This is a genomic window from Phascolarctobacterium sp. (assembly GCF_030531065.1).
In the GTDB taxonomy this organism is placed as follows: Bacteria; Bacillota; Negativicutes; order Acidaminococcales; family Acidaminococcaceae; genus Phascolarctobacterium_A.
Window position 1 is genome coordinate 112,390 of sequence record NZ_JAUNOQ010000004.1, and the last position, 56,123, is coordinate 168,512.

General features: G+C 50.6%; 59 protein-coding genes, 2 tRNA genes and 1 riboswitch (1 of these 62 running past the window's edge). Of the genes, 17 read left to right on the forward strand and 44 right to left on the reverse strand.

Annotated features, from left to right (window positions below; genetic code table 11):
- The 4 genes from Q4E64_RS03990 to Q4E64_RS04005 form a co-directional block, all read right to left on the reverse strand.
- Positions 1–1,113, reverse strand: partial view of an MFS transporter gene (locus Q4E64_RS03990; RefSeq protein WP_368501505.1) — the 5' portion only. Its footprint begins 12 nt before the window's first position; 1,113 of the gene's 1,125 nt are visible here — the first part of the coding sequence; its start codon is at positions 1,111–1,113; its stop codon lies off the left edge, out of view.
- Between the two features lie 474 nt (positions 1,114–1,587).
- Positions 1,588–3,456: an ATP-dependent zinc metalloprotease FtsH gene (gene ftsH / locus Q4E64_RS03995; protein WP_303166396.1), complete on the reverse strand. Its 1,869-nt coding sequence runs from the start codon at positions 3,454–3,456 to the stop codon at positions 1,588–1,590.
- 146 nt (positions 3,457–3,602) lie between these two features.
- A tRNA-Arg gene (locus Q4E64_RS04000) sits at positions 3,603–3,679 on the reverse strand.
- A gap of 96 nt (positions 3,680–3,775) precedes the next feature.
- Positions 3,776–4,456, reverse strand: a complete 681-nt coding sequence (locus Q4E64_RS04005; protein ID WP_303166397.1) for a TetR/AcrR family transcriptional regulator — start codon at positions 4,454–4,456, stop codon at positions 3,776–3,778.
- Positions 4,457–4,701: 245 nt separating this feature from the next.
- Here Q4E64_RS04005 and Q4E64_RS04010 point away from each other — a divergent pair, with 245 nt between their 5' ends.
- Genes Q4E64_RS04010 through Q4E64_RS04025 form a run of 4 tightly spaced genes read left to right on the forward strand, consistent with a single transcriptional unit; the run spans position 4,702 to position 7,443 of the window.
- Positions 4,702–4,881 (forward strand): 4Fe-4S binding protein, encoded by a 180-nt coding sequence (locus Q4E64_RS04010; protein ID WP_293728024.1) that lies wholly within the window; start codon positions 4,702–4,704, stop codon positions 4,879–4,881.
- 17 nt (positions 4,882–4,898) lie between these two features.
- Positions 4,899–6,038 carry a 2-oxoacid:acceptor oxidoreductase subunit alpha gene (locus Q4E64_RS04015; RefSeq protein WP_303166398.1) on the forward strand — a complete coding sequence of 380 codons (1,140 nt, stop codon included), beginning with the start codon at positions 4,899–4,901 and terminating at the stop codon, positions 6,036–6,038.
- A gap of 32 nt (positions 6,039–6,070) precedes the next feature.
- On the forward strand, positions 6,071–6,907 hold the full coding sequence (locus Q4E64_RS04020) for a 2-oxoacid:ferredoxin oxidoreductase subunit beta (RefSeq protein ID WP_368501506.1): 837 nt from the start codon (positions 6,071–6,073) through the stop codon (positions 6,905–6,907).
- Positions 6,908–6,909: 2 nt separating this feature from the next.
- Entirely contained in the window at positions 6,910–7,443 is a 534-nt protein-coding gene (locus tag Q4E64_RS04025; protein WP_303166401.1) for a 2-oxoacid:acceptor oxidoreductase family protein, read from the forward strand.
- A gap of 78 nt (positions 7,444–7,521) precedes the next feature.
- Here the strand turns inward: Q4E64_RS04025 and Q4E64_RS04030 are convergent, their stop codons facing one another.
- On the reverse strand, positions 7,522–8,475 hold the full coding sequence (locus Q4E64_RS04030) for a 2-hydroxyacid dehydrogenase (protein WP_303166402.1): 954 nt from the start codon (positions 8,473–8,475) through the stop codon (positions 7,522–7,524).
- 180 nt (positions 8,476–8,655) lie between these two features.
- On the opposite strand from Q4E64_RS04030, the gene Q4E64_RS04035 reads away from it, so the two are divergent.
- On the forward strand, positions 8,656–9,093 hold the full coding sequence (locus Q4E64_RS04035; RefSeq protein WP_303166403.1) for an Rrf2 family transcriptional regulator: 438 nt from the start codon (positions 8,656–8,658) through the stop codon (positions 9,091–9,093).
- 59 nt (positions 9,094–9,152) lie between these two features.
- Here Q4E64_RS04035 and cysK read toward each other — a convergent pair whose 3' ends face one another.
- Complete coding sequence (cysK, locus tag Q4E64_RS04040; RefSeq protein WP_303166404.1) at positions 9,153–10,082, reverse strand: cysteine synthase A; 930 nt, start codon at positions 10,080–10,082, stop codon at positions 9,153–9,155.
- 173 nt (positions 10,083–10,255) lie between these two features.
- Between cysK and hydE the strand changes: the two genes are divergently transcribed.
- The 3 genes from hydE (at position 10,256) to Q4E64_RS04055 (ending at position 13,491) form a co-directional block, all read left to right on the forward strand.
- Positions 10,256–11,308 carry a [FeFe] hydrogenase H-cluster radical SAM maturase HydE gene (gene hydE, locus Q4E64_RS04045; RefSeq protein ID WP_303166405.1) on the forward strand — a complete coding sequence of 351 codons (1,053 nt, stop codon included), beginning with the start codon at positions 10,256–10,258 and terminating at the stop codon, positions 11,306–11,308.
- A 78-nt stretch (positions 11,309–11,386) separates the two neighbouring features.
- Positions 11,387–12,466, forward strand: coding sequence for a tRNA 2-thiouridine(34) synthase MnmA (mnmA, locus tag Q4E64_RS04050; RefSeq protein ID WP_303166406.1), 1,080 nt, complete (start codon positions 11,387–11,389; stop codon positions 12,464–12,466).
- 41 nt (positions 12,467–12,507) lie between these two features.
- Complete coding sequence (locus Q4E64_RS04055; protein ID WP_303166407.1) at positions 12,508–13,491, forward strand: alpha/beta hydrolase; 984 nt, start codon at positions 12,508–12,510, stop codon at positions 13,489–13,491.
- 406 nt (positions 13,492–13,897) lie between these two features.
- On the opposite strand, the gene Q4E64_RS04060 is transcribed toward Q4E64_RS04055, so the two are convergent.
- The 6 genes from Q4E64_RS04060 to Q4E64_RS04085 form a co-directional block, all read right to left on the reverse strand.
- Positions 13,898–14,773 (reverse strand): phosphoribosylaminoimidazolesuccinocarboxamide synthase, encoded by an 876-nt coding sequence (locus Q4E64_RS04060; protein WP_303166408.1) that lies wholly within the window; start codon positions 14,771–14,773, stop codon positions 13,898–13,900.
- 142 nt (positions 14,774–14,915) lie between these two features.
- Positions 14,916–15,731 carry a PHP domain-containing protein gene (locus Q4E64_RS04065; protein WP_303166409.1) on the reverse strand — a complete coding sequence of 272 codons (816 nt, stop codon included), beginning with the start codon at positions 15,729–15,731 and terminating at the stop codon, positions 14,916–14,918.
- Positions 15,721–16,593 carry a metal ABC transporter permease gene (locus tag Q4E64_RS04070; RefSeq protein WP_303166410.1) on the reverse strand — a complete coding sequence of 291 codons (873 nt, stop codon included), beginning with the start codon at positions 16,591–16,593 and terminating at the stop codon, positions 15,721–15,723. The genes Q4E64_RS04065 and Q4E64_RS04070 overlap by 11 nt, the downstream gene beginning before the upstream one ends.
- Before the next feature lie 10 nt (positions 16,594–16,603).
- Entirely contained in the window at positions 16,604–17,329 is a 726-nt protein-coding gene (locus Q4E64_RS04075; protein WP_303166411.1) for a metal ABC transporter ATP-binding protein, read from the reverse strand.
- A gap of 13 nt (positions 17,330–17,342) precedes the next feature.
- Positions 17,343–18,218, reverse strand: coding sequence for a metal ABC transporter solute-binding protein, Zn/Mn family (locus Q4E64_RS04080; RefSeq protein WP_303166413.1), 876 nt, complete (start codon positions 18,216–18,218; stop codon positions 17,343–17,345).
- 182 nt (positions 18,219–18,400) lie between these two features.
- The gene (locus tag Q4E64_RS04085) at positions 18,401–18,850 is read right to left on the reverse strand and encodes an Hsp20/alpha crystallin family protein (RefSeq protein ID WP_303166414.1); all 450 of its coding nucleotides are present in this window, start codon (positions 18,848–18,850) and stop codon (positions 18,401–18,403) included.
- A gap of 419 nt (positions 18,851–19,269) precedes the next feature.
- On the opposite strand from Q4E64_RS04085, the gene Q4E64_RS04090 reads away from it, so the two are divergent.
- Complete coding sequence (locus Q4E64_RS04090) at positions 19,270–19,908, forward strand: isochorismatase family protein (RefSeq protein ID WP_303166415.1); 639 nt, start codon at positions 19,270–19,272, stop codon at positions 19,906–19,908.
- Positions 19,909–20,051: 143 nt separating this feature from the next.
- Here the strand turns inward: Q4E64_RS04090 and Q4E64_RS04095 are convergent, their stop codons facing one another.
- Together Q4E64_RS04095 and Q4E64_RS04100 are read right to left on the reverse strand one after the other, a co-directional pair.
- Positions 20,052–21,281 carry a Xaa-Pro peptidase family protein gene (locus Q4E64_RS04095; protein ID WP_303166416.1) on the reverse strand — a complete coding sequence of 410 codons (1,230 nt, stop codon included), beginning with the start codon at positions 21,279–21,281 and terminating at the stop codon, positions 20,052–20,054.
- Positions 21,282–21,324: 43 nt separating this feature from the next.
- Entirely contained in the window at positions 21,325–22,155 is an 831-nt protein-coding gene (locus Q4E64_RS04100; protein ID WP_303166417.1) for an HAD-IIA family hydrolase, read from the reverse strand.
- Between the two features lie 226 nt (positions 22,156–22,381).
- Between Q4E64_RS04100 and Q4E64_RS04105 the strand changes: the two genes are divergently transcribed.
- The gene (locus tag Q4E64_RS04105; protein WP_303166418.1) at positions 22,382–23,029 is read left to right on the forward strand and encodes an HAD family hydrolase; all 648 of its coding nucleotides are present in this window, start codon (positions 22,382–22,384) and stop codon (positions 23,027–23,029) included.
- Between the two features lie 80 nt (positions 23,030–23,109).
- On the opposite strand, the gene Q4E64_RS04110 is transcribed toward Q4E64_RS04105, so the two are convergent.
- Entirely contained in the window at positions 23,110–24,201 is a 1,092-nt protein-coding gene (locus tag Q4E64_RS04110; protein ID WP_303166420.1) for a M48 family metallopeptidase, read from the reverse strand.
- A gap of 80 nt (positions 24,202–24,281) precedes the next feature.
- Positions 24,282–25,424: a CaiB/BaiF CoA-transferase family protein gene (locus Q4E64_RS04115; protein WP_303166422.1), complete on the reverse strand. Its 1,143-nt coding sequence runs from the start codon at positions 25,422–25,424 to the stop codon at positions 24,282–24,284.
- Positions 25,425–25,826: 402 nt separating this feature from the next.
- On the opposite strand from Q4E64_RS04115, the gene thiW reads away from it, so the two are divergent.
- From thiW to Q4E64_RS04130, 3 genes are read left to right on the forward strand one after another with little or no spacing between them, the layout of a single operon-like run.
- A complete protein-coding gene (thiW, locus tag Q4E64_RS04120) occupies positions 25,827–26,321 on the forward strand; it encodes an energy coupling factor transporter S component ThiW (protein ID WP_303166423.1) in 495 nt (164 codons plus the stop codon).
- Between the two features lies 1 nt (position 26,322).
- The gene (locus Q4E64_RS04125) at positions 26,323–26,610 is read left to right on the forward strand and encodes a hypothetical protein (protein WP_303166424.1); all 288 of its coding nucleotides are present in this window, start codon (positions 26,323–26,325) and stop codon (positions 26,608–26,610) included.
- Between the two features lie 13 nt (positions 26,611–26,623).
- Positions 26,624–26,959 (forward strand): helix-turn-helix transcriptional regulator, encoded by a 336-nt coding sequence (locus tag Q4E64_RS04130; RefSeq protein ID WP_303166425.1) that lies wholly within the window; start codon positions 26,624–26,626, stop codon positions 26,957–26,959.
- A gap of 51 nt (positions 26,960–27,010) precedes the next feature.
- On the opposite strand, the gene Q4E64_RS04135 is transcribed toward Q4E64_RS04130, so the two are convergent.
- From Q4E64_RS04135 to Q4E64_RS04160, 6 genes are all read right to left on the reverse strand, one after another.
- A tRNA-Lys gene (locus tag Q4E64_RS04135) sits at positions 27,011–27,086 on the reverse strand.
- A gap of 82 nt (positions 27,087–27,168) precedes the next feature.
- The gene (locus tag Q4E64_RS04140) at positions 27,169–28,458 is read right to left on the reverse strand and encodes an adenylosuccinate synthase (RefSeq protein WP_303166426.1); all 1,290 of its coding nucleotides are present in this window, start codon (positions 28,456–28,458) and stop codon (positions 27,169–27,171) included.
- Between the two features lie 34 nt (positions 28,459–28,492).
- Positions 28,493–29,785 carry an adenylosuccinate lyase gene (purB, locus tag Q4E64_RS04145; protein WP_303166427.1) on the reverse strand — a complete coding sequence of 431 codons (1,293 nt, stop codon included), beginning with the start codon at positions 29,783–29,785 and terminating at the stop codon, positions 28,493–28,495.
- A 219-nt stretch (positions 29,786–30,004) separates the two neighbouring features.
- Positions 30,005–31,357: a replicative DNA helicase gene (gene dnaB / locus Q4E64_RS04150; RefSeq protein ID WP_303166429.1), complete on the reverse strand. Its 1,353-nt coding sequence runs from the start codon at positions 31,355–31,357 to the stop codon at positions 30,005–30,007.
- Positions 31,358–31,683: 326 nt separating this feature from the next.
- A complete protein-coding gene (locus Q4E64_RS04155; protein WP_303166430.1) occupies positions 31,684–33,066 on the reverse strand; it encodes a DUF6056 family protein in 1,383 nt (460 codons plus the stop codon).
- Positions 33,067–34,002: a glycosyltransferase family 2 protein gene (locus Q4E64_RS04160; RefSeq protein ID WP_303166432.1), complete on the reverse strand. Its 936-nt coding sequence runs from the start codon at positions 34,000–34,002 to the stop codon at positions 33,067–33,069.
- 180 nt (positions 34,003–34,182) lie between these two features.
- On the opposite strand from Q4E64_RS04160, the gene Q4E64_RS04165 reads away from it, so the two are divergent.
- Positions 34,183–34,488 carry a helix-turn-helix domain-containing protein gene (locus Q4E64_RS04165; RefSeq protein WP_303166433.1) on the forward strand — a complete coding sequence of 102 codons (306 nt, stop codon included), beginning with the start codon at positions 34,183–34,185 and terminating at the stop codon, positions 34,486–34,488.
- A gap of 64 nt (positions 34,489–34,552) precedes the next feature.
- Here the strand turns inward: Q4E64_RS04165 and rplI are convergent, their stop codons facing one another.
- From rplI to Q4E64_RS04185, 4 genes are all read right to left on the reverse strand, one after another.
- Positions 34,553–34,999, reverse strand: a complete 447-nt coding sequence (gene rplI / locus Q4E64_RS04170; protein ID WP_293728457.1) for a 50S ribosomal protein L9 — start codon at positions 34,997–34,999, stop codon at positions 34,553–34,555.
- Positions 34,971–37,049 carry a DHH family phosphoesterase gene (locus tag Q4E64_RS04175; RefSeq protein WP_303166435.1) on the reverse strand — a complete coding sequence of 693 codons (2,079 nt, stop codon included), beginning with the start codon at positions 37,047–37,049 and terminating at the stop codon, positions 34,971–34,973. Before Q4E64_RS04175 ends, rplI begins: the two co-directional genes overlap by 29 nt.
- A gap of 18 nt (positions 37,050–37,067) precedes the next feature.
- Entirely contained in the window at positions 37,068–38,021 is a 954-nt protein-coding gene (locus Q4E64_RS04180; RefSeq protein ID WP_303166437.1) for a YybS family protein, read from the reverse strand.
- 174 nt (positions 38,022–38,195) lie between these two features.
- Positions 38,196–38,777 (reverse strand): hypothetical protein, encoded by a 582-nt coding sequence (locus Q4E64_RS04185; protein WP_303166438.1) that lies wholly within the window; start codon positions 38,775–38,777, stop codon positions 38,196–38,198.
- Between the two features lie 181 nt (positions 38,778–38,958).
- On the opposite strand from Q4E64_RS04185, the gene gluQRS reads away from it, so the two are divergent.
- Together gluQRS and Q4E64_RS04195 are read left to right on the forward strand one after the other, a co-directional pair.
- A complete protein-coding gene (gene gluQRS / locus Q4E64_RS04190) occupies positions 38,959–39,957 on the forward strand; it encodes a tRNA glutamyl-Q(34) synthetase GluQRS (protein ID WP_303166440.1) in 999 nt (332 codons plus the stop codon).
- Between the two features lie 77 nt (positions 39,958–40,034).
- Positions 40,035–40,253, forward strand: coding sequence for a hypothetical protein (locus Q4E64_RS04195; protein WP_303166442.1), 219 nt, complete (start codon positions 40,035–40,037; stop codon positions 40,251–40,253).
- Between the two features lie 41 nt (positions 40,254–40,294).
- Here Q4E64_RS04195 and Q4E64_RS04200 read toward each other — a convergent pair whose 3' ends face one another.
- The 17 genes from Q4E64_RS04200 to Q4E64_RS04280 all read right to left on the reverse strand — a co-directional run bounded on the left by Q4E64_RS04200 (position 40,295) and on the right by Q4E64_RS04280 (position 53,176).
- Positions 40,295–40,720, reverse strand: coding sequence for a PaaI family thioesterase (locus tag Q4E64_RS04200; protein WP_303166443.1), 426 nt, complete (start codon positions 40,718–40,720; stop codon positions 40,295–40,297).
- A 34-nt stretch (positions 40,721–40,754) separates the two neighbouring features.
- Positions 40,755–41,708, reverse strand: coding sequence for an AEC family transporter (locus Q4E64_RS04205; RefSeq protein WP_303166444.1), 954 nt, complete (start codon positions 41,706–41,708; stop codon positions 40,755–40,757).
- A 144-nt stretch (positions 41,709–41,852) separates the two neighbouring features.
- Positions 41,853–42,803: a triphosphoribosyl-dephospho-CoA synthase CitG gene (gene citG / locus Q4E64_RS04210; RefSeq protein WP_303166445.1), complete on the reverse strand. Its 951-nt coding sequence runs from the start codon at positions 42,801–42,803 to the stop codon at positions 41,853–41,855.
- Between the two features lie 54 nt (positions 42,804–42,857).
- Complete coding sequence (gene madM / locus Q4E64_RS04215; protein ID WP_303166446.1) at positions 42,858–43,613, reverse strand: malonate transporter subunit MadM; 756 nt, start codon at positions 43,611–43,613, stop codon at positions 42,858–42,860.
- Positions 43,614–43,628: 15 nt separating this feature from the next.
- Positions 43,629–43,991, reverse strand: coding sequence for a malonate transporter subunit MadL (madL, locus tag Q4E64_RS04220; RefSeq protein WP_303166447.1), 363 nt, complete (start codon positions 43,989–43,991; stop codon positions 43,629–43,631).
- Positions 43,992–44,089: 98 nt separating this feature from the next.
- Positions 44,090–44,299, reverse strand: coding sequence for an acetyl-CoA carboxylase biotin carboxyl carrier protein subunit (locus Q4E64_RS04225; protein ID WP_293728474.1), 210 nt, complete (start codon positions 44,297–44,299; stop codon positions 44,090–44,092).
- A gap of 250 nt (positions 44,300–44,549) precedes the next feature.
- A complete protein-coding gene (locus tag Q4E64_RS04230; RefSeq protein ID WP_293728474.1) occupies positions 44,550–44,759 on the reverse strand; it encodes an acetyl-CoA carboxylase biotin carboxyl carrier protein subunit in 210 nt (69 codons plus the stop codon).
- A gap of 21 nt (positions 44,760–44,780) precedes the next feature.
- Entirely contained in the window at positions 44,781–45,458 is a 678-nt protein-coding gene (mdcG, locus tag Q4E64_RS04235; RefSeq protein ID WP_303166448.1) for a malonate decarboxylase holo-[acyl-carrier-protein] synthase, read from the reverse strand.
- Complete coding sequence (locus tag Q4E64_RS04240; RefSeq protein WP_303166449.1) at positions 45,440–46,543, reverse strand: acyl carrier protein; 1,104 nt, start codon at positions 46,541–46,543, stop codon at positions 45,440–45,442. The genes mdcG and Q4E64_RS04240 overlap by 19 nt, the downstream gene beginning before the upstream one ends.
- A gap of 25 nt (positions 46,544–46,568) precedes the next feature.
- The gene (gene mdcE, locus Q4E64_RS04245; protein ID WP_368501507.1) at positions 46,569–47,450 is read right to left on the reverse strand and encodes a biotin-independent malonate decarboxylase subunit gamma; all 882 of its coding nucleotides are present in this window, start codon (positions 47,448–47,450) and stop codon (positions 46,569–46,571) included.
- 27 nt (positions 47,451–47,477) lie between these two features.
- The gene (locus Q4E64_RS04250) at positions 47,478–48,437 is read right to left on the reverse strand and encodes a biotin-independent malonate decarboxylase subunit beta (protein ID WP_303166452.1); all 960 of its coding nucleotides are present in this window, start codon (positions 48,435–48,437) and stop codon (positions 47,478–47,480) included.
- 1 nt (position 48,438) lies between these two features.
- The gene (gene mdcC / locus Q4E64_RS04255) at positions 48,439–48,765 is read right to left on the reverse strand and encodes a malonate decarboxylase acyl carrier protein (RefSeq protein WP_303166453.1); all 327 of its coding nucleotides are present in this window, start codon (positions 48,763–48,765) and stop codon (positions 48,439–48,441) included.
- 15 nt (positions 48,766–48,780) lie between these two features.
- Positions 48,781–50,454: a malonate decarboxylase subunit alpha gene (mdcA, locus tag Q4E64_RS04260; protein ID WP_303166454.1), complete on the reverse strand. Its 1,674-nt coding sequence runs from the start codon at positions 50,452–50,454 to the stop codon at positions 48,781–48,783.
- A 129-nt stretch (positions 50,455–50,583) separates the two neighbouring features.
- Entirely contained in the window at positions 50,584–51,033 is a 450-nt protein-coding gene (locus Q4E64_RS04265) for a HutP family protein (protein ID WP_303166455.1), read from the reverse strand.
- A 21-nt stretch (positions 51,034–51,054) separates the two neighbouring features.
- Positions 51,055–51,798 carry a biotin--[acetyl-CoA-carboxylase] ligase gene (locus Q4E64_RS04270; protein WP_303166456.1) on the reverse strand — a complete coding sequence of 248 codons (744 nt, stop codon included), beginning with the start codon at positions 51,796–51,798 and terminating at the stop codon, positions 51,055–51,057.
- A gap of 35 nt (positions 51,799–51,833) precedes the next feature.
- A complete protein-coding gene (gene madB / locus Q4E64_RS04275) occupies positions 51,834–53,045 on the reverse strand; it encodes a Na+-transporting malonate decarboxylase, carboxybiotin decarboxylase subunit (protein WP_303166457.1) in 1,212 nt (403 codons plus the stop codon).
- 2 nt (positions 53,046–53,047) lie between these two features.
- Positions 53,048–53,176: a hypothetical protein gene (locus tag Q4E64_RS04280; RefSeq protein ID WP_256437809.1), complete on the reverse strand. Its 129-nt coding sequence runs from the start codon at positions 53,174–53,176 to the stop codon at positions 53,048–53,050.
- Positions 53,177–53,345: 169 nt separating this feature from the next.
- Positions 53,346–53,486: riboswitch (cobalamin riboswitch) on the reverse strand.
- Between the two features lie 325 nt (positions 53,487–53,811).
- On the opposite strand from Q4E64_RS04280, the gene Q4E64_RS04285 reads away from it, so the two are divergent.
- Positions 53,812–54,666: a patatin family protein gene (locus Q4E64_RS04285; RefSeq protein WP_303166461.1), complete on the forward strand. Its 855-nt coding sequence runs from the start codon at positions 53,812–53,814 to the stop codon at positions 54,664–54,666.
- An 18-nt stretch (positions 54,667–54,684) separates the two neighbouring features.
- On the opposite strand, the gene Q4E64_RS04290 is transcribed toward Q4E64_RS04285, so the two are convergent.
- Positions 54,685–55,563, reverse strand: a complete 879-nt coding sequence (locus Q4E64_RS04290) for an Rpn family recombination-promoting nuclease/putative transposase (RefSeq protein WP_303166462.1) — start codon at positions 55,561–55,563, stop codon at positions 54,685–54,687.
- Positions 55,564–56,123 lie beyond the last annotated feature (560 nt).

The window sequence follows — 56,123 nt, forward strand, 5'->3', positions numbered from 1 at the left end:
ATGCCGCAAGTAAACCGCGCCGCTGACGCCCAAAAGCAAAAAGCCCGCTACCAAAAATAAACTCTTCAAAGGGAAGAAAGTCGCAATCAGCCCGCCTAAGAGCGGCCCCACCATGGAGCCGAACTGCTGCGCGCTGAACATAAAGCCGAAAACACGGCCGCGTTGGTCGGATTCCGTATTATTAGCCAGCACCGCGCTCAGCGAAGGCTGAATGCCCGCGCAGCATAAGCCGTAAGTGAAATTAGCCACGCAAAACAGCGTCAGCGTATCGGGAAGCGCTACGATAAAATTCATCACGCCCGCCGTCAACGAAGCAAAGCACAAGCTGCGGTAGAAGCCATGGCGTTGGCCGAAGCGCCCCCAGCTCGGCGCGGTCAAAGCGCTGGCGATGCCCACAAGGCTAAACACAAAACCAGACAAAAAGACTAAATTACCTTCGCCGTGGTTCAGCTCCGCCACATACAAGCTCAAAATAGGTTGTATCAGCAAAATGACCATTTGCGCTACCGCCACATAAAGCAGCGTTTCCCGAATCACCGGTCGCTGCAGCAGCTGCGCCCCGGGCGCAGCCTCCTTGCGTACCGCTTCCTGCCGGGGCGGCTCCGGAATGTACAAATAAAAAACCGCCGTGATAATAGTTAGCAGCGTGCCCGCCAGCATAAACGAACTGCGCATGCCAAAAGCCGTAGCCAGTGTGCCGCCCACCAGCGGCCCGATAACATTGCCGAAGGTCAGCCCCGCCTGCAAAATTCCCAAGCTCATGCCCAGTTTATCCAGAGGTACCAAACTGGTAGCAATCGCCAGGCACACGCTCCACAAACCGGCGGCAAAGCCCTGAATGACGCGCACGCCGAACATCTGCTCCGGGCTGGTGACAATACCGCCTAAAAAATAGGATATGGCCAGGCCTGCGCCCGCGCGCATCGCCATCATTTTTTTACCCTTGGTATCCGCCATCCTGCCCCAAATGGGAGCCATAATGCCGCCAATCAAAAAGGTTATAGAAAAAATAGCACCGTTCCACATTTTTACATGTTCCGCACTGACGCCCAGCTCGTTCATCAAATACATGGGCAAAAACGGTATCAGCATCGTATAACCCGCAGCCATCATCACTACGTTAGCCGTTAAAATCGCCAGAACAATCTTCCAGTTTTTCAAAATAAAACCTCCAAAAATAAAAAAGACTATGCAGTTCAAAAACCTGCACAGAATTCATCTTCAAAAATACTCGCAACTTCTGCACTAATTATAAGACGTCCCGCGGCGTTTTGCAAGCCGCCAACCAGCTTGCCGCACAAAAATAATAAAGGAGCCTGCGCTGTGGTGACGCAAGCCCCTCTATCATTTTGGAGGAGAAAATATGGATACGCCTCTTACCCAGAGGTAATAAGATAAGAAACGTACAGCAGCTTGTTCATAGTTATCCGCTAACCGACACCCAAAGGAAGTGGTTATATGGTCAAGGTCAAGGCTGCAAAATCAGGAAGGATAGAAGCGTCGGTTAGCAGTTGTTAACTATGCTGTAATTATAGCACAGCTTTTTCAAGTTAGCAAGTGCTAATTTAAAATTTTCTTGTATTTTTTTTACGCCTGCTCCTCAACCTGTCCTGCAACGGCAGCGCCGCCTTCAGCTGCCGCCTCCTCCTGCCGCAACAGCGCCATAAACTGTTCGCCGGTAATAGTTTCCTTTTCCAGCAGGAAGCTTGCCAATACGTCAAGCTTATCCCTGTTGGCCTGCAAAATACTGCGCGCCTGTTCGTGCGCACTCTTGATAATCTCCAAAACCTTGGCGTCGATTCTGCCCGCAGTCTCCTGACTGCAAGCTAAGGAGGTATCGCCGCCTAAATATTGGTTAGTAACCACCTCGGTCGCCATCATGTCGAACTCCTCAGTCATGCCCAAGCGCGTCACCATACTGCGGGCAATCTTAGTCGCCTGCTCGATATCGTTAGCCGCGCCGCTAGTTATACTGCCGAAGACCAGCTCTTCGGCACTGCGCCCGCCGGTAATGGTAACAATCTTGTTGAACAGCTCTTCTTTCTTCATCAAAACGCTGTCGTTATCATTGATCTGCATGGTATAACCCAACGCGCCGTTCGTGCGGGGGATAATGGTAATCTTATGCACCGGCGCGCTGTTCTTCTGCATAGCCGCCACCAGCGCGTGCCCGATTTCGTGATAAGCGATGACCCGCTTTTCTTCCGGCGAAATGACTGCGCCCTTACGCTGATAACCGGCGATAACAACCTCAATGGATTCCTCCAAATCAGCCTGCTCCACTACGCCGCGATGCAGCTTTACCGCGCGCAGCGCGCCCTCATTGATAATATTAGCCAGCTCCGCGCCGCTCGCGCCCGCCGTAGCCCTGGCCAAGGATAAGAAATCGATATTGTCCGCCATTTTTACGTCGCGGGCGTGCACCTTCAAAATCGCTTCGCGACCGTGCAAGTCGGGCAGCTCCACCGGTATGCGCCGGTCAAAGCGCCCCGGACGCAGCAAAGCCTTATCCAGGGATTCAGGACGGTTGGTCGCCGCCAAAATCACCACGCCCTTGCTGCCGTCAAAGCCGTCCATCTCGCTGAGCAGCTGGTTCAAGGTCTGCTCACGCTCGTCGTTGCCGCCGAACTGACCGTTATCGCGGCGCTTGCCGATAGCGTCGATCTCATCGATAAACACGATGCAGGGAGCCTTTTCCTGCGCCTGCTTAAACAAATCGCGCACACGAGCCGCGCCCATGCCCACAAACATTTCCACAAATTCGCTGCCGCTGATGGAAAAGAACGGCACCTTGGCCTCGCCGGCCACCGCCTTCGCCAGCAAAGTTTTGCCCGTACCCGGAGGGCCTACCAGCAGCGCGCCCTTAGGCATATTAGCGCCGATATCCTTATACTTGCCCGGATTGTGCAGAAAGTCCACCAGCTCCATCAAGGCTTCCTTAGCCTCGTCCTGACCCGCCACGTCGGCAAAGCTTTTACCGGTTTGGGCTTCCACATAAACCTTGGCATTGCTCTTGCCAAAGGTCATAGCGTTGCCGCCCATACGCTTGCCCATGAAATACATGAACAGCTGGCCTAAGCCGAAGAATATCAAGATCGGCAAAATCCAGTTAGTGAAAAAGCTAACAATGGGACTTTGCTCCTTAGGTACAACCTGAGAAAATTCAACCTTGCTTTTAATCAAACGATCCACCAGCTGCGGGTCCTCCACGCGACCGGTGACGTAAATCTCCTTTTCATTATCGCCCTTGCCCAACGCGGCAATACGTTTATCAGTAATTTCTACTTTGGAAAATTTACCGTCGTCCACCATCTGCAAAAAGTTGCCGTAGGACACGTCGTTTACCTTGGGACTGAAAAACATAGGAACGATTACCGTATTAATCACTAAGATAATCAGCATCGCCATGGCATAGTAGTAAATTAAAGGCCGTTTTTTATTATTATCGCTATTCATCTTGCTCTCTCCCTTACAAAAATTTGCTGCCTTTGCTACTATTGTAACCTTCTGACGCAAAACACGCAAATGAAATGTTTGCGAAATTTTCTGTGCAAAATTGAAAAAAGCTACAACCATTACAGATTGCAGCTTTTATTTGATTATGGTGTCCCTGGCGAGAATCGAACTCACGGCCTTTCGCTTAGGAGGCGAACGCTCTATCCTACTGAGCTACAGAGACATAAGGACAGCCCTGACGCAAGCTCAAGCCAGCCCGCATCAAAACTGCGACTATTATTATATACCAAAAGCAGGCCGCTGGCAACGCCAAATTAAATCAGTCCAAGCCGCCGATAGCCTCGCCGTACAAATACCTGTCCACTACTATTTCCGCAGCTGCGGCAGCCGGCATTTTTTGCATGGGCTGCGTGGGATTAAAGATGCTCATGGCTACGCCAAAGAACAAAAACCTGCTGGAAATTTCTTCGTCGCAGCCCGGTTTGAGCAGTTTAGCGTCAATAGCTTCGATCACAATTTTTTCTAAAATAAGATATTCTTCCTCAACCAACTTGAGATATCGCAGAACGCGTTCCCTGGTTTCTTCCGAAATTTTTAACTGACTATATCGCGGGATCAGCTGATGCTCGCCGTCCACTTTTTGTATGCGGCAATTATTTCTGCCGTCGATCATCTCAAAATAAATGATTTGCCATAAATCGTTATTTTCATAATAAAAATCAATCATTTCCTGAAAATACGCTATCAATTTTTCTTTTATCCCTTGCTTACCCGCCACGGCGGCCTGCAAGCGTTTGACAAAAGGCGCGTTCTTTTTTTCTACCAATTTATAGAAGAGCCTTTCTTTATTGCCGAAATATTTATAAACCGTGCCCTTGCCCACGTCGGCCAAGGCAATAATCGCGTCCAATGTCGCTTTTTCATAGCCGTACATAGAAAAAATTTTTTCTGCAGCTTCCAAAATACGCTGCTCTTTAGACTCCGCCCCGCTTACTTTCACAGTGCAACCTCCTTTGCTTATTTATAAATAACGCGCTAATAATATATTTTATTATACCGTTTTCTGCGCCTAAATGCCAGCCGCCGCGGTAAGAAATTTTACTTGTCGGCGGCGCGGCTAGTCCAGACAAAATTGTTCACAAGAAATATCTGAAAAAAGCCTGCCCAAGACGCTTTTTTTTGATATAATGTATACAAGGTGATATACGCTGTTTTTTCATCAAGGAGATACAAGGAGGTTATCCCATGTTAAAAATCATCACTAAGCGTTGCAAGGGCTGCGGCATCTGCGCGGCCTTCTGCCCCAAAAAAGTTCTGGCAGTCAGCGAAGTAGGCAAGGTCGAAGCCGTTGCTGAGGAAAACTGCATCAAATGCGGACAATGCGAAATGCGCTGCCCGGATTACGCTATTTTTGTAGATAAATAAAAAGGAGTGAATTACCCATGTCAAGAATCCTGCTGTTACAAGGTAACCAGGCGGTTGTCGAGGGTGCGATTGCTGCCGGTGTAAAATTTTACGGCGGCTATCCTATCACCCCTTCCACCGAAATTGCAGAACAATTAGCGCTGCGTTTGCCCCAGGTCGGCGGCAAATTTATGCAGACTGAAGATGAAATCGCCGGCTTAGGTACCGTTATCGGCGCTTCCATGGCCGGTCAAAAGGCGATGACCGCCACCAGCGGCCCCGGCTTCTCTTTAAAACAAGAAATGCTTGGTCTGGCCTGCGTCGCCGAAATTCCCTGCGTAATCGTCAACGTACAGCGCGTCGGCCCCGCTACCGGCCAACCCACCTCCCCCGCTCAGGGCGAGGTTATGCAGGCTCGCTGGGGCACTCACGGCGACCACTGGCTGATTACTATTTCTCCCTCCAGCGTTCCCGAATGCTTCGAGCTGACGCTGCGCGCCGTAGCGTTAGCCGAAAAATACCGCTGCCCGGTTATCCTGCTGATGGACGAGGTTATCGGCCATATGCGCGAAAAAATCGAGCTGCCCGATAATTACGATGAAATTCCGCAGGCTGAACGCAAGCAGCCCGCCTGCGCTCCCGAAGATTACCTGGCCTACGGCTGTGAGGAAGGCTCCAAGGTTCCCGCTATGGCAGCCTTCGGCAGCGGCTACCGCTGGCATGTAACCGGCCTTATCCACGACGAAACAGGCTTCCCCAAGGGTACCGGCGCGGCTACTAAATCCGCACAGAACCGTCTGCGCAGCAAGATTGAAGATAATGTAGAAGATATCGTACAAGTAGAAAACTATAAAATGGAAGACGCCGAATTCGCCGTTGTAGCCTTTGGCGGCGCAGCCCGTACCGCCTACGAGGCTGTGGATATGGCACGCGCCGAAGGTTTGAAGGTCGGCTTTGTGCGTCCCATCACCATCTGGCCCTTTGCTGAAAAGCAAATGCAGGAGCTGGCAGGCAAGGTCAAGGGCATTCTGGTACACGAGCTGAACTGCGGACAATACGTGCTGGAGGTAGAGCGCGCCGTAGCAGGCAAGATACCCGTAAGCCTGTACGCTAAGTACGACAACGAATCTGCTACTCCGGCTCAGCTGCTGGCTGAAATTAAAAAGGCTATGGCCTAATCGGATGAGAGGAGAATTATAGAATGAGTGTAATGGAAGACTTAATCGCTAAATATTTCCGTCCGGGCCGCCTGCCTCATATCTGGTGCCCCGGCTGCGGCAACGGCGTTATCACCGGCGCTATCGTTAAAGCCATCGACAAGCAGGGTCTGGCTAAAGACGACGTAGCAGTTATCAGCGGTATCGGCTGCTCCAGCCGCGCGTCCGGCTATTTGGATTTTAACACCGCCAATACCCTGCACGGCCGCGCCCTGCCCATCGCTACCGGCGTAAAAATGGGCAATCCCAAGCTGAATGTTATCGTGTGCAGCGGCGACGGCGACTGCACCGCTATCGGCGGCAACCATCTTATCCATGCAGCCCGCCGCAATATCGACCTGACCTTAGTCGTTTACAACAACAGCATTTACGGCATGACCGGCGGCCAGTATTCCCCCATGACCCCCAAAGGCTCCAAGGCAACCACCGCTCCCTACAGCACCATCGAGCCCAGCTTCAATCTGCTGGCTCTGGCTCAGGCAGCAGGCGCAACCTATGTAGCCCGCGCCACCACCTACCATGTTCCGCAAATGGTTGACGTAATCGCCAAAGGCATTGCTCATAAGGGTTTTTCCATCATTGAAGTTGTCAGCGCCTGCCCCATCTCCTTCGGGCGTCAAAACAAAATGGGCGGCCCTGCTCAAATGATGGCCTGGCAGCGCGACCACGGCGTGCTCAAGGCTGTTTGGGACCGCATGGACGAAGCTAAAAAGGCAGAAGCAATCGCTGCCGGTAAATTCCCCATCGGCGTACTCTACGAAAACAACGACGTACAGGAATACACCGCAGCTTACGACGAATTGATAAAACGCGCACAGGAGGGTAAATAATCATGAGACAAAGCTTTCGTTTTTCCGGCACCGGCGGCCAGGGTCTGATTACTGCCGGTATCATTTTAGCCGAAGCTGCCCTCTTAGATGACAAGCTGGCTGTTCAATCCCAATCCTACGGCCCCGAAGCCCGCGGCGGCTCCTCCAAAGCCGAGGCTATTATTTCCGACGAGCCTATTTATTTCAGCCGCGTAATCTGCCCCAACACTCTGCTGGTTATGAGCCAGGAGGCAGCCAATAAATATACCGCAGACTGCGACGAAAATACCACTGTTATCACCGATACGCTCTTTGTTTCCGAGGTTCCCGGAACCTACGGCAAGCGCGTCGACCTGCCTATCACGCATACGGCCAACACCGTATGCGGCAAGACGCTGTTCGCCAACATCGTCGCTTTGGGCGCAGTAGTAGCGCTGACTAAATGCGTTTCCAAGGAAGCTATTACCAAGGCTGTTTTAAACCGCGTACCGAAAGGCACCGAGGAAGCCAACACTAAAGCTTTGGAAGCCGGTATGGCGCTGGTAGAAGGCAAATAAAATTTGCGTCTTAACTTTATAAAATAAAGAGTCCTGCGACCGCAAGGCCGCAGGGCTTTTTTATGTCCGAAGCAATATTTATTTTACTAAATTCTGCGGCTCGCCCGCCAGGTATTTTTCAATGTTGGCAAAAACAATCTCCGCCCGCGTTTCCAAGGCCTCGCGGCTGGCAAAAGCTACATGAGGCGTCAGCACGGTATTTTTAGCGCCGCACAGCGGATGCTCTTTAGCGATGGGCGGTTCTGTTTCAAAAACGTCGACGCCCGCTCCCGCCAAACGTCCTGCATTCAAAGCGTCGGCCAGCGCCGCGCTGTCCACCACAGGACCGCGCGCCGTATTTAAAAGCACGGCGGTGGGCTTCATCTGCGCCAAAGCGTCGGCGTTAATCAAACCCTTAGTCGCTGCCGTCAAGGGCACATGCAGGGAAACAAAATCTGCCTCGGCCAACAGCTCCGGCAAACTTACATAATGTACGCCTGCGTCCAACAGCTCCTGCTTAACCGTGCGGCTGTAGGCCAGCACACGACATCCAAAGGCTAAAGCCAGCTTCGCCACCTTGCAGCCGATAGCGCCGGTGCCCACTACGCCAAAGGTTTTGCCAAACAGCTCGAAGCCTACCAGCCCATCCTTAGTCCCGGCCTTACGGCAGCGGGCGTCGCAGGGCACAATATTGCGGATCACGCTGATAGCCAGACCGAAGGTCAGCTCCGCTACCGCGTTAGTGGAATAGCCCGCAGCGTTGCACACCGTAATGCCGCGCTCACGGCAAGCGTCCAGCGCCACATGGTCCACGCCGGTAAAAGCCACCGACAGCATTTGCAGCTTAGGACAGCCGTTAATAATTTCTGCGCTCAGCGGCTGATTGGCCAGCATAATAATATCGGCGTCGCGCACTCTATCCAGCAGCTTAGCCTGGTCCGGCTCCTTAGCTGCGTAATAAACAAATTCATGACCCGCGGCTATCAGCGGGGCAGCCAACGCGTTAACCTTTTCTTCGGGTACGCCCAAGGGCTCCATAACAACTATTTTCATACTTAACACCTCGCATCCTGTAAATTTTATTATTTATAGCATACTACAGAAAGCGCTCCTTGGCAAACCAATTTACATATCGCTCAGCCGGGACGATTGACTGTTGCTTCATAATAGCATATAATTTAACTAGACTTAATCTGTTTAGCAAGAATAAGGATAGATAAAGGTGATTTAACCATGAAAATTTCAACTAAAGGACGTTATGCGCTGCGCATGCTGCTGGATTTGGCCATGCATCAGCAGGAGGGCTATATCGCCCTTAAGGATATTGCAGCCCGGCAAAATATTTCCAAAAAATATTTGGAACAAATCGTGCCCATTCTGAATAAATCAAATCTGCTCCAGGCTAACCGCGGCTTTCAGGGCGGCTATCGTTTAGTCAACGCCCCGCGCGAATATACCGTGGGCGCCATCCTGCGCCTGACGGAGGGCAGCCTGACCCCCGTAGCCTGCCTTGACTGGAACCCTGTCGGCTGCGGCCGTCGCGACGAATGCATGACGCTGCCGCTCTGGCAAGGGCTTAACGAGGTTATCGCCGATTATCTCGACAATATTACCCTGCAGGATATCATCGACAATTACCAGTCGCGCAGCGCCGATAACTATTCTATTTAAATTGCCTGCCAACTACAAAAGCCAAGGGAACGCGCCCCTTGGCTTTTTGCTTTGTAATTTTAATCGTTGAAAAGCGGCGTGGACAAATAACGCTCGCCGGTATCGGGCAATAACGCTACAATAAGCTTGCCTTTGTTTTCCGGCCGCTGAGCCAGCAACGTAGCCGCGTAAACCGCCGCGCCGGAGGAAATCCCCACTAATACGCCCTCGCTGTGAGCTATAGCGCGTCCTGTTTTAAAAGCGTCGTCGTTTTCTACGGCGATAACTTCATCATAAATTTTAGTATTGAGCGTATCCGGCACAAACCCGGCGCCTATGCCCTGAATCTTATGCGCGCCGCCAAAGCCTTTAGACAAAACCGGCGAACTGGCCGGTTCTACGGCTACTACCTTAACATTGGGATTTTGCTCTTTAAGATATTCGCCTACGCCGCTAATTGTGCCGCCCGTACCTACGCCGGCGACAAAAATATCCACCTTGCCGTCGGTGTCGCGCCAAATTTCCGGACCCGTCGTCGCCTTATGCGCGGCAGGGTTAGCCGGGTTAGTAAACTGGCTGGGAATAAAGCTGCCGGGAGTTTGCGCCGCCAGCTCCTCCGCCTTGGCGATAGCGCCCTTCATACCTTTCGCCCCATCCGTCAGCACAATCTCCGCCCCGTAAGCCTTGAGCAGATTGCGGCGCTCCACGCTCATAGTATCCGGCATGGTCAGGATAACGCGATAGCCCCGCGCCACCGCCATCGCCGCCAGGCCGATGCCCGTGTTGCCGCTAGTCGGTTCGATGATAACCGCGCCCGGCTTCAGTAAACCTTTCGCCTCGGCGTCGTCCAGCATTGACTTAGCAATACGGTCCTTAGCGCTACCGGCCGGGTTAAAATATTCCAGCTTAGCGACGATTTTCGCCTGCAGCTTATTAGCCGCTTCATAATTTTTCAGCTCCAACAGCGGCGTACCGCCGACTAAATCGCTAATGCCTGTATAAATCTTCATAACAATTCACTCCTTCTTAATTCTACTATTCATAGTTAAATTATAGGTTTATTATATCGCTTTTTACTGAACTGTCAACTATCTCGCGCTAAAATTTATTTTCTTGACAAGCGCCGCAGCTTAATGTATCATATGAAACACAGTAAAGCAGTAGGATTTAAGGAGGCACAGACATGAGCAGCATAAAATTGCTTATCGATAAATTGGCGCGGCAGCACGATTTAAGCGACGCGGAGCTGCTCGCGCTGATCACAGCGGAAGAAAAAAACACCAATGCCTGGCTGTCGGCTGCCGCCGACAAAATCCGCCGCCAATATTACGGCGATACCGTTTACATCCGCGGCTTAATCGAATTTACCAATTACTGCCGCAATAATTGCTATTACTGCGGTATCCGCGCCGGCAATCGACACGCGCAGCGCTACCGCCTGACGCAGGAAGATATTTTAGCCTGCTGCCGCGAGGGTTATGCCCTGGGCTTCCGCACCTTCGTCCTGCAGGGCGGCGAAGATCCTTATTTTACGGACGAGCGCATCTGCGCCCTAGTCGCCGCCATTCGCGCGCAGCACCCGGACTGCGCCATTACCCTTTCCATCGGCGAAAAGCCCCGCGCCAGCTATCAGGCCTATTTCGATGCCGGAGCTAACCGCTATCTGCTGCGCCACGAAACGGCGGACGCCGCGCATTACGCCCTGCTGCATCCCGACAACATGAGCTTGGCAAACCGCAAACGCTGTTTATTTGATTTAAAAGAAATCGGCTATCAGGTAGGCAGCGGCTTTATGGTGGGCTCGCCTTACCAGCAGCCGCAAAACCTGCTCCACGACTTGCGCTTTTTGCAAAGCCTGCAACCCGACATGATAGGCATCGGCCCCTATATTACCCACGCGCAGACGCCCTTTAAAAACGAACCCAGCGGTACGCTGGCGCAAAGCCTGCGCATGCTGTCCCTGCTGCGCCTGCTGTTCCCTTACGCGCTGCTGCCCGCCACTACCGCATTGGGTACTATCGATCCCAACGGACGCGAACTGGGGCTACAGGCAGGCGCCAACGTAGTCATGCCCAACCTGTCGCCAGTCGGCGTGCGTAAGCTTTACGAGCTGTACGCCAACAAAATCTGCACCGGCGAAGAAGCCGCCCAGTGCCGCGGCTGTCTGGAGGCCCGCGTGCGCGCCGCAGGCTACCGCATCGTGACAGACCGGGGCGACGTTAAAAGACAAATATGATATAATAGATATAAGTTAGTCAGCCCTTTAAAAACGCCGGCGCTGCTGGCCAGGGTTCAAGGAAACGAGGAAGGAAAAATGAAAAAGACAGCGTTAATAGCCATGAGCGGCGGCGTGGATTCCAGCGTATCCGCGCTGCTGATGCTGGAAAAGGGCTTTACCTGCACCGGCGTCACCATGAAGCTTTTTAATAATGAAGATATCGGCCTGCCTATTATGGACAGCAAATGTTGCAGCCTAGACGATATTGCCGACGCCCGCAGCGTCTGCGCTAAAATGGGCATCGAGCATTATACCTTCAATTACGGCGACAGCTTCCGCACAGCCGTTATCGACCGCTTTATCAACGCCTACATCAACGGGCAGACGCCTAACCCCTGTATCGACTGCAACCGCTATTTAAAATTCGGCGAGCTTTTCGCCAAAGCGCAGGAATTAGGCTGCGACTATGTAGTAACGGGTCATTACGCCCGCGTAAAATACGATGAAGAAAGAGGCCGCTATCTGCTGCTCAAAGCCCTGGACCCGCAAAAGGAGCAAAGCTACGTGCTCTACTCCCTGACGCAGGAGCAGCTGGCTCACGTGCAGTTTCCTTTAGGCGAGCTGACTAAGCCACAGGTGCGCGAAATTGCGGAAAAACACGGCTTTGTCAACGCGCATAAGCACGACAGCCAGGACATCTGCTTTATCCGCGAGGGTACTACCTACGCCGACTTTATCGAGCAACGCACCGGACGCAAATTCCCGCCGGGGAACTTTATCACCACCGACGGCAAAGTACTGGGCCGGCATAAGGGCATCATCCATTACACCGTGGGCCAGCGCAAGGGTCTGGGGCTGGCGCTGCCGGAGCCCATGTATGTGCAAAGCATCGACCCTGTCGCCAACACCGTCACGCTTTCTACTAACGCCGGGCTTTTCACCACTACAGTAACGGCGACGGACATCAATCTCATCGACTGCGACCGCATCGACAAGCCTCGCCGCGTACAGGCGCGCATCCGCTACCACCAAAAGGAGCAGTGGGCCACCGTTACGCAGACGGACGACAACACGCTGCAGCTGGAATTTGACGAGCCCCAGCGAGCCATTACCAAAGGCCAGGCGCTGGTTATGTACGACGGCGAGGTAGTAGTCGGCGGCGGACGCATAATTTAAAGCGCTCATACTAATGATAAAATATTATGGAGGAATGGTTTATGAAAAAAAATTACAGCCTGTTGCGGCTGGCTTTAACCGGCCTGCTGCTTGTGGGAACGCTGGGCTTCTCCTGTACGGAAGCGGCAGAAAAATACGCCAGCCAAACGCTAAACGTAACGCCAAGTAAAACGGAAGTAAAACAAATTTCCGGCGTAGTCTACGCCCAAGTCCCTTCACGCGGCTATCCTAACGTGGCTTTGCAGATGGATTTGCTCCAACCGCAGACAAAGAAGAAGCTGCCTGCCATCGTCTACGTCACCGGCGGCGGCTTTATCAACGCCAATCGGGATAACGGTGTCCAGCTACGCAATTATCTTGCGGAAAAGGGCTACGTAGTAGCAAGCATTACCTACCGCGTAGCACCCACGGCTCGTTTTCCTGAGCCCTTGGAGGACGTAAAGGCTTCCATCCGCTATCTCCGCGCTAATGCGGATAAATACAATATCGACAAAGATAAGATTGGCGTCATCGGCGGCAGCGCAGGCGGCTATCTATCGTCCTTTGTCGGAACGAGCAGCGGTCTCACAACTTTTGATAAAGGCGACAATCTGCAGGAATCCAGCAAGGTAAACTGCGCCGTTAATCTATACGGCCTGTCAGACCTAACGCAGGTTGGCATGGATTACAGCGAAGAAATCCAAGAGCTCCACAAGTCTCCCGGCGCAACGGAAGCCCTCTGGGTCAACGGCAGCCCGGTATTCGGTGGTAAGGACGGCGGTATTCTTGCCGACGCTAAAGCCGCAGCGAACGCTAATCCCATTAACTATATCTACAAAAACAGCGCTCCCACGCTGCTCATGCACGGCTCCGCCGACACAGTAGTTTCTCCTAGCCAAACCGACCTGCTCTACCAGGCTTTAAAAGCAAAAGGTATCGCCGCAGAACGCTATGTTATTCCCGGCGCGGCGCATGGCGGAATATATTGGGTGCAGGATAACGTACTAGCAGTAATCGGGAATTTCTTTGATAAGTATCTGAAATAAGAAAGCGGAAGCTGTGCGGCGCGCTACAGCTTCCGTTTTTTATTTTTTTATAAGATAAGCGTAGACATAAAAAAACCCGCTTCCCCAGCGGGTATTTTTATTGTCGCGCGACGTTATCCGGCCCCTTGCCGGCAGTGCTTCCTTTCAGCTTTCCAAAAGTCCCCTCAATTGGCCGCTTCCACGACTCGCCTTTTTATATTTTTACGGCGATAAATGTTCACGCGATACAGCACTGTTTAGAAAAATAAAAAACAACGGCGATAAAGACTAAGCTTTACAACGCCGTTGTTGTTTATGGTGCAATTATACAACTTCAATGGGTACTTGTAAATATATTTCGCAGCATTTTCCAGAAAAATTTTCAACCTCCCGGCTTTTGCTTCAATATTTACACTTTAGCTTATTTTTAGAAGGCGAATTTTTCTCCCGTCAGCAGCTCGTAGGCCTCGACATATTTAGCGATAGTCTTGTCGATAACCTCCTGAGGCAGCTCGTAGCCGGAATCAGGATTTGCGGACAGCCAGTTGCGGACAAATTGCTTATCGTAAGAAGGCTGGTCGTGGCCAACCTCGTAGCCTGCCAACGGCCAGAAGCGGGAGCAGTCGGGCGTAATCATTTCGTCGCCCAAAACGACCTCGCCGTTTTCGTCCAGACCAAATTCAAATTTGGTATCGGCAATAATGATGCCGCGTGACAACGCATAATCGGCGCATTTTTTATAAATAGCGATAGTGTAGTCGCGCAGCTTGAGAGCGTATTCCTTGCCGCGGCCGGGATACAGCTTCTCCAGAATTTCGATGCTTTGCTCTACGCTGATATTTTCGTCATGGTCGCCAATTTCAGCTTTGGTGCTGGGCGTAAAGATGGGTTCAGGCAGCTTTTGCGCTTCCTGCAAACCTTCGGGCAGCTTAATGCCGCAAACCTCGCCGGTTTTTTTGTAGCTGGCCCAACCGCTGCCGGTAATATAACCGCGCACAATGCACTCCACGGGCAGCATGGTCAGCTTTTGGCATTTCATGCTGTTGCCGGTAAACTCAGGCTTATGGAAAAATTCCGGCATATCCTTAACGTCGACGGACAGCATGTGGTTGGGCACAATGTCCTTCGTAAAATCAAACCAGAACTTAGACAGCTGCGTCAAAACAGTGCCCTTCTTTGCAATTTTGTTTTTCAAAATAACGTCAAAAGCAGAAATGCGGTCGGTAGCCACCATCACGATGCTGTCGCCGATATCGTACATTTCGCGAACCTTGCCGGATTTAAACGGTTTATACTCTTGCATGGATAAAGCCTCCTACAATTTATTTGCCAATTGGATGTTAATAATAATATCACAACCGGCTTTAAAAGTCGATTATTTAACGCAGTTTCAGAAAAAATTTTTTGGCCGCTTATTTCATTTTAATCAGCTCGTAAGCCCGCGTTTACAGCAAACCGCCCAGACGCAGCATCGCCGTGTCCACAAATGGTTCCCCCAAATTACGCCCCGGCACAAAGCTGCCGTGACAATCGCTGCCGCCGCTGATAAGCAGGCCATGCTTAACGCAGTGCCCCAGCAAGCGCTTCGTGCCCTCCTCCGTATGCCCGGAATGGTAGCATTCAAAGCCGTCCAAAGGCTCCGTGCGCAGCAAGTCCATCACGCGCTCCAGACCCGGACCGTGAAAGCCGCTGGCCGCGTGAGCGCAAAGCGCTACGCCGCCCGCCCCGTGAATCGCGTCGACTACCTGACTAATCGAAGGGAAAATCGGGAAGCCCAAATCATGCTCCGGCGTAAAAATGCGCTGGAAGAAATCATTCACGCCGCTGCACAGCCCCTTATCCTGCAAATATGCTAACGCCCGCCAGCCGCCGCGCCGCCGGTCGTAAGTATAACGGGCAAATTCCGCCGTGTCCACAGGCCAGCCGTCGCGCTGCAACAAGGCGATGCTGTCCACATCCTTCTGCTCCAGCAACGCTTCGTTATAATGCAAAAGCTCCAGCAAATGCTTGTTGGCTATATCGATGCCGTAGCCTAAAATATGAAAGGACAAATCCTCTTTAGTCGAGCAAATTTCTGCCGCCGGTAAAAATTTAACGCCCGCCGCAGCAGCCAGCCGCTGTGTCTCCGCCACATTCGCCACGCTGTCGTGGTCCGTAACGGCAATAGCGCCCAAGCCCGCGCCCAGCGCCTGCTCCACCAATTCCTGCGGCGTCCAGGTTCCGTCCGAAGCCGTAGTATGGATATGCAAATCAACGCGCATCTCCAGCCGCCTCCTCTTCGCAAATATGGCAGCCGCACTTTCCGGGCGCAGGCCTGCCGCCCGCACGGCGGCGTCCTGAAAAACTGCTGGCCACAAACAGCGCCGTACCCGTCAGCACGATAGTGCCGCCGGGAGCCAGGTTGGCGTAATACGATATAGTCAAGCCCAAGGCCACGGACAGCAAGCCGTAGACTATGCTCTGCATAATCGTTCCCGCAAAGCTGCGCGCCGTCTGCAAAGCGCAGGCCACGGGAATAACCAGCATCGCCGATACCAGAAGCAAGCCCACGATGCGCATGGACAGCGCTACCGTCAGCGCCGTCAGCAGCGCCAGCAATAAATTCAGCCGTTCTACCGGCAGCCCCGCTACCCTGGCCGATGTTTCATCAAAGGTCAGATATTGCAGCGGCCTGTAAAAAAGCGCTACGAAAATGATCGCGCACAAGCCCAAGGCGGCTACTATCAGTAAATCCTTGCCGCTGACCGTCATCAGGCTGCCGAAAAGTATGCTGCTTAAATTGAAGCCGCCCTCCTTATTCAGGCCCGTAAAAATTACCGCCAGGCCCATGCCGCTGTAAAAAAAGATCGCCAGCACCATATCGGCCGCGTCGCTCAAGCGCACCCGCACCCGCTCGATGGCCAGCGCTCCCAGAACGGTCGCCGCCGCCGCGCTCAGCACAGGACTATAGCCCCACAGCGCTCCTCCGGCCACACCGGCAAAGGCGATATGCCCCAGGCCGTCGCCAATCAACGATTGCCGCCGCAGCACCAGAAAGCTGCCGATAAGCGGGCAGATAACCGCCATAATCAAGCCTGCCAGCCAGGCGCGCTGCATAAATTCCATCTCAAACATTTCCAGCATAACAAAACCTCTATCTGTAAAAATAACCGTGCTTATGATGGTGCTGCAACGCCGCGTGCACCTCGCCTCTGAAGCAAATGCCGTGGTCGATGCACAGCGCGCTCTTTGCAGCCTCCGCCGCCAGCTCCAAATCGTGGGAAATCATGACGATGGTCACGCCCTGCTCCCGGTTGATGCGCTTAAGCATCGCGTACAGCTCCGTCTTGGAGGCCGTATCGATGCCCGTCGCCGGTTCGTCCAGCAGCAAAATTTCCGGCTGCTTCACCATGGCCCGCGCCAGAAAAACCCGCTGCTGCTGGCCGCCGCTCAGCTCGCCTATTTTACGCTTGCGCAAAGCCGTCAAATTAAACGCCGCCAGCGCTTCGTCCACCGCGTTGCGCTCCCGCTGCCCAAAACGGCGCAGCAGGCTACCGGACGACAGCAGGCCCAAGGCCGCGACCTCTTCCACGCTGATAGGAAATTCCCGCTGCAGCTTCGCCGGATTTTGCGGCACATAACCAATTTTCTGCCACTCGGTAAATTTTTCAATAGGCTGGCCGAAATAATAAATCTCGCCCGCCGTCGGCTCCAAAGCGTGAGCCAGCATTTTCATCATCGTACTTTTGCCCGCGCCGTTCGCGCCGATAACGGCTACAAAATCTCCCTGGGGGACGTCCAGATCAAGATTATGGAATACCCAGCCGTCGCCGTAATCGAAGCCCAAACCGCGCACCGTAATAATATTTTTAACCGTCATTCTAGCTCCTCTGCTATTCGTTCAAGGCCTTCGCCAAATTATCCGCATTGCGCTCCATAATTTTTAAATAATCAAGCCCGGCCTGCCGCCCCTCCTCATCGACTCCCTCCAAAGGGTCCAGCGCCGCCGTCTGCACGCCTGCCTCCTTGGCAACTAATTCGGCAATCTTAGGGTCGGTCAGCGTTTCAAAAAAGATATAGCGCACGCCCGCCTGACGCACTGTTTTTATCAGCCGCTGCAAATCCGCAGGCGTAGGCTCCGCCTCCGGCGAAATTCCCGTAACGCTCAGCTGGCGCAGCCCGTAATCCGCCGCCAGATGACCGAAGGCCGCATGCGCCGTCACGAAAGCCTTTTTCGGCGCAGTCCGCCCCAGCTGCGTCAGCCGTGCATCCAACGCTTGTAAGCGGGCGAGATACGCTTTGCTGTTGCGTTGGTACAGCGCTGCCTGCTCAGGGTCTGCCGCGCACAAAGCCGCCGTAATGCGCTCTACCTCCACCATAGCCCGCCTAGGGCTGATCCAAACATGCGGGTCCTGCACGCCGTCGCGGTTAAACAGGCCCGCGCCCGCCTCCACCGGCATAATGCCGCGCTCGCTTAAAGCCTCCAAGGCCTGCTGCGCCCACGGCTCTACCAGACCGTTATACACAAAAACTTTGGCGCGGCCCAAGCGCGTCAAATCTCGCGGCGAAGGCTCCCAATCGTGGGGCTCCGCGCCGTCAGGCACCATGGTTATAACCTCCACTTGGTCGCCGCCGACTGCGCGTACAAATTCCGCCATGGGATAAAAGCTGGCCGCCACCGGCAGCTTATCGGAAGCGGGCCGCTGCGTCTGGCTGCAGCCCGCAAGCATATTTACCAATAGCAATAATAAAAAAATAAATACTTTCATAATCATAGAATATTGCATTACACAGCATCTGTCAACCACTTTCACAGTAAAAGCCGCGCACCTGCCCTGAAAGCGCGCCGGATAAAGAACTGCCGGAAGAACGCTTGCAGCGCCCTCCCGGCAGTTAGAAAGGATGTGATGGAATATGAATTTATCTTTGCAAGTCAAAGCGAAGCGGCGCATCAGCCTTCGATGGCGATGTACTTTTTCTCTTCAACTTGTTTGGGAGCAACCTTAGGCACCGTAACTTTCAGGATGCCGTCTTCAAATTTAGCCTTGATGTCTTCTTGTTTAACGGCTTCGCCGATATAGAAGGTTCTGGAGCATTCGCCGGTATAACGCTCGCGGCGGATATAAACGCCCTCGTCGTTCTTTTCTTCTTTGTCCACGCCCTTAGACGCGCTGATGGTCAGATAACCGTTTTCCAGCTTAGCGCTGACGTCTTCTTTTTTAAAACCCGGCAGGTCGATATCCATTTCGTAAGCCGCGTCCAACTCTTTAATATCGGTTTTCATAATGTTCTGCGCATGTTTGCCGTACAAGGGATTGCGGCGGCCGAAGAATTCTTTTTCAAACGGGAAATTCATAAAATCATCAAATAAGCTTTCGCCAAATACGCTAGGTAACATCATAAGTCATTCCTCCAATTTATATGCCTTGCTCCGCCGACCGGCGAAGCAATTTGTAAGTTAAACAGTAACTCGGAAATGCCCGCTTACTCTTTTCAGCTCTCATTTCTTTTGTTGATTATGTTATACCACTCTTTGTTAGCACTGTCAAGCAGCGAGTGCTAAAATTTATGCGATTTTACAAAATCAACACAAGCGTAATAATTTTGCCACAATTATTGTGTTAACGCCATTACTCTAGCAACTTAAGCAATAGTAGAAGTGCGCAGCATACTGCGACAAAACAGCGCTCGTCCGCAACGCGCACGCCCACAATAAAACGGTGGCCCAAGATATTTACGCTCCAAACAGCAACAGCTAATTGCATAAGCCATTGCCTTGTACTATAATAAGGAAAACAAAACAGAAAGAAGGCCTGCCCCATGAAATTACCGGACAAAAAATATATCGCGTCCTTTGACATCGACGCGCAAAACACCTTTACCCCCGTTTGCCCCGACGAACTGCCCGTAGCCGAAGGCGACCAAATCGCCGGCGAGCTTAACGCGCAAGCGCAATTTGCCAGCCTGCGCTTAGCTTCGCGCGACGCGCACAGCCGCTGCGCCCTGTGGCTCAGCGATGAACAACACCCGCCGCTTTCTCCGATAGCAGGCCATCCCGACCTCGACATCCGCTGGCCCGCGCACGCCATCATCGGCACGAAAGGCTTCAACTTTATCGACGGCCTCGACCCCGCCGCCTACGACTTCCAAGTATTTAAGGGTATCGAACCGGACAAGCACCCCTACGGCGCCTGCTACCACGATTTAAAAAATACTCTTTCCACCGGCGCTATCGAATACCTGCGCTGCCATGGCGTCACCACCGTTATCTGCGGCGGTCTGGCCACCGATTACTGCGTTAAGAATACCGTGCTGCAGCTTAAAGCCGCAGACTTCGACGTAATTTTGAATTTAGCGGCCTGCCGCGGCATCGCTCCCGACACCGTAGCGCAAGCCATCGAAGAAATGCGAAGCGCAGGCGTGCAGATTATCAGCTGCGCCGCCGAGCTGGCAGAATAAAATAACGCGCATATAGAAAAAGCATCCGCCGAAAAAGACGGATGCTTTCTTAATTTTATAATGTAAATTAGTACTCCCAGCGCAGGCCCGCCTTTTTCAGTTAAAGATAAAATCCGGACTGTATTTTATAAGCTACGCTGTTATTATTTATCCACAACGCGCAGGCCATGGCTGCGGCCCGTCAGCGATCGAGCGCCGCGCTCCGTAATCACGTAAGTGTTCTCCGTACCTACAAGGCCCAACCCCGGCAGCGCTATCTTCGGCTCGACCGCAAACGTCATGCCCGGCTGCAGCTGCTGCGTAAAGCCCTTGGCAATAGCGGGCGCTTCGTCCATAACCAGACCGATGCTGTGCCCTAAAAATTTGCCGCCGTTCATAAAGCCGTCGCCGTAAACATTATTAAATTTCGCCATCGTGCGCAGATACAGGCTCTCCACAGTTACGCCGGGGGCCATCATGGAAACGACCTCCTGCTCTAGCTCCAGGCAGCGCTCCTGCGCGTCCAAAATTTTCTGCGCCTGCTCGTCCTTGTTAATATCGCCGTAATAATAAACCACGGTTTTATCCGTGTGATAACCGTCGAAACCGCAGGGAATATCCAAATATACCAAACGTCCCGGCTGCAGCTTGCGGAAGGCATTGCCGATGGACTGCACCGCAATGCAGGTGCCGTCGGTGCCGCCGGGGCCGTCGAAGGCCGTGCGCACCAAGCCGCTCTTGCCAAAGGCGGCGATGCCGATAACCTCCTCGCCCATGGGCAAATTAAAGCGCGCGATGCCGTGAGAACCCCGCATAACCATTTCGCTGTACAAGTCAATAGCCAGCTGCGCCTCGCTGACGCCGCCCCGAATCAATCCCGGAGCGACCACATCCAGCACCGTTTCATGAATAGCGCCGCTGGTCGCCATCATTTCCAGCTCGTACTTGCTTTTCACCATGCGCAAATCCTGCATCACATCGTCGAGGGAGCCAATCTCCTCAAACGCAAAATACTTGCGCAGCAAACGCTCCCAATCCACTGTCGCTTTTCTTACTTCCATATACATAATCTTCGGCGCCGTGCCATAATAGGCGGCAGCCTCGCGGAAACTGTGCATCGGACGAATATCGTCGAAATGAGATTCGTTGCAGGCGCGGTCGTAGCTGCGGCGCACCCACAAAACAGCATCCTGCGGACGAATCAGCAGCACGCCCTCCTGCATCGTCCCCGTAAAATAATACATGGCGATTTTATGATTTATCGCCGCCATCTCCCATCCGGGATGCGCTTTATCCATGGCCTGACGGAACGCCAGCAAACGATTTTCCAGCTCGCCGGCCGGGACCGGTCTGATTTTATCAGTAAAAACAGTAGCTTTTTCTAAAATTGCCATAATACCAACCTCGCAATACACAATAAGCAGCCGCTTTACCGGCTCATAAATATTTCAAAATCTCCTTAGCATGAGGCAAAATTATATCCGGCTTAATGCTTCCCTGCTCCACATCCTCCAAGGTGGCTTCGCCTGTCAGCACCATAATGGACAAAATACCGTTGTTCAGGCCAAAGGCAATATCCGTCGCCAGACGGTCGCCCACCATAGCGATTTCCTCCTTGGCATAACCGGTTTTATCCAGCACCACGTCCACCATATATTGGTAGGGTTTGCCAAAAATCAGCTGCGGTTTTTTGCCCGTCGCCGTTTTAATCAATTCCAGCATCGCGCCAGTGTCGGGAATAAACTCGCCGCCTTCGATAGGACAGCGCACGTCGGGATGCGTAGCCACGTAAGGCACGCCCTTGTCAATCAAGCGGCAGGCAATCGCCAGACGCTCGTAGGTCAGCGTTTGGTCAAAGCCCACGACAACATAATCCGCGCTCTCTTCCAAGGTATTGGTCAGCGTAAATCCCGCTTCCGCCACCGTTTGCAGCAGCTGCGGCGTCCCCAGGACAAAAAGCCGCGCTCCTGGCCGATGCTTGCGCAGCCAGTTCGTCAAAGCGTCGGAGGAAATCAAAATATCCTGCCGCGTTACCGGTACGCCAAGGCCGTTCATTTTATTTACATAATGCTCGTGGCTGCGGGAGGAATTGTTGGTCAGCAGGTAATAATCGCGCCCAACAGCCTTCAGCTTGTCAAAAAAGCCTTCCATACCAGGTATCAGCTGATTTCCTAGATTGATGGTGCCGTCCATATCAAACAAAAAGCATTTTATTTTTTTTATACGTTCATAAGCGTAAGTCATCCGCGTTCCCCCATGGTTCATCATAAAATTTCAAGACACTACTATTATATAGCATCTTGCTGGCAAAAGCTATTTTTATATGAAGATATTAAAAGGCAAAAACTTGCGCAAGCTAAAAAAATATGCTATATTAAACACAAGTAGACAACCGCCACAAGGTGGTTGACCTCAGGTTTTTGGAAGAAACTCCATCCCGTTACGGTCAAGTGCAGGGATGGATTTTCTTTTTATATGAAGAAAGGATAACGCTATGAAATACACCACCATCATTTTCGATTTAGACGGCACGCTGCTGGATACGCTGCAGGATTTGGCCAACGCCACCAATTACACCTTGGGCAAGCACGGCCTGCCTCTGCGCACCGCGTGTGAAGTACGCCGGTTCGTCGGCAACGGCATCCGCAATCTTATCGCCCGCGCCGTGCCCGCCGGTACCTCGCAGGAAATTCAGGAAGCCGTCTTTGCCGACTTCAACCTTTATTACAAAGAGCACTGCGCCGATAACACCCAGCCATATCCCGGCGTCCTGCAGCTTTTGGCTGAACTGCGGCGGCAGGGCTGCCAAACGGCCATCGTCTCCAACAAAGCGGACTATGCCGTGCAGGAGCTGGCCCACCAATATTTCCCCAACCTGCTGGACGCAGCCTGCGGCGAACGTCAGGGAATAGCGCGCAAGCCCGCGCCGGATATGCTGCTTGCCGTCATGCAGCAGTTGCGCGCCGAACAAGAACGCACTATTTATATCGGCGATTCGGACACCGACCTTTTGACCGCGCAAAACGCCGCCGTTCCCTGCATCGGCGCTTGCTGGGGATTTCGCGGCCGCCGGTTTTTAATCGACCACGGCGCGCAATTATTGGCCGATAAAGCTGAAGATATTTTCCCGCTGTGCAAATAAAAATTCCAAACGTCAAAATACTCCAAAAGTCCAAATTCCGGCTTCTGGAGTATTTTTATTTTGCCGAAGCAAATCACTTTTTACTTTTTCTTCTTATTCTTCGACGCCTTAGCCTTAGCCGCCGCATCGTTGGCGTTTGCTATCTGCGCCCAGTCTCGCAGCATATCGGCGCAGGCGCCGGCATAAGCCCCCGCGCTGCCAAAGGCTCCCGCGTCCTGATTGTATAACCGCAGCAGTTGAATATCGTCGTAATAAATATCGGCCGTGCTGCCGTTATCGTACACCACAAAATAATTGGGATTTATCGTGCCGCGCTGGCGCACAGTCCACAGGTTTCCTGCCAGCATATAGGCGCGGTATTTTGCCTTCGTATTGCCAATGCTTTGCGTAATATTAAAAGTCCAATCGCCTTCGCTGACCGTCGCGTGGTCGTCGTCGGTCACAATTACGTCGGGATGGATATCGTAAGCCTTGAGCTGCTTAACCACGCGCTTCACGCGCTCCTCCGGCTCCGGGTGACTGCTGAACAAGCCGTAATTAGAACCGCCGCCCTGTTTGGACAAATCGTCCAGCTTTTGCACGGTTATCAGCATGGCGTAAGGATTAAAGCCCGCCTTAATGGTATTGTTGACGCCCTCCTTATCCGCGCCGCGTTCGTCCGTGCGGCTGTACCCGGCAAAGAGCGCCTGCTGCGCCGCCGACACTAAGCCCAAGCCCTGGCCGCGGGTAGCAGCCAACAGAATCAGCGAAGTCCACATTTGCTTTTCGATGGAGTTGACCGTATGCTTCTTCGCTACGTGACCGACCTCGTGTCCCAGTACTCCGGCCAGCTCCGTATCGGTCGGCATATAATCCAGCAAGCCCTTGAACACATAAATGAAGCCGCCGGGACAGGCCAAAGCGTTGACCTCGTTATTATTCAGCACCTTAAAGGAATAGGTGATGTCCGTGCGTCCGCACACCGCCGCCAAACGCTGGCCAATGCGGTCGACGCGCTCCTGCAAATATTGATCCTGTGAAAGCCCGTACTTAGCTTCCAATGCCTGCGCCGTTTCGCGCCCCATCTCTATTTCCTGCTGCTGGCTAATCAGCCCCGCTTCCGCAGGCTGCACGCTTACGAAAAAGCAGCAAGCCATCACAAAAGCCATAAACAGTTTTACTAAACGCCGCATAACGCAACCTCCTCATACAAAAATAAAATTAAAAATCATTTCCGAACCTCAATACTAATTTTCATATCGCCGGCGCGCGGCTAAATCGCGCCCTCCTGCCGCAGGTCGGCGACAGTCTGCTCGTCGTAACCCAATTCCCGCAAAACCGCCGCCGTATGCTCGCCTAAAAACGGCGCGCGTCTTGCAATTTTGCCTGCGCCCGCAGAAAATTTTACCGGACCGCCCACATAACGCAGGCTGCCCAAATCGCAGTCCGCCGTCTGCAAAATATTTTCCTGCTGCGTCAGCCGGCTCTGCAGCGCTTCGTCCAGGCTGCACACCGGCGTCACGCAAAATTCTGCGCCGCCGATAAGCTCCAACCATTCAGCCTGCGTCTTAGCGGCAATTTTTGCAGCCACTAAATTTTTCAGCTCGTCGCCATGAGCGAAATCATACTGCCGCTTTTCCAGCTCCGGACAACCGATAAGGTCGCAGAAGCGCTGCCAAAACTTCGGCTCAATGGTTCCCACAGTCAGGTAACGTCCGTCCTTCGTTTGATAAATATTATAGTAGTGAGCCGTGCGCCCAAAGGGCTTGTCGCCCGTTTCCGCGCAGCCCCACAGGGAGCTGATACCCGTCACCTGCATGGACAGCGCCGTCGCGTACAAATTAACGTCCAGATGCTGGCCCTTGCCCGTGCGCTCCCGCGCCAGCAAAGCCAAAGCGATACCGCTTAAAGCGCTGAGTCCACTGCCGATGGCCGACACCTGCACCTCGCTGACGCAGGCGCCGCCCACATCGTCCAGACTGTTCAGCCCCGCTAAGCCAATGACGTTCAAATCATGGGCCGGCTTATGGCAGTTTTGTCCAAAGCCGGTAATGGAGCAGTAAACCAAGCGCGGATTAAACCGGCGCACGCTGGCGTAATCCAAGCCGTAGCGCGCCAAATAGCCGGAACGGAAGCCCTCCAGAAAAACGTCGGCCTCCGCCAACAGCCTTTGCAAAATCTGCCGCCCGCCCTCTTTTTTGATGTTCAAGGCCACGCCACGCTTATTGCGGTTCAGCATCAAATGCCAATAGCTCATGCCCGGAGCTTTTTCCGGCCAGAAGCGGCGCGTAGCGTCGCCTGCCAAATCTTCTATTTTAATAACGTCGGCGCCGTAATCGCCCAGCAGCATCCCGCAATATTGTCCCGGCAGCCATTTGGAAAAATCCACTACCTTAATGCCTTCCAATAAATTCATTGTTCTCACTCCGTTTACCTTACGCTAACGCAAAATTGCTAACGCTATATTATTCTACAAAAAACGCCGCTATTCCTTTTTTTAGCGTTCCTTAAATCCTACAAAAATGGTATAATGTTTGTACACAGCGATTCGCAAGCCGCAGGCGTAGCGAGAGCTGATGTACAACATATACCTGCCACCCGGCGATTGGCGAGCCGCAGGCGACGACAGAGCCGCGGTAAGCATGGTGAAATGTTTGTACACAGCGATTCGCAAGCCGCAGGCGTAGCGAGAGCTGATGTACAACATATACCTGCCACCCGGCGATTGGCGAGCCGCAGGCGACGACAGAGCCGCGGTAGGCATGGTGAAATATTTTTATACTAAACTTCACTCAGCCTGACAGAAAGAGGTATCCTTATGCAGCTTCGCAAATTAACGTCCGCTGCGCTGCTGGTAGCCATCGGCGCTCTCAGCGCGCACCTTATTTATATTCCGGCCGGCGTTTCCAAATGCTTTCCCGTACAGCACGCCATCAACGTCATGGGCGCCGTGCTTTTAGGCCCGGACTACGCCGTAGCCATTGCCTTTCTCATCTCCTGCCTGCGCAATATGTTCGGCACCGGCTCCCTGCTGGCCTTTCCCGGCAGTATGGTCGGCGCGCTGCTGGCAGGCCTTGCCTATAAGCGCTGGCCCAATATCGGCGCGGCCATGGCGGGCGAAATTTTCGGCACCGGTATTTTAGGCGGCTTGCTCGCCTGGGTTATCGCAGCCGCTGTACTGAACAGCAATGCCGCAGCCTGGTTCTTTATCCCGCCCTTTTTAGTAAGCACAGTCGGCGGCAGCATTATCGCCGGACTTCTGATGAAAAGCGGCCTTTTGAGCCAGCTGACCTCCAACAAGGCAGGTAAATAGCATGAGCTTCAGCCAAATCGTCACTTATCTTTTATATGGCTTCAGCGGCCTTTGCTTCGGCATATTTGCTTCGCGCCACAGCGTATTTGCCGCCCGCCGCATCAAAGAAAAATTCAGGGAAGCGGGCTTTGCCGGTCTTACCGCCTGCCTGCCCCAAATACTGCTGCTTTTTATCAGCTTTTTTCTCTTTCCTATTTTATTTACCAACAAAACTACTACCGGCGGCTTCTTTTATTATCTGTGCCTGATCTTCTTTTTTAATAAAGGCCTCCGCAACAGCAATAAGTAAAGCAGGTGATCGTATGCATACTCATATCCATAACCACAACTTGCCCCTGCCGGGGCACGAGGACGAAAAATATATTCAACCCATGGCAGATATTTTTAAGGTACTTAGCGACCCCACCCGCATCAGGATTTTATCTCTGCTGGCCCACAAAGAAATGTGCGTCACCTGTATCGCCGAAGCGCTGGGCATGACCCATTCGGCAATTTCCCACCAGCTGCGCCTGCTGCGCGCCACCAATTTAGTAAAATTCACCAAGGACGGCAAAGAGGTTATTTATTCGCTGGACGATTCCCACGTGCTGAGCCTGTTCGACCAGGCGCTGGACCATGTGAAGCACAAGCTGGGATAAAAGCTGTAATACAAAAACGCCGCAGCCTAAGCTGCGGCGTACTTTTTTATTTGGTGATCCACCCGGGACTCGAACCCGGGACACCCTGATTAAAAGTCAGGTGCTCTACCAACTGAGCTAGTGAATCGCATGAGTTGCTAAATCAGCAACGATATAATTTTACAGCGTATTGCCGCCGTTGTCAACAAAATTTTTCTGCCGCTGCAATATTACAGCAGCTCCTTGAGCACGATGGTCTGCTCGCGGTTGGGGCCGACGGAAACGATGCCCAGCTCCACGCCTGCCACCTCGCTCAAACGCTCCAGATATTTCCTGGCGTTTTCCGGCAGCTTATCGTATTCGCGAATGCCGCTGATATCTGTCATCCAGCCGTCGAACTCCTCATAAACAGGGTCAACCTTAGCCAGCACGTTCAGGCTGGCGGGAATCCGCTTCAGCATTTCGCCGCCAATCTTATAGCCTACGCACATTTTGATTTTCGGCATTTGGTCAAGAATATCCAAACGGGTAATAGCCAGGTAATCCAGACTATTCAGACGGGCGCTGTAGCCCAGCATGAAAGCGTCCAGCCAGCCGCAGCGGCGCGGACGTCCGGTTACGGTGCCGTACTCGCGGCCGGTTTCGCGAATCTGTGTGCCGGGGCCGTCGGTATCCAGCAGCTCCGTAATGAAGGGGCCTTCGCCAACGCGGGTTGTATAAGCCTTCACCACGCCAACCACATGATCGATAAAGCGCGGGCCGATGCCGCTGCCGGTGCAGGCGTTGCCTGCCGTCGGGTTGGAGCTGGTAACATAAGGATAAGTACCGTGGTCAATGTCCAGGAAAGTAGCCTGCGCGCCTTCAAAAAGCACCTTCTTGCCTGCGGCAAAAAGCTCATCCAAAACCACACCGGTGTCAGCCACATAGGGACGCAGCTCCTCGGCGTAAGCTAAATATTCCTTGAGCACCGTTGCGTAATCAAAGGGCTCGCCGCCATAAATTTTAGTAATAATAGCGTTCTTCGCTTCCAGATTTACCTTCAACTTTTCCGCAAAGGTTTCCGGCTCCATCAAATCGCAGACGCGAATGCCTACGCGCGCTACCTTATCCATATAGCAGGGGCCGATGCCGCCCTTGGTCGTACCAATTTTGTGACTGCCCAGGGCTTCCTCCTGCAGCTCGTCCAAACGCTGATGGTACGGCAGTACCACATGCGCGCGGTCGGAAATAACCAAATTGCTGCAGTCGATTCCCTTTTCCTTCATGCCGGCAATTTCAGCCAGCACTACGCCCGGGTTAATGACTACGCCATTGCCCAGCACATTAACCTTGTCGCTGAATAATACGCCGGAGGGCAAAAGACGCAGCTTATAATGAATATCGTTAACTACGACAGTGTGTCCGGCATTGGAGCCGCCGCTGTAGCGAACGACAGCGTCAGCCTTCTGCGCCAAATAGTCAACGATCTTACCTTTACCTTCATCGCCCCATTGGGCGCCTAATACAATAACAGATGACATCAGCAGTCACTCCTTATTTTTCTTATCCATTATATTATAAACCGAAGCGGGAGAAAATCAGATCCACATTACGCAGCATCGGTTTAGGATCGAAGCAATGCTCAATTTCCTCGTCGGTCAAATACTTTTTAATATCCGGGTCGGCCTCCACATTGGTCTTGAAGTCTGCGCCCTGCAGCCAGCGGGCCATAGCGTTGCGCTGTACCCATTTGTAAGCGTCCTCGCGCAGCACGCCTTTGGTAACCAGCGCGATCAGCAGGTTCTGGCTGAAAATCAAACCGCCGGTCTTATTCAGATTAGCGATCATAGCGTCGGGATATACCAGCAGCTTGTCGATAATATTGCTGAACTTTCTCAGCATATGATCCAGAGCGATGGTAGCGTCCGGCAGAATAACGCGCTCTACGGAAGAGTGAGAAATATCGCGCTCGTGCCACAGCGCTACGTCCTCCAAAGCCGCTACGGCGTAACCGCGCAGCAGGCGGGCCATACCGCTGACCTTCTCGCAGGTGATAGGATTGCGCTTGTGCGGCATTGCGGAAGAACCCTTTTGGCCGGGAGCAAAATATTCCTCGGCTTCGCGGATATCTGTGCGCTGCAAATTGCGGATTTCGGTGGCCATCTTGTCCAGAGAAGAACCGATAACGGCCAGAGTCGTCATAAAATGAGCGTGACGGTCGCGCTGAATAACCTGCGTAGCCAGGCGTACCGGCTTCAGGTTCAGCTTTTCGCAAACATATTCTTCAACGAAAGGATCGATATTGGAGTAAGTGCCCACGGCGCCGGACAGCTTGCCTACCGCCATCAGCTCGCGCGCTTGCTTCAAGCGCTCCATATCGCGCTCGATTTCCGCAGACCACAGCAAAAATTTCATACCGAAGGTCATGGGCTCGGCGTGAATGCCATGGGTGCGGCCAATCATCACAGTGTGCTTAAATTCGGCGGCGCGGCGGCGCAAAATCGCATGGAAGTTTTCCAGATGACGCATAATCAGATCGGCGGACTGCACGGTCATATAGCACAAGGCCGTGTCCTTAACGTCGCTGGAGGTCAATCCCTTATGGATATATTTGGATGCGTCGCCCACATATTCAGCCACATTAGTCAGAAAAGCGATAACGTCATGATTGGTTATTGCTTCAATCTCCTTAATGCGGTCCAGGCGGAAATCAGCCTTAGTCTGAATATCCTTCAGCGCATCGTCAGGCACAATCCCCAGCTTGTTCATTGCCTCGCAAGCCAGTATTTCTACCTTCAGCATAGTACGGAATTCATTTTCGAGGGTCCAGATATTACCCATTTCAGGATGAGTATAGCGATCAATCATTTTCTGTATGCCTCCCAAGCACATTTTTATTCATGAAAAAACATCTGAAAGCTGCTCTTTACTTTCAGACCCTTCACTGCAATTTTATTACATAATAATCATATCATTTTCTGCTAATGAGCGCAAGCTTCCCGCACATTTTTTGCCGCTATCTGTAAAATTATACGGCGTTTTCGGCGTTTGCATACAAAAAGGACTGCCGCGGCAGTCCTTCGCCAGTCAGCCCTCGCGTTTGGAAAAGCCGACAAATTTTGTAAATTGCTTATGAAAGAACAGGTTGACCGTATCCACCGGACCGTTGCGGTGCTTGGCGATAATCAGTTCCGTATGCTTGTTTTCCGTTTCCGGATTGTAATAATCCTCGCGGTATAAAAAGGCTACAATGTCCGCATCCTGCTCCAGGGAGCCGGACTCGCGCAAATCGCTGAGCATGGGGCGCTTCACCTGCCGCGCCTCCACGCTGCGGCTCAGCTGGGACAAGGCGATAACGGGCACGTCCAGCTCGCGGGCCAGCGCTTTGAGCGAGCGGGAAATTTCCGAAACCTCCTGCTGGCGGTCGCCGCTGCTGTTGCGTTTGCCGCTGCCCTGCATCAGCTGTAAATAGTCGACCACAACCAAATCCAGACCGTGCTCCGCCTTCAGGCGGCGGGCGCGGCTGCGCATATCCATAACCGTAATGCCCGGCGTATCGTCGATATAAATTTTCGCCTTACTCATCACATCGCAGGCTTCCCATAAGGCATCCCAATCCTTATCCGCCATTTCGCCCACGCGCAGGCGCTGGCTGTCGATGTTGGCTTCGGCGCAGAGCATACGGTTTACCAGCTGCTCCTTGCTCATTTCCAGACTGAAAAAGGCTACGCTTTTAGGGTCGCCGCCTATTTTCTTGTGCGCGCGCAGCGCTACGTTCTGCACAATATTCAGCGCCAGCGCCGTTTTGCCCATGGAGGGCCGCGCCGCCAGAATAATAAAATCCGACGGGTGCAGACCGCTGGTCAGCTTGTCCAAATCGTTAAAGCCGCTGGGCAGTCCGGTTAAGCCGCCCCTGTTCTGCAGCAGCTTTTCGATGCTCTGCACCGCGTTCATCAGCACGTCGCCAATCGGCGTAAAGTCAGAACGCTTCTTTTTATTGGCAATTTCCAGGATGCGGCTTTCCGCCGTATCCAAAAGCGTGCCGACCTCGTCGTTGGCCTCGTAGCCCATGGCCGCAATTTCGGTAGAAATGCGCACCAGCTGGCGCAGCACGGATTTTTCCGCTACGATATCCGCATGAAATTTGACGTTAGCCGCCGTCAGCACCACGTTAGCCAGGGAAGTGATGTAGGCGATACCGCCGATATCTTCCAATTTATTGTCGCGGCGCAGGATATCCGTTACCGTAACCATATCCACGGCTTCGTTTTTATTGTACAGCTCCAGCATCGCGTTAAAAATAACTCTGTGGGCTTCGCGATAAAAATCGTCGGCGCTGAGGATTTCCGTAGCCTTGGCTATAGCTTCCTTATCGATGAGCATAGCGCCCAGGACGGACTGCTCGGCTTCTATATTTTGTGGGGGAACTCTTTCTTCCATGATATCTTACTCCAAATTAAAATTGACTTTCGCGCGATTATCGCGCGTATTTTTTTGAAAATTTTGCTCAACCAAGCGTTTTCACAGCCTAAGCAAAAAATTTTCGCACGTATTTCGCGCGATTGCCGCGCGTATTTTTCAAAAATAATTTCAAACCAATCACCAGACACGCAATTTCTATTGCGCAACGCCTAACCTCGATCGTTATCAATTATATCACAAACAATCCTTGCTCTTCTACTATATTCTAAATTCATTGCCTCCTCTTTCGTTTCCAAACAAAAAAGATGAACCGCCTTGAACAGCTGCAGTTCATCTTTTCTATGTTATTTAGTTCTCACCGTTCTTAATCCAAAATAACGGGCAAAACCTGTGCAAGTCCAATGCTTTGGATTTTTATTTATATCCTCCAATCCCCACGCAGCGCAGTATTTTGTTTGCGGATAATTGCGCGGCAAAACAATATCTAAATTGCCCTTGCTTTTTTCTTGCAAAGCATATTCTACTTTCTCATTGTTTCGTAATTCATAAGCTCGAATATCTTTTCTTGCCGCATTAAAATCTTTTCCTATCATAATCAATAAGCAAACGGTAAATATACTTATAACTTTTCTTGCGTCAAGGTTCTCCGTTTCTATTTTTGTATAGAAATATCCTATCAAAATCAGACAAAATAATAAACTTCCCAACTTAGCCCGATCGGCGTAATACGGAGCGGCTGCCATAGAATACATTGATACCAAAAAGCCTATTAAATATAAAGCTGCTATTGAAATATCTATTTGCTTCTTTATTAAAACGTATAGTATCAACATCAAAGCGACTGGCAGCAATAAATATTCCGGCTCAAAAAACAGCTTAGTTATATTAACAAAATTTCTTGCATAATTTATACTATGAAAAGTCGCCAGCCGCACATAATTACCAGGCGCTAAAATTAACAACGCCGCGCCTATGCAAGCGCCGCACAACCCAAAGACGCTCCATAAATATACTGTCTTATTTTTCAAATAGTAAAGCAAATTACTCAATGCAATAAAACAAACTGCCGTAACGCCAAGATTTTCGTTAGTCCAAGCTGCCGCAATCCCCAGTAAACCAAATACGAAAGCTAATAATTTATTTTTTATCAGTGCATCGGCACTACGAAATTGAAAACGATAGGGCAAAAGATATGCAAATGTTAATAACGGTCCCCAAAGATAATTACATGCGCCAACCAACCATAAAAACACTTGACCAAAAGCTGGCATAAACGTAAAGAACGCAAAATTTATTATCGCTAAAAAGGCCGGATAAATTTTAAATCTGCCTATCGCATGCAAATAAACTACACAAACAAGAATTAAGTACGCGATAGTATTAGCAAAATTAAAAACGCTCTTATCAAACATTAAAAAATACTGCGCCAAAAAATGTACTACGCTTCTGCCGCCCCATGAAAAATAATGTTTATATTGCGATATAACAATATCCTGTACAGAAGCAATGCGTTTTCCCGTCACCCAGCTAAAAGAATAACCATAGTCGTCAACGATCATCGTAGTATGCGCATTTAAATAATAAATCAGTAAGCCCATAATCAGCATCAACAACGCCGCTAAATACGCCGCTGTTCTTTGATGATCGTATACTGAAGTGAAAAAAATTTTTATCTTCTCGTTAAGTTTGGCCTTTATACCATAATATTTTCGCTCATAAAGCTCCATCTACATGCCCTCCACATTACTTTCACCAATTATAAAGATAGGCCTTTTTTTAGTTTCCAAATAAGTTTTTGCTAAGTATTGTCCTAAAATGCCAATGCATAAAAGTTGTACCCCTCCCAAAAACAAAGAAATACTTATGGTCGACGCCCAACCTTGTATCGGGTCGTCAAATAATAATTTTCGCATTACAATAAAAGCTGTGCTGCCAAACGCAAATAAACAGCAAACTAATCCAATCAACGTTGCGAATACCAAAGGCGCCGTTGAAAAGGCTACAATACCTTCAATCGCATAAATCAATAATTTTATGAAAGACCATTTTGTTTCTCCTGCAATGCGTTCAACATTTTCAAATTCTATCCATTTTGTTTTAAAGCCAACCCAGCCAAAAAGGCCTTTGGAAAAGCGATTATATTCCTGCATACTCAATAAAGCTTCAATAAATTTTCTATTCATCAAACGATAATCCCGTGCGCCGTCAACTAAATCTGTTTTGGAAAACCTATTCATTATTCTGTAAAAAAGTCTGGCAAAAAAAGAACGAATTGGCGGTTCGCCCTTACGCGTCACACGCCTGGTAGCGACTGAATCATAACCTTCCTGCGTAACCGCTTTATACATTTCCGGAAGCAGCGAAGGCGGATCCTGCAAGTCCGCATCCATGAGCGCTGCATACTCGCCTTTCGCCGCACGCAGTCCAGCATAAATTGCCGCTTCTTTACCAAAATTACGTGAGAAAGAAATATATTTTACTCTGTTATCCTGCCTTGCCAAATTTTTCAGAATCTCAAGCGTATTATCTTTAGAACCGTCGTCAATAAAAATAAGTTCCAACATTTCTTCTCGCAGCTCAGCGGCAACTCTATCAATTTCATTATAGAAAAAAGGCAACGCTTCTTCTTCATTAAAGCAAGGAATTATAATAGATATAGTCATGAGTGCACCTCTGAGCAAAATATAATAAACCGGCAATCATAATTACGCAATTAAACAACCTCACATTTATCTCATTTATTTTAACACGTTTTGTGTTCTATTTCAATCTTCTATACAATTTGCGTCATTACGTACTCTTCTTGATTAGTTGTGATAAGATTAAGGAAAAAGGACTGTATCATGACTTTTGCAGAAATTTTACAAGAATTACGTGAAGATAAAAATATAAGCAGAAAAGCCTTAGCAGCAAAGCTCAACATATCTGTAAGCACCTTAGGAATGTATGAGCAAGGCAGGCGTGAACCTAATATAGATATGTTAATAAAAATTGCCGATTATTTCGAGGTCTCCATAGATTTTCTTGTCGGCAGAAAGTTCAAAGATAACGATATGCGATTATTAGAAGAAGCCTTTAATCTAAAGAAAAAAATTATGCGCCTTTCCCCAGATATCCAAGATATAGTAGAATATATTTTAAGCAAATAAAAACCAGGAAGCTTGCTCGTCAAAGAGAAGCTTCCTGGTTTTTTCATCCGTATTTTATTTTTAATTATTCAGCTTCAACCAGCACCTTAAAGGCTGCGGTTACGTCCGTGTGCAGCTTAGCTACGGCGGTGTATTCGCCCAGGCCCTTAACGGCGCTCTTCAATTCGATTTTGCGGCGGTCGATATTCATGCCGGTTTGCTTAATCAGCGCTTCGGCCACGTCCTTGCTGGTTACGGAGCCGAACATTTTGCCGTTTTCGCCCACGCGCACCTTCATCACGACGACAACCTTTTCCACCTGCGCTCCCAAAACTACGGCCTCGTCCTTAGCCTGCGCGGCACGGTGAGCGGCGGTCGCCTTATCGGCCTTTGCCTGATTCAGATTAGCTGCGGTAGCTTCCTTCGCCAGCTTGCGCGGCAGCAAAAAATTGCGGCCATAGCCTTCGGCGGCTTCTACGATATCGCCCTTTTTACCTAAGTTTTTAACATCTTGCAGCAGAATTACTTTCATTATTATCTCGCTCCTCTAATTGTTTTTTTGCCAACGCAATAATTTGCGGTTCTATGTCCTTAGCGCGCTTATCGGCCAGCTGCACGCCGGCAACCGTCTGATGGCCGCCGCCGCCCAGCTCTTCCATAATCAACTGCACATTAACGCTGCCGTCGCTGCGGGCGCTAACGCCCAAAGAACCGTCTTTATATTCAACAATCGCCACGCTTACGGCTATCCCGTCGATAGTAACGAGGGTATCCGCCGTTTGTGCGGCAATTACAGAAGAACCTGTATCGTGCGGCGCGTTGCGGTAAACGGAAATAGCCAGCCCATCCACAGGCTTTTTCGCTTCCGCAACCAAACGCGCCCGTTTTTGTACAATTTCCATATTATCCTTAAACAGCAGCCGTACCAACGTAGGATTAGCGCCGCAGCGGCGCAAAAGCGCAGCCGCTTCAAAAGTGCGCTCGCCCGTCTGCACAGCGAAATTTTTTGTGTCCAGTACAATGCCGGCATACAGAGCCGTAGCCTCCGACGGCAGAATGTCTAGGCTGTCGTCAAAATAGCAAATCAGCTCCGTCACCAGCTCGCTGGTGGAAGAACTGGACGGCTCCAGGTACAGCAGCGCCGTATCGCCGATAATATCCTCCGCGCGCCGGTGATGGTCGATAATAATCCGCGCCTTGATAGCTTCCAATAGCTTTTGGCTGGCGGACAGAACGGCGCGATGGTGGTCAACGATGATAAGCAGACTCTTGGGTGTAGCCAAGCGCAGCGCTTCTTCGCCGTCAACCGCTATGTTGAGGTATTCCGTTTGATTATTCGATAAAACGATATCTTCTTTTGCCAGCACCTCCACAATACGGTCATAATATTCGCTGTGCTCGCTATGTACGATATAAGTTTCTTTTTGCAGCGATAAGGCCAGCTTAGCCATGCCTATGGTAGCGCCGATAGCGTCAAAATCCTCGTTATAATGGCCCATAACAAAAATTCTATCGGCCTGCAGCATTTGCTCGCGAATGGTCTGCGCCACGATGCGGGCGCGCACGCGGGTACTTTTGGCCGCCACCGTACTGGTGCCGCCGAAGAATTGCGTATTTTTATCCTTCATCACCACGGCCTGGTCGCCGCCGCGGCCCAAAGCCATATACAAGCTTTTGTTGGCGTTCTGCACCAGCTCTTCCAGCGTTACGCCGTCGCAGGCCACGCCGATACTGAAGGTGGGCGCAAATTTATTGCCGCTGCGCACCTCGCGCACGCGATCGAGAATTGTAAACTTATCCTCCATCATATCCAAAACTGCCGACTGGGTAAAGCCCAGCAGGCTGATTTCTTTATTCATGCGGCAGATAAAGCCATGCTGCTGCGCTGCCCATTTGCTCAGCAGCTCGTTAATTTCGCCGTTCAAATTGGCGATATTGGTTTCGCTCAGCCCCCGCGTTACCTCTTCGTAATTATCGAAGCGGGCGTAAGCCAGGCACAGCTTATCGTTGCGGTACTTTTGCCGCAGCAGCTCGAAGTCGGTAATATCCGTCAGATAAATCATCAAGCCGCTGCTGGTGCTCAAATCTTCCTTTTTCAGCGAACGCTCCTGCGTCTGCACGCTGGCGTACTTCATGCGATAATAGCGGCCCTCCATTTGAATAACCTGCTCTCCGTCGCGCACGCACAGCATTTCAAAGGCGTTTTCTTTTAAAGGCAGAATTTCCTCCGGCTTTTTGCCCTCCAGATTTCTTTTGCCCACCCATTGCTGGAACAGCTCGTTCTTCCATTGCAGTTTGCCGTCCTTGGAAAAAACCGCCATACCAATATCCAGCTTGCGCACGGCAAAATGATTGGTGCGCTCGATATTGCGGATAATATTATCCAGATAGCTGCTGAAAAAAATTTCTTTATTAATAATATTGCGGCGGCCAAAATAATAGGTCACGCCCACAATGAGCAGCGCCGGCACGATGAGCTTGGGCTGCAGGTAGCAGACCACCAGAGCCAGAAGCACAATCAGCAGCAGATAAATATTCGTATCCACTTTGGAATTCATATTGCGGTTAAATCTGTTAAACATACAGCGCCGCCTCCCATCCTAATATTTTTTACGAATTTTGCGGAAGTCAAACACCATATCAAAGGCGCCCACATACACTATAATCTGGGAAAACAACGGAATAACAAACAGCAGCGCCGTAGCCAGATTAGCCCACCAGCGCGGCTTGCCCTTGCTTTCGACAAACCAGTACAGCAGCACGACGCCCTGCAGCACCAGCACAAAGCTGCACACGGTCTGCACATTGACGGATAAGGTGTACAGCCAGCTGCTCTGGTCCGTTTGGTAAAAATAGGTTACGGCCAGCAGCGAAATACCGTAAGGCCACAGCACCCAGCCCGGCGCCTGCAACTTGACAAAGGGCGGAAAATCGGTAAAGCTTTCGCCCAGCTTGGTCAAAATCTTTTTCGCGGCGATATAATTGACAAAGGCCATAATCGGCGCGCACAGCAGGAAAGCGCCCGGCATAATAACGCGCATCATGCGCAGCATTTCCGCATAGCCGTCCACAATCTTTTTGATTTCCTCCTCGCCCATGCCGTGCTCGCGGTAGTAAGCCGCCAGCTGGCCCAGACTTTCATGGAAGGAGGTAAAAATCATCTCGATGGGGTCGATGCCCAAAACCAAAAAGCTCAAAACGATGTTGATAATCAGCGCCAAAACCGCGCCGATGCTGCCGTACAGCATCATCTGCATCGGCGGCAGATGGCGGCGCATACATTCGCCCAGAATCAAACCCAGCAGGCCAAAAATCGCCGCCAGGAAAAAGGCGTTAATGGGGCTGATGACCATAGCGATAATAATCGTCGCTACCAGAAGCGTCATTACGCTCCATTTAAAACCGTGGCGGCAGCCGCAGATAACAATGGGCAAGGGCCACAAAAAATTAACGAACGCGCCCAGCACAGGCACATACATACTTATTAAAGCCATAACGATAGCGACGGCCGCTAAAATGCCGGCCTCCACCATGGCAGAGGTTTTCCGAATCACAAAGGCTCCCCCTTTACAGGTATATTACTTCAATATATTATTGTACTACACCAGGGCGGCAAAAGTAAAGATGCCGCGCGGCTTCACGCTATCGTTTCCAGTCGCCGGACGCGACAGGAAAAATATTCGCAGAAAAAAGCTCCGGCCGCGTCGCCGGAGCTTGTAACCTTTCCATCACTTCAAGCTGTCCTTAACCTTGCGCATCACGTCGCTCAGCTTATATTCCGCCGCGTCCGCTTTACGCCTTACATTATCGAAAAGCTCCTGCGAGTCCAGCGAAAAGCGTTTGCTTTCGTCGCCCAAGGGCTTATCCTTGCAATCCATGTCGCGGAACTCCTGCAAGCGCCGCAAGCCCTCGTCCTTAGCCTCGTCGAAAATTTCTTTAAAGGCGGCGACGTCCTCCGGCCTGCCGGCCTGCAGCCAGGCGTTGGCTACCTTGCCCACGGCGTAGGTTACGGAAATTCCCACGGGAATCTGCACCGGCGCAAAGGGAATCAGCGTCACCAGCGTCTGTCCCACAAAGGTGGCGCCCAAAGAGCCCAAAAGCCCCAGCACGGCGCTTTCGCTTAATTTTATTCCCCGCAGCTCTGCCAGGCGGGTAATCATATACACCTCGTTGGCCATCAGCGCCATCGTTCCCATTACGGGCGCTACCACAATCACACCGGCGCGGGCCGCGGCCCAGCGGCAAATTTTTTCCGCTTCCCATGCGATATCCTCGTTATCCTTAAAGCCGTCGGTAATTCTTTCTTCCATTATTTTCTCACCTCGTTTGTCTTTTACAATTAAGAAAAACTTTTCACATTCTAATTATACCATACTCTCGACTTTTTGACCTTCATCACAAATATTTTACACAAGCGGCTCCTTATATGTTAAAATATAAAATGCAGGCTGTAATACGCCCGTCAAATATTTCAGCGAGGATGCGCTTCAGATGACATTGCCGCCTAACGAAAATCCGACAAGAAAAAATAAAATCAACGCGCCCATAGGACGCTTTGCGCCGACTCCCAGCGGCTTTCTGCATTTGGGCAACGTCTTTTGCAGCCTGCTGGCCTGGCTTTATGCCAAAAGCGGCGGCGGCAAAATTATTTTGCGTATTGAAGATTTAGACGCGCGGCGCTGCCCGCGCGCCAACGCCGACATGCTGGCCCGCGATTTGGAATGGCTGCAGCTTTTCTGGGACGAGGGCGCTTACGGCGGCGCTGACAGCGAAGATTATTTTCAAAGCCGACGTTCCGCGATTTACGAAAAATATTTCAACAAGCTGACGCAAGCAAAGCTAATCTATCCCTGCTTTTGCAGCCGCGCCGAGCTCCACGCCGCCGAAGCGCCCCATCTCAGCGACGGCCGCGTATTATATTCCGGCGTCTGCCGCCAGCTTACGGAAACTGAACGCGCGAGCAAAATGCAGCAAAGGCGTCCTGCTTACCGCATCGAAGTCCGGGACGAAGCGATTAGCTTTACCGACGGGCATTACGGCGGGCAGAGCTATAATCTGGCTCACGAGAGCGGCGATTTTATCGTCCGCCGCAGCGACGGTATTTTTGCTTATCAGCTGGCCGTAACCGTGGACGACGCTTTAATGGGCGTGACTCAGGTAGTGCGCGGCTGCGATTTATTAAGCTCCACGTCCATGCAGCTTTACCTTTACCGCCTGCTGGGCTTGACGCCGCCGGCCTTTTGCCACATTCCGCTTTTGACGGACCCGGACGGACGCAGGCTGGCCAAACGGGACGGCGATTTGGAAATAGGCGTGCTGCGGCGGCAGTACGGCGACCCGCGGCCCATCGTCGGCCTTTTAGCGTACCTGGCCGGACAGCTGCCTGCACCTGAGCCCATCAGCGCGCAGGAGCTGCTGCCTTTATTCGACCCGGCAAAAATCCCTACGCATAATATCGTCGTACCGAGGGAATTACTGCCCGGCTCATAAAATACGTTATCCATAAAACGGCAGCTGCCCGCAGCCGCTGCCGCAGACGACATAAAATTTAGGAGGAAGATAGCTCTATGAAAAAATTACTTATGAAGTACAAGGTCAATATGCTTTTTGTGGTAATCCTCAGCCTGGCAGCCGGTATGGCGGGCAGCTACTTTTTAAATAACCGCTGGCTGGGCCTCATCATTGCCCTTCCCTTATGCGCGCTGTACATTTATCAGGTGTACCAGGTGCAGGCGGACTATCGGGAGCAGCACGCGCGCAAGAAGCACACCAATAAATACAGATAAAAAAGCGGCAGGTATGAAGCGATTCATACCTGCTTTTGTCTTTACCATTTTTCCGGAACTTCGTTTAATTTATCCATGACGAACATGATGTAAGTAACATTGCAAATGATATTGCCCGCGTCGTCCGTAATCTTGGCGGCAATATTGATGGTCGACTGCCCCTTATGCAGAATTTCGCTGCTCACAGTCAAGGCTCCCAGCCCGCGCATATTGCTGATATAATCGATATTCATATTCAGCGTCGTACAAATTTTACCGACGGAAGCGCAGGTAATCCCCGTAACGCAGTCGGCCAACGCCGCCATTGCGCCGCCGTGTACGCCCAGCCAATGATTGGTATGGATATCAAAATCAATGGGCATTTCCAAGGTTGCGCCGCCGCAATGCACTTCCTTAATCTGAATTTTGAGCACGTTCATAAAAGCGTTGCTGCTCCACATTTTGCGAATAATTTTCTCCGGTTCCATAAGCTACCGCCTTTCTTGAATTTATTCTGCCGTTTTAAAACCAGACATTAACGACCGTCATGTAAATAGGTATTACCAATAAACCAAAGAGAATCGTGATAAAGCTCAAGGCCGCCGCGTACTTACTGTCCGCGCCGTACTGTTTGGCTACTATAGCCATCTGCGTCATCGCCGGCATCGCAGCCTGCATAGTAAACACTTTCACGGAAATCGGCGCGACATTAATCAGCGGCACTAAAGCCAGCACGCACAGCGGGCAAACCAGAAAGCGCCCGCAAAGCCCGCCTACGATATCGCGTTCAAAATTAAATTCACGCAAGCCAATCTTGCTAATCTCAATGCCGATAAAAATCAAGGACATCGGCGTCGTCAAATTACCGACATACTGAAAGCCGCGCGCTAAAAAATTAGGCAAGCGGATATCTAAAACAATCATTAAGATTGCAGCCGCAAACCCCATCAGCGGCGGCGACCACAGCTTTTTCAGCACAGTTTTGGAAAACAAGCCTTCGCGCACGCCCGTAGCGTCCGCCACAATATTGCGCACGCCCAAAGTCCAAAAGAAGGTTAAATTGACCATATAATACAGCATCACCGAAGGTATGCTTTCATCGCCAAATAAAGCTAAATTTACCGGCAGCCCGATAAACATCGTATTGGCAATAAAAAAATTAGTAATGAAAACGCCCTTGCGCCCGCGGCGCACTTTCAATAATTTGGCAGCGAAAACGCCGACGCACATAGCCAAAAGCATGGAGCCTACCGGGAGCAGCATATCCGGCGCCAGCTGCACAAGCTTTTCCAACGTAAAATTTTTCGTTAAGCTGGTTATCATATATAAAGGAAGGGAAACGCTGGTTACGAGTCTGGCTATCAGCGAGCTGCTGCTTTCGTTGAACCAGCCTTTTTTAGCCAGCGCGTAACCGATGCCTACGACGAAAACGATAGTAAAAATACCGTCCAGCGCTTGAAAAATAAAAGTAAGCATTTCCAAATCTCTCGCTTTCTTCTTAACGCATAATAAGGCTCGGTCGAGCAACCGAACCTTACCATGCTTAATGGAGGAGTTTTTAGCATTTCGTGCTAAGCATTTGTGTTTTTATGTCAAGGAACACCCCGATATACCATGTCCCTAAAATATATCGGTTGGGAATTCCTTATTTGCAAGTAAATAAAAAGTTATGGTTACAGAAAGCAGATCTGCGCTGCCTCCCGGACTGATGCGGCGTGAAACGAAATATTTTTCCGCTTCAGCCAAAGCCCTACGCCCCGCTTCGGTAAAGACGTCGCCCTTGGCTAAAATATCGGCCGCGATAGCCTGCACTTCGCGCGACGTATGCACGTCGGTGCGCCAAATTACGTTGCTGTCTTCCACCGTCGTCATGAGCGCCAATAAAGTATGCACTAAAGCGTCGTTCAAAGACGCTCCGCGAGCGAAAGCTTCTTGTAAAGCCGGCAGCCCGTGATACACAACGCTGGGAAAACCTTTTTCTACCTCGCCGCGAATACCGGTAATCCCGTAATCGCGATATAATTTTTCGCCCGCCGTCCTTGCTTCATCTTGCAGGCAGCGTAACTCATTATCGACCAAACCGGCGGTCATTTCCTTGATAAGAGGCAGCAAAGCGCTGCAATCCAGGCCGCGGTTCATTGCGTACCCAGCCGCTCCGCTGATTATGCCTCCGGCGAAAAGAATACCTCTTTGAGTGTTGACGCCCTTTGTAACGCGCAACAATTCCTGCTCCGCAGTTACGCCGTAAGCGCGTATTTTCGCAAATAATTCCTGTTCTGTACCTTGATGCGCCATACCGATATCCTGCAAATCCTGAAAGGCTTTGCTCAAAACGGCGGAGCTCATCATAAATGTCATAAGGCTCATATCCTGATGCGAGCCGTTTGATAAGCGCGTTACCAATCCAGGCTTAGGATGGGCGCTTACTTCTAATAAAATCGCCTGCGTAAGATACTGGCTTGTCTTTTGCAAACCGATATCAAAGGAAGAAAGCTGGCAAGCATAAAAGCTGTCGATAATTTTTATTTCGTTTTTGTCTACTCGTTGAAGTAAAAATTGTTGCTCTTGCATAATGCCAACCAGCTTTCTTCAATAATATATACGCTTTATTTTTCAGCCGACTTATTAACCAAAAATAGCCTTCGTCAGTAAATAGAATACGGACGGGAAAGTCAGGCAGCCGGAACCGGTGTAGAAGGTTGCGGTCATTGCGCAATACGGAACCAATTTAGGATCTACAGCCGCCATACCTGCAGCCGTACCGGAAGTAGTACCCATGATACCGCCGAACACCATTGCGGATTGCGGGTTATTCAGGCCGATCATCTTAGCGACGAACGGAGTCATAATCATAACCAATACGGATTTTACAACGCCTGCAGCGATGGAAATTGCAATAACTTCGGAAGAAGCGCCCAGAGCCGCGCCGGTAACGGGGCCAACTACGAAGGTCGCTACGCCAGCGCCGATGGTGCACAAGTCAATGGGAGAACGATAACCGAACATATAAGCGATAGCCACGCCGGCAATCCAAGAAGTAACCAAGCCGAACACCAGGGAAAGCACGCCGACCACGCCGACTTTTTTAATTTCGCGCAAGTCCGCGCCGAACGCGGTGGAAACGATGGCGAAATCGCGGAACATCGCGCCGCCCATCATGCCGATACCGGCGAACATGGGGATGGTTGCGATACCTTTAGCGCCGCCGCCAATATAAGCCAGAACCAGGCCGAGGAAAATCGCTACGGCGCTGCCGTGAATGCGTCCTTTGGTCAGTCCTGCCATTTTATAAGCGAATAAGTTTACGATACCAATCAGAACGAAAGCAAAAATCAGGCCGTTCTTAACCAATACTTTGGATAACATTGCCATTAAATCCATAATTTACACCCCCTTTTATTGTTTTTGTCCGCCCATTTTACTTAAAAGCGGAATGCAGATGAAGCCCAGAACGATGCCCAGTACGCCGCCCAGGACAGCTACTGCGCCGCCGGAAAGAGCTGCGGCTACGTTTTGGATAGAGCTCATCGCTACAACAATAGGGATGTACATTGCGGACCAGAAAGCGATACCCTCCTGACTCTTTTTATCCAACCAACCGGCGTCAATGCCTTTGTTGGACAAAATAATCAAGAATAACATTGCGAAACCAACGCCGCCGACGTTAGCTTTAACGCCTAAAAGCGCACCCAGAATATCGCCCAGATATACGCCAGTCAAATAACAGAACGCAAGTAAAGCAACACCATAAATAACCATAATTACACCACCTTAGTACAATTTTTTATTATCGCCGCCCTACGAACAGGGCGGCGAAACAACTAAAGGCTGAAAATATTCAGTTAGGGAAGCCTGAATTATTCAACGATAGCTACAACCTGACCTGCGCTTACGCGGTCGCCGGGTTGTACTTTGTATTCTTTAACAACGCCTGCTACCGGAGAAGGCACCAGTTGTTTCATTTTCATGGCTTCCATAACGATCAACACGTCGCGAACAGCAACCTGGTCGCCTACTTGTTTTTCAAAACGTACGATTTTACCGGGAACGCGAGATTTAATTTCCATGATTCATTTCTCCTTTTAATTTCAAATTTTATTTTTATTTGCGATTTTAGAAATGCCAGCCTGCACAAGACCGGCTAGAAAGCGCCAGATGCAAGGAAGGGCGACGACGGCGCATAATCAATACTCCTCATCCTTCGGATGTTAGCACGACCAACGCGTTTTCACTGCGCTACGCTTGTGATAACGCGGGTCTTTGCGTCATGAGCTTTGATAAAGTAGATAACGCTTTATCGCCGGTTCCTATAGAAAATTATTCAACGATGGCTACAACTTGGCCCGCGCTAACACGATCGCCGGGTTGTACTTTGTATTCCTTAACAACGCCTGCTACCGGAGAAGGCACCAGTTGTTTCATTTTCATGGCTTCCATAACGATCAACACGTCGCGAACAGCAACCTGGTCGCCTACTTGTTTTTCAAAACGTACGATTTTACCGGGAACGCGAGATTTAATTTCCATGATTCATTTCTCCTTTTGATTTCAATTTAAATATTTCATTATATCTGCGCGATATAATAAATTAACATCATCCAGGCTTTTACCAAGCAACGTCCTGGTATCGGCAAATATTTCGGGAAGCTTTACGCCGTAGCCGTTAGGCAAATCCAGCTCGAAATCCAATTTGATTTGGCCAAAATTTTCCTGAGCCGTGCGGTAAAAGTCCAACAACTTTTCATAAGCGGCAGGTTTAATCAGCAAATCGATATCGGACTCGTCGTCCGTATAGGGCAGGTCGGTCGCCAGCTCCAACGCCGCCGAACCGAGCGCGCCAATCTGCAAATCGTATTCCGCCGCCAAGCTGTAAAGCTTGAGCAAGGTTTCCATGCAAAGGTTAGGCGCGTCGAAAGCAAACGCCCTGCGCTGCATAACTTCATAAGGCGTCATCGTCATTACGATATCCTGCATCGTAGTGAAAGCGCCGATGCGCAAGCGATTCCCCTGCAAGCGTTGGTGGTGGACGAAGCCGACGGCAAGCATTTCCGGTCTTTCGTCGCTGCGGCGGACAAATCCGGGAACGTCGGCGTCGCCGAGCAACACATCCCGCGCCATTTGCCAGGCGTCGCCGCTATAAGCAGCGGCGATATCCCGCCATATTTTTTCTTTGCCTGACGAAGATACAAAAACCAAGTCGTGTCTTTTTAACTGCGTTTTGTCCATGTCGGGTCTGCCTTCGCTTTCTGTTGATAATCGAGCTGCGCCCGTACCATATCGTCAAAGAACTGCGTTTTCTGCGGCCCTTCGATAATAATTCCCGGCTGCTCTCCCGCGCTGACGTAATCTGGTTTCAATTCCAAAACCGTATGCTCCGCTCCCGTTACGACGTCGGGGCTTACCTTAACGATACGCCCTTTAATTCGCAAAATGGAACGGACGACTCTGCCTAAAGTTACCGTCGAAGTAAGCGTTGTCGCTTTGACAATCACTTCATATTCCGGATAGGTGCGCTCGCGGCGATAGGTAATAATCTTACCCTCGCTGTTGCACACATGACCGCTGGCGGATACGGGGAAGCTGTCGCCCATCGGCAAGCCGCCCACTACCAGCTCGAACATTTCCTGTCCCGCGCCGCCCGGAAGCTTAACCAATTCGATATCTTCGCGCACCGGCACGCCGTCCATGCACAGCCAGCCAAATTCCTGACAGCCGTATAAATCGTGGACGCGCGCGTTCAGTACGGATTTCGCCGTCGGCAAAAGCTCCAAATCCAGCGGTGTGCCTGCGGTCAGCAAAACGATATCTCGCGGCAATTCGTCAGCCACGCCCATATGCCTGGCGTCCTCCAAAGCCGCTCTGATAAACGAGGATTCGCCGACCACGGCCTGCGGTTGAAATTCATACAAAGCCGCCAAAAAAGCGTCCCTGCTGGAGCGTACCAAAAAGCGCCATTCCAAACCGTACTTTTTCATAGCGTCGCCAGAAAACACGTTGACCAAAGGCGGATAAGTTACCAAAACCTTATCGCCCGCTTTAAGCCCCGCGCGTTGCAAAACATTAAACGACGCCTGGATTTTACGCGGCATTTCGGCGAAAGTAACTCCGACAATATTTTGGAAAGCGGACGAGCCTGTGGTAAAAGTCAGATAAGCCAGATTAAGGGGAGTATGAACCTCTTCAATGGTATGAGCGGCAGTCGGTCCAGCTATTCCTTTATCGGCCAGCGTTTTACGCGGCATTTCGGCAAATGTTGGCGCGGATCCAAAGTCCTTAACCATATTGGCAATTTCTGCCAGCATTCCTTTCATACTACCCCTTCTTTCTTCCTTAAAATTAAGCGTTGATGTATTTGTCTGCTACAGCGGCGAACTCTTCGTTCATTTTAGCCATAGCTTTCAAACGGGTTACGCGACCGCCGCGAGCGTCGCCGTCCAAGCCGCGGCCCCAGGGACCGAGCTTCTCAATTTCGCCGGCGGCTTTCAGCTCTTGCACTTCTTTAATGTGCTTAGCGATAGCGCCGCGCATATCTTCTACTTTATTAACAATCTCTTTTACGCCGCCCAGATTGTAGAAGAAGTTTACGCCGGGAGCGAATACCGGGTTGACCTTGGACAATTCTTCCAGACGCTCGATATCCATTTTGGTAATACGGGAAATGGAAGTGATGGGCATTACGTGAATCATAGTGCCAAAGTCAGTGGACAGAGCCAGGATTTCGTCGGCTTGCAAACCGTGGCACAGGAACGCGCCGGAAATTGCGCGGCCGATTACCATCGCGATAATGGGATGGCCGGTCTTGCGCGCTTCGGCCAAAGCCAGCTGGTATGAACCGGTAGCTTTGTTCATGCCGGCGATTTCTTCCATTTTGCCGGGGCCGTTGCCCGGGGTGTCGACAATCAAAACAATCGGGCGTTTCTCAGCCAAAGGTTTTTCTTTGTCGGCTTCAATAGTGCGATATACGGCAGTAGCCATTTTGTAAGCTTCTTCCAAACCGATAACGCCGCCGAATACTACCGGGAAGCGGTCGTTGAAAGCGTAAGCGTCGTTAGCGATAACGGTTACGGTTTCGCCTTCCAGTTGAGCGGTGCCGACAACGGCGCCAGGGCCGTATTCCGGATCCAGCTCGGCGGAACCTACTTTATTTTCTGCGAAGGAGCCAGCGTCAACAATCATTTCAATTGCGTCGCGACCGCGGCCAATCATAGTGTTTTCCATTTCATCCATGTTCTTTACCTCCTTCTTTTATGCGCGAACTCTGCGTTTTACAACTTTGAGGAATTCTTCGGTAGTCATTTCCGGCAAAGCTGCGGGGTCTTCGTTGCCAAAATACTTCCACAAATCCATGGAATCTTTAGGCTGCATATCGCCGACCAGTTTTACCAGGCCTTGTTGTTCCTGTACCAGCGGCAAAGAACCGATGCGGCGCATCTTTTCGATTTCATCCATGGACAGGTCGGCTACTTCGGCCAAAGTCTTATGGAAATCGCCGATAACGTCTTCTACCAGATAGTTGCAGTCCTGGATGATGTATTTATGTTTAGCGCCGGTAGTACGGTATACCAATGCTTTGTTGGAAGCGTCGAATTCGTCCTTGCCCATTTCCTGCTCGATTACTTCCGGGCCGGTCAAGCCGATACGGCCTTCTTCGTTCATAACGATAACGTCGGTAGCTGCGGCAACGAAGCCCATACCGCCGAAGCAGCCTACTTTAGAGCCAACTACGGCAACAATCGGGAGAATGCGACGGCAATCCTGGATAGCGTCCATAACTTCGGCGTGAGCCAGGAGGCCGGCGTTTGCTTCGTGCAAACGCACGCCGCCGGTTTCAAAGGAAATCGCTACCAACGGACGGCGAGCTTCATACTCGTCAGGGTGAGCAGCTTTAATATCTTTAGCGGTTTTCAAAGCCAGACGCAAGGTGTTGACCATTTTAGCGCCGTTGACTTCGCCGATAGCGCCGCCGATAAATTTGCCTTCCATGGATACGACGAACAGGGGATGCTTGCCAACCAGACCTACGCCGGTTACGGTGCCGTCGTCAAATTCAACTGCGGTTCCCAATACGGGCAGATGGGGGCTTTCAAAACGATCCAGAGGATTCAGTAATTCGGTAAAGGTGCCTTTATCGCACATGCCCACTGCACGTTCACGGGCATTAGCATCAAAGAAGCTGCTCTTCTCCAGCTCATTCCAACTTTTCATCTTATTCTGCCTCCTTTGCGGTTGCTTCTGCCAGCGCCTGGCGCAATCTCATATAAACTACGATGGGCGTAGCGTTGTCGTCGTTGATTTCGATAGTGATGTTGCCAACGCCGGTGTCGTTAACGAATTTGCCCAGCATTTTTTCCCAAACGGCGTCGAAGCCGACTACCGGAGTGCAGACTTTGGCTTTAACATTGCCGCCCAAATCTTCTTTAATGAACATAACTTCCAGGTCGCCGCTGCCGGTTACGCCCAAATGGAACCATTCGGGGTTAATGGTTTGAGTATTTTCAGATTTAAATTCAAATTCCAGATTTTGTAATGCCATTGTACTGTCCTCCTCTTACCAGTTTCTAAATTTAGCAGGCGGGTTATAGAGGCCACCGGACCATTCAACCAGATCATGTACGTTCTTAGCAGCCAGCATGGAGCGGTTAGCTCTGCTCATATCGATACCCAAATCTTGCGGAGTCTTGATGATGCCCAACTCGCGCAGGCGTTTGGTCTCTTTCGGGTCGGCCTTCATGCCGACTTCGGTGAAGCCTGCGATACCGCGGATAGCGGCGGTGCGTTCTTCCATATTGCGGCACTTCGGCAGGTAAGCGATACCTTCTTCGGTAATGATATGGGTCAGGTCGTCGCCGTAAATCATTACGGGTTCGATGGACAGGTTGGCGTTCTTAGCCAGCTTGAAAGCGTCCAGCTCTTCTACGAAGCCGGGAGCCAGTTTTTCGCGGAAGGTTTCGGCCAGTTGTACAACCAGGCGTTTGCCGCGGCGTACAGGACCCCACAACTCTTTGTTGAGCGCGTATTCTTCGCCGCATTTCAGCCATGCGCCGGAGGAATGACGACGGCCTTTCGGGTCGCAGCCCATGTTAGGCGCGCCGCCGAAACCTGCTACGCGGTTAGCGGTAGCGGTGGAGGAGTTGCCGTACGGGTCGATTTGCAGCGTGCCGCCGATGAACATATCGATAGCGTAATGACCTGCGGTTTGCGAGAACGCGCGGTTAGAACGCATGGAGCCGTCGGGGCCTACGAAGAAGATGTCGCTGCGGGCGGCAACGTAATCTTCCATGCCCAATTCGCCGCCGAAGCAGTGAACGGATTCTACCCAACCGGTTTCGATTGCCGGAATCAAAGACGGATGCGGATTCAGGATAAAGTTCTTGCAGATTTTACCCTTCAAGCCCAGCTCTTCGCCGTAGGTCGGCAGCAGCAGCTCGATAGCCGCGGTGTCGAAGCCGATGCCGTGGTTCATGGATTCAACCTGATATTCGCCGTAGATGCCTTTAATAGCCATCATGCCTTTTAATACCTGCGCGTCGGTAATCAAAGCCGGGTCGCGGGTGAACAGCGGCTCGATGTAGAAAGGTTTCGGGGATTGGATTACATAGTCGACCCAATCGGCGGGAATATCTACACGAGGCAGCTTATCGACGATTTGATTTACCTGGGCAATAACAATGCCCTGACGGAATTTAGTAGCTTCGACAATCGCCGGAGTATCTTCGGTGCTGAAGCCGGTGAACAAATTGCCTTCCTTATCCGCCATGGTTGCGGCTACCAGCGCTACGCGCGGAGTCAAATCAAGGAAATAACGGCCGTACAATTCCAAATAAGTATGGATAGCGCCCAGCTCCAGTTTGCCCTCCTGCAGGAATTGCGCGATGCGTCCAGCCTGCGGCCCGGAGAAAGACATATCCAATTTCTTGGCGATACCTTTTTCAAATACATCCAGATGTTCGGGAAGAGTCAGCACGGATTGAACCATGTGCAGATCATGAATCTTAGCGGGGTCAACCTGGCACAAAGCCTTAGCCAAAAAGTCGGCTTGCTTCTGGTTGTTGCCTTCGATGTTTACCTTGTCGTAAGGTTTGATTACTGCTTCCAGTAACGCTACTACATCTTTCGCATCAACGATTTTTCCCTCTTTGACAAGATGAGCTGCGTTTTTAGCGCGCTCCATCGCGTCCTTTTTGAGAGTGTCCCACTCACGAGTAACTTTTTTGAACTCCATTACGGTCTCTCCTTTCTGAATTGAAAGCCATATATTGCGCCAAACAAAAAGAGAGAGCCTTTATAGCAGAAGTACGCCCCTGCTCTAGCTCTCTCTCATCTCCACTATTTTATTGTAGAAGTTCGTTGGCTATATATGCATAACTCCCAGCCCTGCACGCTCGTGATTAGTCATATAGTGCAGCGCCGATTTGCCAAACAAGGCAACTGCAATCCAATGCTCGTCCCTAGCCACGGCAATTTTCATAGCCAGGCTAGCGCTCGTACTCACGCTAACCAAAATGCCTCTTTTAGCTTCTTCGGTAGCGTGGATTATCGCGTGGATATCATTGGTGCTTTTTTGTATGATGCCTGAATTGAGGCAGGCACCGATTACAGCCCGATTTATTTTTTCATTGAAATCGTCAAAGGTAGTTTTGCCGCCGACTTCTGTGACCACAGCCTTGAAGCCGCTTTTAGCTACCAGTTTTTTCATCATCCCCTCGTCGTAAAGGGTTTGGGTAATAGCCAAAAGCATCGCGGCCGTACCAGCGCTTCTAATGCTGGTTTCCAAAAAGTCCTGCTTGCTTGGTTCCGCCATTCTCAATCACTCCTTCTCTATTTAACGGATACTGATTTCCCCAAAGTCAAAGCTTTGGCATTCTCCTCCTTCGCTGCGTACAACGATTGCTCCTTCCGCGTCGATATCCGTTACCGTTCCCGAAAAAATAACCTCGTCGTTATCTTTGACCAAAACTTTTTGGTTCAAAGTACAATTCAGTTTTTTCCAGAGCGGTAAGATTACGTCGGCGCCGCAAACAAGCCACTCCCGATAAAGCCCGTTAAACTCTTGCAAAATATTATCCAAAACGTCTTCGCAGGTATAATTTTTGTTCAAGCTAACATTTAAAGAAGCGGCAGCGTCTCTTAATTCCGGAGGAAAATCTTCTATCTTTAAAGCCACGTTAACGCCTACGCCCACCACGGCGTAATCTATTTCGCCGTCTTCGCTCAGCTGCAGCTCCGAAAGGATGCCGCAAACTTTTTTCTTGCGAAGTAATAAATCGTTGGGCCATTTTATCATTATATCGTCCGTGGCATAAAGTCTGCGTAAAGCCTGGCAAACCGCTACGCCCATCAGCAACGTAACCTGCGCAGCGTATTGAGGATCGATTTGCGGACGCAGGATAACGCTGAACCATAAGCCGCCTTCCGGCGAAGTCCAGACGCGGCGCATCCTGCCGCGTCCATTCTCCTGGCGTTTCGCAACTATGACGGTACCTTCCGCAGCTCCTTCTCGGGCAAAACTTACGGCGGTAACATTTGTAGATTTCAATACGTCAAATTGTCGAAGCTGTATCTTCATAATTAAGCCTCAAATTTATAAATTGGCTGACGAGTTTATTTTACCAAACCAATCGTAGCGATGAATACGCCGCAAGCGATAGCGGATACGATAACGCCGCCGATATTAGCGCCCATAGCTACGGGCATTACTACGGCAAACGGGTCCTCGTCTTCAGCCGCATGCTGAGCAATCTTAGCGGTGGTCGGCACGCAGGATACGCCGGCGATACCAACTACGGGGTTGAAGTCGCCCTTCTTGAACCAGTAAACCACATAACCGCCCAAAACGCCTACGACGCCGGATACGGTCAGAGCCATAACGCCCAGAATAATCAGCGGCGCTACTTTCGGGTTCAACAAGGTGGAAGCTTCGCACAAGGTGCCGAGCAGCAGGCCCAACATCAAAGTACCGATGTACAGCAAAGTGTTTTCAATCAAATCCTGATAGGGAACAATCTCCGCTTCTTTAATAGCCATGCCCAGGAAGAAGGACATAATCAGCGGAGCGGCCATCGGCAGCAACAGGCAGAGCAGCGCGCAGCATACCAGGATGAAAATAAATTTCTTATGTTTGGGAACTTCGGGAGCGTAGTACATAATATCTTTACCGCGCAAAGCTTTGGGAACCAGCAGCTTGAGCAGCCAAGGATAACCGGCATAGGTCAAGGACAGGTACAGATAAGCGATTACGGAAATCGGTACGAACAGATGCGGAGCCAGCATCAGGCTGGTGAACAAAACCATCGGGCCGTCCGCGCCGCCGATAGAAGCAACCGCAGCCGCCTCCGGAGGAGTCAATCCCAAGTGTACGCCCAATACTAAAGTAACGAAAGTGCCGGCTTCGGCAAAAATCGCGATAATGATGGAAGTCCAGGGATTAGCCAGGATAAAACCGATTTCGCACATAGCGCCAACGCCCATGAAAACTACGCAGGCTACAAGGCTGTTGCTGAAAGTCAGGTTGTAAATCGGCTGCAGGAAATTTATCTGCATAATATCGACTAAAGCCGCAGGATCAGAAATCAACGGGTCGAGGAACAGCGTGCCGATTTTGCCGCCGTCCAGGAAAAGGACGCCGCAGTTAATACAAATCATGCCAACGCCCATGGGAACCATGATAAGCGGTTCCAAAACTCTTTTAAAGCCTAAGTAAGCTAAAACAAAGCCAAAGATAATAAGACCGATTCTGGCAAGAGCGATCGTGGTGTCCTGCACCATTAAAGACGCAATGCCAGGGAATAATTGTGCAACGATGCCAGCGTCCATGATTATTCCATACCTCCTTCATCATTACTGCCGCCCATAATTTTATTGAGCAGTACAACAGCGCCAATCATAACAAGAGCGATTGCTGCGGTAAATGCGTAAGAAAACAACGCATAAAGTTCAACGCTCATAATTAGATCTCCTTTCATCATTTTGAATTAAATTTTAATTTTTTAAGTTGATATCGTTATTCGCAAAGGTTTCCGGACACCAGAGCAAATAAAAATATCCCTTTCCGCCAGCGACAGAAAGGGATACAAGAATAGCATAGTTATCTCGTATACACTCCGTCTCTCGCAGAAATATATAACAAACTAAGGCTGCGATCTGACTTAACCCCTCATTAAAAACAATAGAAGTATCACAGTGGCGTGACCGTAGCAGATTCACACTGCTTTCCCTAATTTACCCCTTGCGGGCACCTTAGCCAGTTTTGTAATTTTACCTCCCGAAAAAATTTTGGGAAGCGTTCTAAACACGTTGCAAAGCTAGAAAAACAAAAAGAGACCGATTGAATAAAAACTCTTATTCTCTCGATCTCCGTTATGCAATTTTAAGCTTTACTTGGGGAACTCTATACTCAAATTCTCTCGTTGCTTGTATTGTATAACACGTTCGTCCATTTGTCAATCTTTTTTTACAAAATCGCGCCGCGAATTGAAAAAGAATTGTAGAAACCGTTTCTCATTAAGAAAATCTCTTTTACTCGTTATTTTTTCGCATTCGACCGCGACTTAGTGTATAATACAAGCAGGAGGATATCGCTATGCATCTTACTAATATCGCCTTAGTTTTAGAAGGCGGCGGTATGCGCGGTATGTTTTCAGCGGGAGTTTTCGAAGCCTTTCTGCTTAAAGATTTGACCTTTCCCTACATCACCGCCGTATCCGCCGGAGCCTGCAATATTTTGTCATATATGTCAAGACAGCCTTTGCGCACGCGCAAAATTATCGAAAATTACGTTACCGACAAGCGCTATTTCAGCCTGCGCAACTGGCTCAAGGAGGGCAGCATTTTCGGCTTTGATTTTATTTTTGAAGACCTGCCCAAAAAGCTGCTGCCCTTCGACTTTGCCACCTACTATCAATATCCCGGCGTTTTACAAGTCGGCACGACCGACCTGCGTACCGGCAAAGCGGCCTGGTTCGGCAAGGAAGCCATCGGCCGCAGCTTTACGCCGGTGCGCGCTTCTTCGTCCATGCCCTTTCTGGCTCCCGTGGTACACATGGGCGGTCGCGATTTGCTGGACGGCGCTTTGGTAGCGCCCATCCCTTACGAAAAAGCGCTGAAGGCAGGCTATGACAAATTAGTCGTCGTCCTCACGCGCAACGCGGGTTACCGCAAGAAAAAATCCGTACCTAAGCTACTGCTCAAAACAGTGTACCACGAATACCCCAAGCTATGGGATATTATGCAGCGGCGTCCCGCTTTGTACAACGAACAATTAGAAGCCGTCGAAGAAATGGAACGGCAAGGCAAAGCCGTGATCATCCGTCCGCAGGTTCCGTTGGAAATCGACAAGTTGGATATCAAACCCGATAAGCTGCTGGCGCTGCATGACCACGGCATCGGCTGCGGCCTAGCGGCCTGCGAAAAAATTCTGCGGCTGGCGGAAGAATAAAATTAAGGAATAGATTTTTTACTCTGCCACCTCTAAGCCATTGTCCTGGGCTAAAGCATAAATTTCTTCTTTGCTCATCTGCGAATATTTTATGATTTTTGTTACTTTCTCCTTATCCTTGAGCATATCAATAGCAATATTACGGCGTTCTTCCATACGTCCTTCGGTGCGGCCAATGGTCAAGCCTTCCTCGCGGCCTTCTTTGCGTCCTTCCGCACGGCCAGCCATTCTTTCGTCCTTCAATCTTGTAGACAATACCATAAATTCTCGCCTCACTTTCTTATCCTGCCGCAGCCTTATTACCTCCGCTTCCACTTCCTGCGTAAAAACATCCGTAGGAACCAGATCGTTGACATAACGTAAAAAATTTTTAACCAGCGGACTTACTTCGCCTCGTGTTCCCTGTGCATTGAGCAGCAGCACGGTGACGTCATTTTTCAGCTCCAGCGCTAAATTTTCCAGGCACCGGCTTTTAAAGGTATAGACATAGCGGCCTTCGCCAAATAAATCGAAAGCGCAGATAAACACTAAAACCAGCGGATTCAGCTCGTCGAAATCCTGACCTTTCTGCAGCATATCCATATCCATGATAGACTGATAATAGCGCGTGCGCTTGGGCAAAAGCGGTCCGCCTGTAGCTTCTCCTAAAGTATTTTTGACCTGCATTTCCAAATTATAGCGCGTATGTTTATCATCCGCAACTATAACGTCCAGGCGCACGCCTCTGCTGTCGTAGTAGGGCTCAACGGTTTTTTCTGTTTCCGTGTAGATAATGTCGGCAATGTCCTGCTGCATAATGGCGCTGACAAGCTTTTGGCAGAGATATTTGTTCTCCATTACCTTTTTGAACATAAAATCGTTGCTGATGGGAAGATTCTCAAATTTGTACTGTGTCATCTTGTTCCTCCTTAATTATACCATATTGAAATAGAATCTGTGCGGAGAATTTATGCCGCTGCTGTCCTTTGGTGAAAGCAATCATCTCCTTTTTTGCAAAATAAAAAAGCAGTACCGCCGGTTACAGTAAAATCTGTAACCGGATTGGTACTGCTAAGTTTCGCTTGTGTTCAATAATTTTCGCGAAATAATCGCGGCGGGCTTGCGGAAAGCCGCCGTTTACTGCATTTTTACTTGTCAAGAATTTTATACGTTAAGTATAGCATGCTTTTTGAGTATTAGCAAGAAAGTATTGTTGTTATGCGAACGTTCTTTTCCTATCGCGTTACGCGATAGGAAGCGTTTACGGCTTTGTTTTTTGGACGGTAAGCGTTTTCCTCGTACAGCAGAGCTTTTTTATAGGAAGGTTGTATACCTTCTTGGCAAAAGATTTACAATTTTTCTTTAAGGTAATATACTATAAATAAGATAAGCCTATAGCGATGGCTGTAATAGTTTTAGTTCTCTGCCGTAAATTTATCTATATTATCACATTGCCGTAAAATGGAAGGAGGCTCGCG

Coding starts and splice junctions, on each gene's coding strand:
- Q4E64_RS04280 (WP_256437809.1), bottom strand. CDS start 53,176: ATGAGCGTTGAACTTTATGCGTTGTTTTCTTACGCATTTACCGCAGCA.
- Q4E64_RS04055 (WP_303166407.1), top strand. CDS start 12,508: ATGAAAAAAAATTACAGCCTGTTGCGGCTGGCTTTAACCGGCCTGCTG.
- Q4E64_RS04155 (WP_303166430.1), bottom strand. CDS start 33,066: ATGGAGCTTTATGAGCGAAAATATTATGGTATAAAGGCCAAACTTAAC.
- mdcG (WP_303166448.1), bottom strand. CDS start 45,458: ATGGACAAAACGCAGTTAAAAAGACACGACTTGGTTTTTGTATCTTCG.
- Q4E64_RS04090 (WP_303166415.1), top strand. CDS start 19,270: ATGAAATTACCGGACAAAAAATATATCGCGTCCTTTGACATCGACGCG.
- Q4E64_RS04200 (WP_303166443.1), bottom strand. CDS start 40,720: ATGGAACCGGAGAAAATTATTCGCAAAATGTGGAGCAGCAACGCTTTT.
- Q4E64_RS04030 (WP_303166402.1), bottom strand. CDS start 8,475: ATGAAAATAGTTGTTATGGAGCCCTTGGGCGTACCCGAAGAAAAGGTT.
- Q4E64_RS04265 (WP_303166455.1), bottom strand. CDS start 51,033: ATGGCGGAACCAAGCAAGCAGGACTTTTTGGAAACCAGCATTAGAAGC.
- mdcE (WP_368501507.1), bottom strand. CDS start 47,450: ATGGAAAACACTATGATTGGCCGCGGTCGCGACGCAATTGAAATGATT.
- Q4E64_RS04130 (WP_303166425.1), top strand. CDS start 26,624: ATGCATACTCATATCCATAACCACAACTTGCCCCTGCCGGGGCACGAG.
- Q4E64_RS04085 (WP_303166414.1), bottom strand. CDS start 18,850: ATGATGTTACCTAGCGTATTTGGCGAAAGCTTATTTGATGATTTTATG.
- purB (WP_303166427.1), bottom strand. CDS start 29,785: ATGATTGATCGCTATACTCATCCTGAAATGGGTAATATCTGGACCCTC.
- Q4E64_RS04225 (WP_293728474.1), bottom strand. CDS start 44,299: ATGGAAATTAAATCTCGCGTTCCCGGTAAAATCGTACGTTTTGAAAAA.
- rplI (WP_293728457.1), bottom strand. CDS start 34,999: ATGAAAGTAATTCTGCTGCAAGATGTTAAAAACTTAGGTAAAAAGGGC.
- mdcA (WP_303166454.1), bottom strand. CDS start 50,454: ATGGAGTTCAAAAAAGTTACTCGTGAGTGGGACACTCTCAAAAAGGAC.
- Q4E64_RS04110 (WP_303166420.1), bottom strand. CDS start 24,201: ATGCGGCGTTTAGTAAAACTGTTTATGGCTTTTGTGATGGCTTGCTGC.
- Q4E64_RS04250 (WP_303166452.1), bottom strand. CDS start 48,437: ATGAAAAGTTGGAATGAGCTGGAGAAGAGCAGCTTCTTTGATGCTAAT.
- ftsH (WP_303166396.1), bottom strand. CDS start 3,456: ATGAATAGCGATAATAATAAAAAACGGCCTTTAATTTACTACTATGCC.
- mdcC (WP_303166453.1), bottom strand. CDS start 48,765: ATGGCATTACAAAATCTGGAATTTGAATTTAAATCTGAAAATACTCAA.
- Q4E64_RS04185 (WP_303166438.1), bottom strand. CDS start 38,777: ATGGAAGAAAGAATTACCGACGGCTTTAAGGATAACGAGGATATCGCA.
- Q4E64_RS04095 (WP_303166416.1), bottom strand. CDS start 21,281: ATGGCAATTTTAGAAAAAGCTACTGTTTTTACTGATAAAATCAGACCG.
- citG (WP_303166445.1), bottom strand. CDS start 42,803: ATGCAAGAGCAACAATTTTTACTTCAACGAGTAGACAAAAACGAAATA.
- Q4E64_RS04010 (WP_293728024.1), top strand. CDS start 4,702: ATGTTAAAAATCATCACTAAGCGTTGCAAGGGCTGCGGCATCTGCGCG.
- thiW (WP_303166423.1), top strand. CDS start 25,827: ATGCAGCTTCGCAAATTAACGTCCGCTGCGCTGCTGGTAGCCATCGGC.
- Q4E64_RS04015 (WP_303166398.1), top strand. CDS start 4,899: ATGTCAAGAATCCTGCTGTTACAAGGTAACCAGGCGGTTGTCGAGGGT.
- Q4E64_RS04160 (WP_303166432.1), bottom strand. CDS start 34,002: ATGACTATATCTATTATAATTCCTTGCTTTAATGAAGAAGAAGCGTTG.
- Q4E64_RS04285 (WP_303166461.1), top strand. CDS start 53,812: ATGCATCTTACTAATATCGCCTTAGTTTTAGAAGGCGGCGGTATGCGC.
- hydE (WP_303166405.1), top strand. CDS start 10,256: ATGAGCAGCATAAAATTGCTTATCGATAAATTGGCGCGGCAGCACGAT.
- Q4E64_RS04075 (WP_303166411.1), bottom strand. CDS start 17,329: ATGACGGTTAAAAATATTATTACGGTGCGCGGTTTGGGCTTCGATTAC.
- gluQRS (WP_303166440.1), top strand. CDS start 38,959: ATGACATTGCCGCCTAACGAAAATCCGACAAGAAAAAATAAAATCAAC.
- madM (WP_303166446.1), bottom strand. CDS start 43,613: ATGGATTTAATGGCAATGTTATCCAAAGTATTGGTTAAGAACGGCCTG.
- Q4E64_RS04175 (WP_303166435.1), bottom strand. CDS start 37,049: ATGTTTAACAGATTTAACCGCAATATGAATTCCAAAGTGGATACGAAT.
- Q4E64_RS04025 (WP_303166401.1), top strand. CDS start 6,910: ATGAGACAAAGCTTTCGTTTTTCCGGCACCGGCGGCCAGGGTCTGATT.
- cysK (WP_303166404.1), bottom strand. CDS start 10,082: ATGAAGATTTATACAGGCATTAGCGATTTAGTCGGCGGTACGCCGCTG.
- madB (WP_303166457.1), bottom strand. CDS start 53,045: ATGGACGCTGGCATCGTTGCACAATTATTCCCTGGCATTGCGTCTTTA.
- Q4E64_RS04035 (WP_303166403.1), top strand. CDS start 8,656: ATGAAAATTTCAACTAAAGGACGTTATGCGCTGCGCATGCTGCTGGAT.
- Q4E64_RS04230 (WP_293728474.1), bottom strand. CDS start 44,759: ATGGAAATTAAATCTCGCGTTCCCGGTAAAATCGTACGTTTTGAAAAA.
- Q4E64_RS04270 (WP_303166456.1), bottom strand. CDS start 51,798: ATGAAGATACAGCTTCGACAATTTGACGTATTGAAATCTACAAATGTT.
- Q4E64_RS04065 (WP_303166409.1), bottom strand. CDS start 15,731: ATGCGCGTTGATTTGCATATCCATACTACGGCTTCGGACGGAACCTGG.
- Q4E64_RS04240 (WP_303166449.1), bottom strand. CDS start 46,543: ATGAAAGGAATGCTGGCAGAAATTGCCAATATGGTTAAGGACTTTGGA.
- Q4E64_RS04140 (WP_303166426.1), bottom strand. CDS start 28,458: ATGTCATCTGTTATTGTATTAGGCGCCCAATGGGGCGATGAAGGTAAA.
- Q4E64_RS04100 (WP_303166417.1), bottom strand. CDS start 22,155: ATGATGAACCATGGGGGAACGCGGATGACTTACGCTTATGAACGTATA.
- Q4E64_RS04195 (WP_303166442.1), top strand. CDS start 40,035: ATGAAAAAATTACTTATGAAGTACAAGGTCAATATGCTTTTTGTGGTA.
- Q4E64_RS04125 (WP_303166424.1), top strand. CDS start 26,323: ATGAGCTTCAGCCAAATCGTCACTTATCTTTTATATGGCTTCAGCGGC.
- Q4E64_RS04070 (WP_303166410.1), bottom strand. CDS start 16,593: ATGCTGGAAATGTTTGAGATGGAATTTATGCAGCGCGCCTGGCTGGCA.
- Q4E64_RS04290 (WP_303166462.1), bottom strand. CDS start 55,563: ATGACACAGTACAAATTTGAGAATCTTCCCATCAGCAACGATTTTATG.
- Q4E64_RS04205 (WP_303166444.1), bottom strand. CDS start 41,708: ATGCTTACTTTTATTTTTCAAGCGCTGGACGGTATTTTTACTATCGTT.
- Q4E64_RS04060 (WP_303166408.1), bottom strand. CDS start 14,773: ATGCAAGAGTATAAACCGTTTAAATCCGGCAAGGTTCGCGAAATGTAC.
- Q4E64_RS04080 (WP_303166413.1), bottom strand. CDS start 18,218: ATGAAAGTATTTATTTTTTTATTATTGCTATTGGTAAATATGCTTGCG.
- Q4E64_RS04020 (WP_368501506.1), top strand. CDS start 6,071: ATGGAAGACTTAATCGCTAAATATTTCCGTCCGGGCCGCCTGCCTCAT.
- Q4E64_RS04115 (WP_303166422.1), bottom strand. CDS start 25,424: ATGAATTTATTGGAAGGCATTAAGGTAGTGGATTTTTCCAAATGGCTG.
- Q4E64_RS04165 (WP_303166433.1), top strand. CDS start 34,183: ATGACTTTTGCAGAAATTTTACAAGAATTACGTGAAGATAAAAATATA.
- Q4E64_RS04105 (WP_303166418.1), top strand. CDS start 22,382: ATGAAATACACCACCATCATTTTCGATTTAGACGGCACGCTGCTGGAT.
- mnmA (WP_303166406.1), top strand. CDS start 11,387: ATGAAAAAGACAGCGTTAATAGCCATGAGCGGCGGCGTGGATTCCAGC.
- dnaB (WP_303166429.1), bottom strand. CDS start 31,357: ATGGAAGAAAGAGTTCCCCCACAAAATATAGAAGCCGAGCAGTCCGTC.
- madL (WP_303166447.1), bottom strand. CDS start 43,991: ATGGTTATTTATGGTGTTGCTTTACTTGCGTTCTGTTATTTGACTGGC.